This window comes from Cystobacter fuscus (genome assembly GCF_002305875.1).
Lineage (GTDB): Bacteria > Myxococcota > Myxococcia > Myxococcales > Myxococcaceae > Cystobacter > Cystobacter fuscus_A.
The window spans coordinates 7916331-7973496 of record NZ_CP022098.1 but is presented as its reverse complement, the minus strand read 5'-3'; the positions used below and the strand labels follow the sequence as shown (position 1 = coordinate 7973496).

At 67.7% G+C, this 57166-nt stretch carries 45 protein-coding genes and 1 tRNA gene (2 of these 46 only partly in view); 19 read left to right on the top strand and 27 right to left on the bottom strand.

The features are described from left to right. Together CYFUS_RS32135 and CYFUS_RS32130 are read left to right on the top strand one after the other, a co-directional pair. On the top strand, nucleotides 1–933 hold the end of the coding sequence (locus tag CYFUS_RS32135) for a bifunctional serine/threonine-protein kinase/formylglycine-generating enzyme family protein (protein WP_232536936.1). Its footprint begins 3081 nt before the window's first position; 933 of the gene's 4014 nt are visible here — the last part of the coding sequence; its start codon lies off the left edge, out of view; it ends in the stop codon at nucleotides 931–933. Nucleotides 934–1233: 300 nt separating this feature from the next. Then, nucleotides 1234–2250, top strand: a complete 1017-nt coding sequence (locus tag CYFUS_RS32130) for an ADYC domain-containing protein (RefSeq protein WP_095988687.1) — start codon at nucleotides 1234–1236, stop codon at nucleotides 2248–2250. 37 nt (nucleotides 2251–2287) lie between these two features. On the opposite strand, the gene CYFUS_RS32125 is transcribed toward CYFUS_RS32130, so the two are convergent. The 4 genes from CYFUS_RS32125 to CYFUS_RS32110 form a co-directional block, all read right to left on the bottom strand. Beyond that, entirely contained in the window at nucleotides 2288–4912 is a 2625-nt protein-coding gene (locus tag CYFUS_RS32125; RefSeq protein WP_095988686.1) for an ATP-binding protein, read from the bottom strand. Nucleotides 4913–4916: 4 nt separating this feature from the next. Next, complete coding sequence (locus CYFUS_RS32120; protein WP_232536935.1) at nucleotides 4917–6599, bottom strand: ABC transporter substrate-binding protein; 1683 nt, start codon at nucleotides 6597–6599, stop codon at nucleotides 4917–4919. Nucleotides 6600–6613: 14 nt separating this feature from the next. Beyond that, entirely contained in the window at nucleotides 6614–8197 is a 1584-nt protein-coding gene (locus tag CYFUS_RS32115) for an ABC transporter substrate-binding protein (protein ID WP_095988685.1), read from the bottom strand. Nucleotides 8198–8284: 87 nt separating this feature from the next. Further along, nucleotides 8285–10477: a response regulator gene (locus CYFUS_RS32110; protein ID WP_095992360.1), complete on the bottom strand. Its 2193-nt coding sequence runs from the start codon at nucleotides 10475–10477 to the stop codon at nucleotides 8285–8287. A gap of 582 nt (nucleotides 10478–11059) precedes the next feature. On the opposite strand from CYFUS_RS32110, the gene CYFUS_RS32105 reads away from it, so the two are divergent. From CYFUS_RS32105 to CYFUS_RS32080, 5 genes are all read left to right on the top strand, one after another. Then, nucleotides 11060–11611, top strand: coding sequence for an SMI1/KNR4 family protein (locus CYFUS_RS32105; RefSeq protein ID WP_095988684.1), 552 nt, complete (start codon nucleotides 11060–11062; stop codon nucleotides 11609–11611). Nucleotides 11612–12030: 419 nt separating this feature from the next. Then, nucleotides 12031–13293, top strand: a complete 1263-nt coding sequence (locus tag CYFUS_RS32095; RefSeq protein WP_095988682.1) for a transposase — start codon at nucleotides 12031–12033, stop codon at nucleotides 13291–13293. Nucleotides 13294–14134: 841 nt separating this feature from the next. Beyond that, complete coding sequence (locus CYFUS_RS32090) at nucleotides 14135–15166, top strand: hypothetical protein (RefSeq protein WP_157758784.1); 1032 nt, start codon at nucleotides 14135–14137, stop codon at nucleotides 15164–15166. Beyond that, nucleotides 15166–15519, top strand: a complete 354-nt coding sequence (locus CYFUS_RS32085) for a DUF2019 domain-containing protein (RefSeq protein WP_095988680.1) — start codon at nucleotides 15166–15168, stop codon at nucleotides 15517–15519. The genes CYFUS_RS32090 and CYFUS_RS32085 overlap by 1 nt, the downstream gene beginning before the upstream one ends. A gap of 21 nt (nucleotides 15520–15540) precedes the next feature. Beyond that, nucleotides 15541–15816, top strand: a complete 276-nt coding sequence (locus tag CYFUS_RS32080; RefSeq protein WP_095988679.1) for a hypothetical protein — start codon at nucleotides 15541–15543, stop codon at nucleotides 15814–15816. A gap of 213 nt (nucleotides 15817–16029) precedes the next feature. On the opposite strand, the gene CYFUS_RS32075 is transcribed toward CYFUS_RS32080, so the two are convergent. Further along, a complete protein-coding gene (locus tag CYFUS_RS32075; protein WP_095988678.1) occupies nucleotides 16030–17391 on the bottom strand; it encodes a hypothetical protein in 1362 nt (453 codons plus the stop codon). A 137-nt stretch (nucleotides 17392–17528) separates the two neighbouring features. Here CYFUS_RS32075 and CYFUS_RS32070 point away from each other — a divergent pair, with 137 nt between their 5' ends. Both CYFUS_RS32070 and CYFUS_RS32065 read left to right on the top strand, forming a co-directional pair. Continuing rightward, the gene (locus CYFUS_RS32070) at nucleotides 17529–17963 is read left to right on the top strand and encodes a PaaI family thioesterase (protein WP_095988677.1); all 435 of its coding nucleotides are present in this window, start codon (nucleotides 17529–17531) and stop codon (nucleotides 17961–17963) included. Continuing rightward, complete coding sequence (locus CYFUS_RS32065; RefSeq protein WP_095988676.1) at nucleotides 17960–18832, top strand: alpha/beta fold hydrolase; 873 nt, start codon at nucleotides 17960–17962, stop codon at nucleotides 18830–18832. The genes CYFUS_RS32070 and CYFUS_RS32065 overlap by 4 nt, the downstream gene beginning before the upstream one ends. A 28-nt stretch (nucleotides 18833–18860) precedes the next feature. Here the strand turns inward: CYFUS_RS32065 and CYFUS_RS32060 are convergent, their stop codons facing one another. The 7 genes from CYFUS_RS32060 to CYFUS_RS32030 form a co-directional block, all read right to left on the bottom strand. Beyond that, a complete protein-coding gene (locus CYFUS_RS32060) occupies nucleotides 18861–20552 on the bottom strand; it encodes an AMP-binding protein (RefSeq protein ID WP_095988675.1) in 1692 nt (563 codons plus the stop codon). Nucleotides 20553–20561: 9 nt separating this feature from the next. After that, nucleotides 20562–21389: an acyl-ACP desaturase gene (locus CYFUS_RS32055; RefSeq protein WP_095988674.1), complete on the bottom strand. Its 828-nt coding sequence runs from the start codon at nucleotides 21387–21389 to the stop codon at nucleotides 20562–20564. Nucleotides 21390–21408: 19 nt separating this feature from the next. Beyond that, entirely contained in the window at nucleotides 21409–22284 is an 876-nt protein-coding gene (locus CYFUS_RS32050; protein WP_095988673.1) for an SAM-dependent methyltransferase, read from the bottom strand. Continuing rightward, a complete protein-coding gene (locus tag CYFUS_RS32045) occupies nucleotides 22281–22538 on the bottom strand; it encodes an acyl carrier protein (RefSeq protein ID WP_157758783.1) in 258 nt (85 codons plus the stop codon). Before CYFUS_RS32045 ends, CYFUS_RS32050 begins: the two co-directional genes overlap by 4 nt. A 159-nt stretch (nucleotides 22539–22697) precedes the next feature. Further along, complete coding sequence (locus tag CYFUS_RS32040) at nucleotides 22698–23216, bottom strand: YkgJ family cysteine cluster protein (RefSeq protein WP_095992359.1); 519 nt, start codon at nucleotides 23214–23216, stop codon at nucleotides 22698–22700. Between the two features lie 27 nt (nucleotides 23217–23243). Then, complete coding sequence (locus tag CYFUS_RS32035; protein ID WP_095988671.1) at nucleotides 23244–25244, bottom strand: ATP-binding protein; 2001 nt, start codon at nucleotides 25242–25244, stop codon at nucleotides 23244–23246. Nucleotides 25245–25389: 145 nt separating this feature from the next. Further along, the gene (locus tag CYFUS_RS32030; RefSeq protein ID WP_332468442.1) at nucleotides 25390–26139 is read right to left on the bottom strand and encodes a TerB family tellurite resistance protein; all 750 of its coding nucleotides are present in this window, start codon (nucleotides 26137–26139) and stop codon (nucleotides 25390–25392) included. Between the two features lie 80 nt (nucleotides 26140–26219). Here CYFUS_RS32030 and folD point away from each other — a divergent pair, with 80 nt between their 5' ends. Together folD and CYFUS_RS32020 are read left to right on the top strand one after the other, a co-directional pair. After that, nucleotides 26220–27065: a bifunctional methylenetetrahydrofolate dehydrogenase/methenyltetrahydrofolate cyclohydrolase FolD gene (gene folD, locus CYFUS_RS32025; RefSeq protein ID WP_002627251.1), complete on the top strand. Its 846-nt coding sequence runs from the start codon at nucleotides 26220–26222 to the stop codon at nucleotides 27063–27065. Next, nucleotides 27065–27997: an ADP-ribosylglycohydrolase family protein gene (locus CYFUS_RS32020; RefSeq protein ID WP_095988669.1), complete on the top strand. Its 933-nt coding sequence runs from the start codon at nucleotides 27065–27067 to the stop codon at nucleotides 27995–27997. Before folD ends, CYFUS_RS32020 begins: the two co-directional genes overlap by 1 nt. A gap of 52 nt (nucleotides 27998–28049) precedes the next feature. On the opposite strand, the gene CYFUS_RS32015 is transcribed toward CYFUS_RS32020, so the two are convergent. From CYFUS_RS32015 to metF, 3 genes are all read right to left on the bottom strand, one after another. Then, on the bottom strand, nucleotides 28050–28949 hold the full coding sequence (locus CYFUS_RS32015) for an alpha/beta fold hydrolase (RefSeq protein WP_095988668.1): 900 nt from the start codon (nucleotides 28947–28949) through the stop codon (nucleotides 28050–28052). Nucleotides 28950–29052: 103 nt separating this feature from the next. Then, complete coding sequence (locus CYFUS_RS32010; protein WP_095988667.1) at nucleotides 29053–29451, bottom strand: hypothetical protein; 399 nt, start codon at nucleotides 29449–29451, stop codon at nucleotides 29053–29055. After that, complete coding sequence (gene metF / locus CYFUS_RS32005) at nucleotides 29448–30320, bottom strand: methylenetetrahydrofolate reductase [NAD(P)H] (protein ID WP_095988666.1); 873 nt, start codon at nucleotides 30318–30320, stop codon at nucleotides 29448–29450. Before metF ends, CYFUS_RS32010 begins: the two co-directional genes overlap by 4 nt. A 108-nt stretch (nucleotides 30321–30428) precedes the next feature. On the opposite strand from metF, the gene gcvT reads away from it, so the two are divergent. The 3 genes from gcvT (at nucleotide 30429) to gcvP (ending at nucleotide 34893) form a co-directional block, all read left to right on the top strand. Continuing rightward, nucleotides 30429–31511 carry a glycine cleavage system aminomethyltransferase GcvT gene (gene gcvT / locus CYFUS_RS32000; protein ID WP_095992358.1) on the top strand — a complete coding sequence of 361 codons (1083 nt, stop codon included), beginning with the start codon at nucleotides 30429–30431 and terminating at the stop codon, nucleotides 31509–31511. Between the two features lie 13 nt (nucleotides 31512–31524). After that, a complete protein-coding gene (gcvH, locus tag CYFUS_RS31995) occupies nucleotides 31525–31914 on the top strand; it encodes a glycine cleavage system protein GcvH (RefSeq protein WP_095988665.1) in 390 nt (129 codons plus the stop codon). 81 nt (nucleotides 31915–31995) lie between these two features. Further along, nucleotides 31996–34893 carry an aminomethyl-transferring glycine dehydrogenase gene (gene gcvP, locus CYFUS_RS31990; protein WP_095988664.1) on the top strand — a complete coding sequence of 966 codons (2898 nt, stop codon included), beginning with the start codon at nucleotides 31996–31998 and terminating at the stop codon, nucleotides 34891–34893. A 19-nt stretch (nucleotides 34894–34912) separates the two neighbouring features. Here gcvP and CYFUS_RS31985 read toward each other — a convergent pair whose 3' ends face one another. The 4 genes from CYFUS_RS31985 to CYFUS_RS31970 all read right to left on the bottom strand — a co-directional run bounded on the left by CYFUS_RS31985 (nucleotide 34913) and on the right by CYFUS_RS31970 (nucleotide 41189). After that, the gene (locus CYFUS_RS31985) at nucleotides 34913–36289 is read right to left on the bottom strand and encodes a sensor histidine kinase (RefSeq protein ID WP_198316205.1); all 1377 of its coding nucleotides are present in this window, start codon (nucleotides 36287–36289) and stop codon (nucleotides 34913–34915) included. A 169-nt stretch (nucleotides 36290–36458) separates the two neighbouring features. Next, a complete protein-coding gene (gene metH / locus CYFUS_RS31980) occupies nucleotides 36459–39149 on the bottom strand; it encodes a methionine synthase (RefSeq protein ID WP_095992356.1) in 2691 nt (896 codons plus the stop codon). 22 nt (nucleotides 39150–39171) lie between these two features. Next, the gene (locus tag CYFUS_RS31975) at nucleotides 39172–40236 is read right to left on the bottom strand and encodes a homocysteine S-methyltransferase family protein (RefSeq protein WP_095988663.1); all 1065 of its coding nucleotides are present in this window, start codon (nucleotides 40234–40236) and stop codon (nucleotides 39172–39174) included. Then, nucleotides 40233–41189, bottom strand: coding sequence for an ArsR/SmtB family transcription factor (locus CYFUS_RS31970; RefSeq protein WP_095992355.1), 957 nt, complete (start codon nucleotides 41187–41189; stop codon nucleotides 40233–40235). Before CYFUS_RS31970 ends, CYFUS_RS31975 begins: the two co-directional genes overlap by 4 nt. 112 nt (nucleotides 41190–41301) lie before the next feature. Between CYFUS_RS31970 and CYFUS_RS31965 the strand changes: the two genes are divergently transcribed. After that, nucleotides 41302–42111, top strand: coding sequence for an alpha/beta fold hydrolase (locus CYFUS_RS31965; RefSeq protein ID WP_157758782.1), 810 nt, complete (start codon nucleotides 41302–41304; stop codon nucleotides 42109–42111). Nucleotides 42112–42120: 9 nt separating this feature from the next. On the opposite strand, the gene CYFUS_RS31960 is transcribed toward CYFUS_RS31965, so the two are convergent. The 5 genes from CYFUS_RS31960 to CYFUS_RS31940 form a co-directional block, all read right to left on the bottom strand. Then, nucleotides 42121–43032: a cation diffusion facilitator family transporter gene (locus CYFUS_RS31960; protein WP_095988661.1), complete on the bottom strand. Its 912-nt coding sequence runs from the start codon at nucleotides 43030–43032 to the stop codon at nucleotides 42121–42123. 10 nt (nucleotides 43033–43042) lie between these two features. After that, nucleotides 43043–44170, bottom strand: a complete 1128-nt coding sequence (locus tag CYFUS_RS31955; protein WP_095988660.1) for a TonB family protein — start codon at nucleotides 44168–44170, stop codon at nucleotides 43043–43045. Nucleotides 44171–44392: 222 nt separating this feature from the next. After that, nucleotides 44393–46141: a SpoIID/LytB domain-containing protein gene (locus CYFUS_RS31950; RefSeq protein WP_095988659.1), complete on the bottom strand. Its 1749-nt coding sequence runs from the start codon at nucleotides 46139–46141 to the stop codon at nucleotides 44393–44395. Nucleotides 46142–46203: 62 nt separating this feature from the next. Continuing rightward, the gene (locus tag CYFUS_RS31945; protein ID WP_095988658.1) at nucleotides 46204–46932 is read right to left on the bottom strand and encodes a glutathione S-transferase family protein; all 729 of its coding nucleotides are present in this window, start codon (nucleotides 46930–46932) and stop codon (nucleotides 46204–46206) included. Nucleotides 46933–46942: 10 nt separating this feature from the next. Beyond that, the gene (locus tag CYFUS_RS31940; RefSeq protein ID WP_095988657.1) at nucleotides 46943–49168 is read right to left on the bottom strand and encodes a molybdopterin-dependent oxidoreductase; all 2226 of its coding nucleotides are present in this window, start codon (nucleotides 49166–49168) and stop codon (nucleotides 46943–46945) included. A 317-nt stretch (nucleotides 49169–49485) separates the two neighbouring features. Between CYFUS_RS31940 and purL the strand changes: the two genes are divergently transcribed. Then, on the top strand, nucleotides 49486–53382 hold the full coding sequence (gene purL / locus CYFUS_RS31935; RefSeq protein ID WP_095988656.1) for a phosphoribosylformylglycinamidine synthase: 3897 nt from the start codon (nucleotides 49486–49488) through the stop codon (nucleotides 53380–53382). A gap of 186 nt (nucleotides 53383–53568) precedes the next feature. Here purL and CYFUS_RS31930 read toward each other — a convergent pair. Continuing rightward, nucleotides 53569–53640: transfer RNA gene (locus tag CYFUS_RS31930), tRNA-Cys, on the bottom strand. A 186-nt stretch (nucleotides 53641–53826) separates the two neighbouring features. Here CYFUS_RS31930 and CYFUS_RS31925 point away from each other — a divergent pair. The 3 genes from CYFUS_RS31925 to fdxA all read left to right on the top strand — a co-directional run bounded on the left by CYFUS_RS31925 (nucleotide 53827) and on the right by fdxA (nucleotide 55783). Further along, the gene (locus CYFUS_RS31925; protein ID WP_420042716.1) at nucleotides 53827–54171 is read left to right on the top strand and encodes a rhodanese-like domain-containing protein; all 345 of its coding nucleotides are present in this window, start codon (nucleotides 53827–53829) and stop codon (nucleotides 54169–54171) included. 98 nt (nucleotides 54172–54269) lie between these two features. Beyond that, nucleotides 54270–55358, top strand: coding sequence for an aspartate-semialdehyde dehydrogenase (gene asd, locus CYFUS_RS31920; RefSeq protein ID WP_095988654.1), 1089 nt, complete (start codon nucleotides 54270–54272; stop codon nucleotides 55356–55358). A gap of 89 nt (nucleotides 55359–55447) precedes the next feature. Next, complete coding sequence (gene fdxA, locus CYFUS_RS31915) at nucleotides 55448–55783, top strand: ferredoxin FdxA (protein WP_095988653.1); 336 nt, start codon at nucleotides 55448–55450, stop codon at nucleotides 55781–55783. 72 nt (nucleotides 55784–55855) lie between these two features. On the opposite strand, the gene CYFUS_RS31910 is transcribed toward fdxA, so the two are convergent. Together CYFUS_RS31910 and CYFUS_RS31905 are read right to left on the bottom strand one after the other, a co-directional pair. Then, a complete protein-coding gene (locus CYFUS_RS31910) occupies nucleotides 55856–56623 on the bottom strand; it encodes a hypothetical protein (protein WP_095988652.1) in 768 nt (255 codons plus the stop codon). A gap of 135 nt (nucleotides 56624–56758) precedes the next feature. Further along, nucleotides 56759–57166: the end of a hypothetical protein gene (locus tag CYFUS_RS31905; RefSeq protein ID WP_095988651.1), read on the bottom strand. The gene runs 645 nt beyond the window's last position; 408 of the gene's 1053 nt are visible here — the last part of the coding sequence; its start codon lies beyond the right edge, outside the window; it ends in the stop codon at nucleotides 56759–56761.

The following is a 57166-nucleotide window of genomic DNA, read 5'->3' as shown; positions in this document are numbered from 1 at the left end:
GAGCGCGGACAGTCGGAGTCAATCGACCTCAAACTGCCCTCCACCGTGCCCGAGGGCTACATCTACATTCCCCCCGGACGCTTTCTCCTGGGCAGCGGGGATCCGGAGGACGTGCGGGATTTCATGCACAGCTCCCCCCTGCACTCGGTGTACTACGACAGAGGCTACCTCATTGGCAGGACCGAGGTGACTCTGCGCGACTGGATGACGTACCTCGAGTCCGGGGACGCGACGGAGGAGGAGCGGCGCCTCCTGGAAACCCCGCGCCTCGGCACGACCGGTGCGCTCACGCTGCTGCGTCTGCCCGACAAAAGATGGCGCTACTCTCTCATCCAACCCAATGGCACCGTCCTCACAGCGCGCTCCGGCGAGCCTCTTCGCTATCCCGGCCGGCGCCTTCGCCAGGAACAGGACTGGCGCCGCTTTCCCCTGACCGGGGTCTCCGTCAAGACTCTCAAGGGCTTCCTCACCTGGCTCGATCGCACCGGAAAACTTCCGGGAGCGCGCCTGTGCAACGAGACCGAGTGGCTCCGCGCAGCCCGCGGCGCGGATGACCGGCGGCATCCCCACGGCAACCGGCTCCAGAAGGACGATGCCAATATCGACATCACCTATGACCGGCAGCCCAATGATTTCGGACCCGATGAGGTGGGGACCCATCCCGAGTCGGTCAGTCCCTTCGGGCTCCAGGACATGGCGGGCAATGCCTTCGAAATCACCCAGGCGGCCGTACCGGACCTCGGGGGCTTCGTCATCCTGGGTGGTGCCTGGTATTACGAGCGCATCGGGACGTTCGTCAGCAATCGTCAAGCGTTCACCTCCGCGGCCTCTGACTCCACGGTGGGTGTGCGCCTCTGTGCCGACTGGCCCCCCGCCGTGAGCACCACCGCTGAAATCCGCGGCCGACGCGAAAAAAAAGAAAGTGCTGAATAGCCTTCCCGCGGCCGGACTCTCTTTGACTGAGCGGGGTGCTTGAATCCAACGCGGGCACCGGGTCGGTCGGGGGGGACCGACGTGGGCACGTCTTGTCGGATGTGTCGCACCATCTCCAGTCTGGTGCGCCTCGGCGTTATCGCCAGGCTGGAGTGCGCTCACCGTGGTTCGATTGACGCAAGAAGGATCCGCCTGGGTTGGATTCTTCATGCGATGGGAAGAGTGCATGCATAACCTGCCTGCACCTGGACTCTCTCCTGCGAAGCCGCGACGAAGCGTCTTCCAGAAGAGAGGATCGTGATGAAGAGCCATCTCCTCGTTGTTGCCTGCCTCGTGGTCAGCGCACCGGCCCTGGCCGCCCCTCCGGCGTCGAAAGAGGCTCGGCCGCCGCCCTGCCAGGACCAGACGATCGAGCGCTCCATCTGGCCGCAGGGGACGTCCCTGTGGGGCACTGGACGCCAGGTGGCCGAGCGGGAGATGAGCAGTGTGCTGGCCTCGGTGGAAATGGGCCGTGCGCGACTCGGAGACAAGACATTGTCGGGCCTGCGCCTGAAGGGCGGGCGACTGGTGGCCCCTTCCGCGTCCCAGGAGTTGGTGGGCGCGGTGCTCCAGGGAGCGGCCAGTGACGGCACGCCCGTGGAGGTGGCGGTATGTGGTGCCGAGGTGTTGGCCAAGGACTCCTCCCTGGTGTGGTACCGGATTCAGGTGTGGAACGGGGTGAGCGCGTCCTGGGAGGACCCGTGCGTCGCGACGGGCCGCGTGCCCTCTCCGCGGGCGCTGGCGGTGCCCGGCGTGTGGGACGAGAGCGGCGCGCGCAGCGACAAGGGGGGGAAGTTCACCTTCGCGTGTGAGAACGGCGCCATCGCCAAGTGCGTGAACTGGGGCTACAGGCCGTGGGCGAAGAAGGGGGGAGGCTCGCTGGCGGAGTTGCACCAGGCGTGCACGCGCATGGCACGGGCGGACTACTGTGGCGACGGGCGCAGCCACACGCGAGAGGACAACCTCATCGATGTGTACGATGGGCTGAGTGTGCTCACGCGGACCACGGAGTCCTCGGAGGCCTGGGATGTGAAGCGGGCATCCTTCGAGGCGGCGTGGAGCGCCGAGGGAGCCACGTGCCTGTCGCGCACGCGAGACGGGCAGGAAGTGGAGACGCTGATGGCGCAGTGTCCGGGCCGCTTCGAGATGGCCCAGAAGGATCTCGGCGAGGGGGACCAGTGCACGGTGGTGCGCAAGGGAGGCGCCAAGGCGGTGCTGCTGCGCAACCGCTCGTATGGCAGGGACGAGCAGGTCATGCACCAAGGTGTCGCACGGTAGGCGGGAGGCGATGCGCGCCCTCTGGCAGCTTCCAGCCCTACACCCGCTTCACGCCAGGCTGGCGACGGCCGTCCGCCAGGTGACTCTCCACGAGCCCGACGATGGCTCTGGACTGATACCCTCGTGCCAGTTGGATGACCTTGGTGGCGAACGGACCATACTGTTCGCCGAGGTCCGTGAGTTGCGTCGCCCAGTGGAGGATGTCCCGCATGCTGCCGGCCAGCGCGAGTTGGTGAAGCACCGCCAGCTGCTCCTGGGGTGGGGGAGTCAGCTGTTGGGCGTTGTCTTCCCTCGAGGCGGGTTGTTCCCGAGGGGGCTCGTAGGTCCAGCGCAATCCCACGCAGGCGCTCATTTCCTTCAACAGCACTCCGTGATCGATGGGCTTGGCGATGAATGCGTTGGCGCCGGCCGCCAGACTCCTGTCCTGATCCTCCTGTGTGGCGCTGGCGGAGACGGCGAGAATCGGCACTTCCCGTCCATGCGGCAACTGGCGAATCCGGTGCGTGGCCTCCAGGCCGTCCATCACTGGCATCATGGTGTCCATCAGGATCAGGTCCGGCTGGAGGATTCGAGCCTTGTCCACTCCCTCGAGGCCGTTCTCCGCCTCGGTCATCTCGAAGCCGAGCCGGCCGAGCAGCTCGACCACCATCGCCCGGTTCTCGGCCACATCGTCCACCACCAGGACCTTCTTGCGCGGCCCCTGGTAGCCCGTCACGACGCCGTCCGGCGGTGGCGCCACCGTCTCGACCTTCACCACCGGCAACTCCAGCTCGAACCAGAAGGTGCTGCCCTGGCCGACCCGGCTCTCGACCTGGATATCCGCGCCCATCAATCGCACGAACTGCCGGCTGATGGCCAACCCCAGGCCGGTTCCCCCCTGCCGGCGCCGCGCCTCGCCCACCTGCTCGAACGGCTGGAACAGGATGCCCAGTTGGTCCTCGCTGATGCCGATGCCGGTATCCTGCACCTCGAAGCGTAGCCGGTCGGGAGGCGTGAAGCGCACTCTCAGCCGTACCTGGCCGCTATCGGTGAATTTGACCGCATTGGATAACAGGTTGAGCAGCACCTGGCGCAAGCGCTTCTCGTCGGCTCGCACCCAGGCGGGCAGGTCCGGTGTCGTGTCGCAGCTGAAGTCCAATCCCTTCTGCGCCGCCCTGAGGCTGATCATCTCGGTGATGGTGCGCAGGAGGCGGGCGAGTTGGAGGTCCGTGACGTAGAGCTCCAACTTGCCCGCTTCAATCTTGGCGAAATCCAGGATGTCGTTGATCAGCGTCAGCAGATGCTCGCCGCTTTGTTGAATCACGTTCACACCCGCGATTTCCCGTTCACCCAGCTTCTTGTCCCGGCGCAGTATCTGCGCGTAGCCCAAAATGCCGTTCAGCGGGGTACGCAATTCGTGGCTCATGTGGGCCAGGAACGTGCTCTTGGCGAGGTTGGCCGTTTCGGCCGCGTCCTTCGCTCGCCGTGCCTCGGCGAATACCGTTTCCAGGTGGCCGATGGTCTCGGCCAGACGCTGCGTCATGATGTTGATGCTGAGGGCGAGCACGCCGATCTCGTCGCTCGATTCGACCGCGGCGCGCGCGGACAGGTTGCCGGCCGCCACCTGTTCCGCCACGCCGGTCAGACGGTGCACCGGACCGACGATGTTGCGCTGGAACAGGAATGCCATGGCGAAGCTGAAGATGACGGCCACCAGTCCGCCCGCCACGGATTGCAGGCGCGCCTTGGAGAGGCTGCTGCGCGCCCGCGCCAGATCGGTCTGCAACTGGGCCTGTTGCCGTTCGGTCACCTTTCCCAGCAGGCCGAGCAGGGTATTCGCCTGCGGTGTGACCTGGGTGCGGTACAAGTACAGGTCCTCGTACGCGTGTTCGCCGCCGAGGATGCTGACGATCTCCAGCGCCAGCTCCGCGAATCCGGCCCGATCCCGCGCGATGCCATCGAGCATGGCCCGCTGCTCAGCGGACAGCAGGTGGCGCTTGCCGGACAGCTCGTTCCAGATCGTCGCGTTGGTCGCGAGCTGTGGCCCGTAGGCCAGCTTGAAATTGAGCTCCCCCGAGGCGCCGTAGGCCATCAGGTTGGTCGCCATCGCATCGAACGAGGTCTGGAAGCTCAGCATGTTGGCCAGTAGCTCGCGGTTCTGAGGCGAGGTACCACGTGTCTTCTGAAGGTCGATCATCGTATCGATCTTCTCCAGGATCTGGATCCTCAGCGCTTGAATGTCGACCCGGGCGAGCCGTAGCGCGGGCCGGTTCTGGAGCGGGTTGTCATGCAGCTCGAACAAGTGCTGTGGCAGCTTGGCCCAGCGCGCATAGGTCTCGGTCAGTTCGGCCACCCACCTGGCTTCTTCGTCGGGCCAGTTGACGGACATCGCCTGCAGCGAAGCCAGACTGTCCTCGAAGGACTTTCTCGCCATGTGGTATTGCTCGATGTCCAGCGGATCGGACAACACCAGGTAGCCGCGCACGTGCAGTTGCATCCGCAACAGGCTGGCCTGAGCCTGCGCGGATGCCAGCGTCGCTGGTCCGCGCACGCCCTCGGTGCGGTTGATGTCTTTGGTGGCGTTGCGCCCTGCAACGAAGCCCAGCGCCACGACCAGCAGCGTGACCGCGGCCAGCGTGCCGAATCCGAGCGTGAGCTTGCGTCCGATGCCCAGGGGCTTCAAGCGGTCAGAACCCCATCGATGCCCGGTAGGCGCGCCGCTGCCGCTCGCGTCCAAGCCGGAGGGTGATTTCCTCGAAGTCGACGGCGGCTGCCTTCAAGGCCGCTTCCGGGCTCAACTGGCCGCTCTCGGCTTCTGCCAGGTGAACGTCGAGTGCCTGCCAATAGCTATAGGCACCGGGAACGCGCAGATAGGGCAACTGCAGCCGGTTGCCGAAATTGTCGGAATAGGCTCGCAGGTAGTCGCGGATGTCCGCCTCATCCCAGCCCGCCTTCAGGTACGTGTCCAGCCGCCCGCTGCCGTTGGGTGGCAGGAAGTGGAAGCGGCGGCCCGGGTCGATGCCATCCCAGCCGCGCGCCGCATACACCTGGGACTTCTCCTTGCTCGCCATCAGCGCCAGCAGGTAGTAGGCCGCCTCCGGCGCCTTCGAGTACTTCGAAATCACGCCGGCCCACGAGCCACCGGTGGTATTGCCCACCAGGTTCGGCTGTCCGGTCTTGACCCACTTGTGTTGCGCGATGCTGTAGTAGCCGTGGGTGCCCGGAATGGGGGCGGAGCCGACCTTGCCCTTCACCTTGCTCCCTTCCTGCTGCGCCAGCGCGCCCAGGTCGCCCCAGGTGAAGGTGAGCGCGGAGCGCCCCGCCAGGAAGTAGTCCCAGCTCTTTCCCATATCCCAGGACAACATCTCCCTGGGCCCGAACCGGACCAGATCGACCAATACCTCGAGCGCCCGCACATGGCCGGGGCCATCGATCAGCGGCTTCATGGTCTTTGGATCGAACCAGTACAGCCTGGGATTGTCCGGTCCGATCACGAACGGCGCCGACAACGATATGTAGTTGAACATGCTCTGCGCACCGGGCTTCAGCGCTATCCCCAGGCCGTTGTCAGGCACACCGTCGCCGTTGAGATCGCGGCCATTGAAGTATTCAGCCACATCCCGGAACTGTTCCCAGGTCTTCGGTACGGCCAGCGCATAGCCGAACTTCTGCATGAAGGCGGCCTGGTGTCGTGGGTCCTCGAGCAGGTCGCGGCGGTAGTACATGACCTGCCCGTCGTGGTCGTTGGCGACCATGTATTTCTTGCCACCGTAGGAGAGCAGGCTGCGCGGGCCCGGCAGCACTTCGTCGATGTCCCACTTCGGAAAGCGCGCGTCGTTGTAATACTTGTCGTAGGTGATGATGTAGTCTTGTGCCACCAGCTCGCCCAGCCACCAGGCACCGGCGATTGTCACGTCGTACTTGCCAACTCCATTGAGCACGTCGGAATAGAAGCTATCGAAATGCTCGCCGAACGGAACCAGGACAATCGTGAGGGTGGCGCCCGTGGCGGCCTCGAACTCGTCCTTCAACTCCGGAACGGCCCAGGAGATCGAACCGTTGGTCACGCTCACTGTCACGTGCTGGCCGGCGAACGGGCAACTGCCGGGGTTGCACGCGGGTGCCACCCGAGGAGGGATGAGGTCGCCTGTCTTGACCACCGTGACCCCGGCGCCCTCGGGATTCAAGCTCCCAGGCAGGATGCGCGCGGGAGCCGGTTGCGCTTCCTTGGATTTTGGCGGCCCGCCGGCCAGCGATGCCGGAGCAACGAGGAGCGCCAGCAGGATGCCGAGCCACCAGCTCTTCGCCCCCCTGTCCGCGGGAGGGCTCGACGCTCGGATACCGGACTCGTCTGCATTCGATGGTTTCATGAACATATTTCTCACTAAAGCCCCATCGATGTCCGGTAGGCGCGCCGCTGCCGCTCGCGTCCAAGTCGGAGGGTGATTTCCTCGAAGTCGACGGCGGCTGCCTTCAAGGCCGCTTCCGGGCTCAACTGGCCGCTCTCGGCTTCTGCCAGGTGAACGTCGAGTGCCTGCCAATAGCTATAGGCACCGGGAACGCGCAGATAGGGCAACTGCAGCCGGTTGCCGAAATTGTCGGAATAGGCTCGCAGGTAGTCGCGGATGTCCGCCTCATCCCAGCCCGCCTTCAGGTACGTGTCCAGCCGCCCGCTGCCGTTGGGTGGCAGGAAGTGGAAGCGGCGGCCCGGGTCGATGCCATCCCAGCCGCGCGCCGCATACACCTGGGACTTCTCCTTGCTCGCCATCAGCGCCAGCAGGTAGTAGGCCGCCTCCGGCGCCTTCGAGTACTTCGAAATCACGCCGGCCCACGAGCCACCGGTGGTATTGCCCACCAGGTTCGGCTGTCCGGTCTTGACCCACTTGTGTTGCGCGATGCTGTAGTAGCCGTGGGTGCCCGGAATGGGGGCGGAGCCGACCTTGCCCTTCACCTTGCTCCCTTCCTGCTGCGCCAGCGCGCTCAGATCGCCCCAGGTGAAGGTGAGCGCGGAGCGCCCCGCCAGGAAGTAGTCCCAGCTCTTTCCCAAATCCCAGGTCAACATCTCCCTGGGCCCGAACCGGACCAGATCGACCAATACCTCGAGCGCCCGCACATGGCCGGGGCCATCGATCAGCGGCTTCATGGTCTTCGGATCGAACCAGTACAGCCTGGGATTGTCTGGTCCGATCACGAACGGCGCCGACAACGACATGAAGTTGAACATGCCCTGCGCACCGGGCTTCAGTGCTATCCCCAGGCCGTTGTCAGGCACACCGTCGCCGTTGAGATCGCGGCCATTGAAGTATTCAGCCACATCCCGGAACTGTTCCCAGGTCTTCGGTACGGCCAGCGCATAGCCGAACTTCTGCATGAAGGCGGCCTGGTGCCGTGGGTCCTCGAGCAGGTCGCGGCGGTAGTACATGACCTGCCCGTCGTGGTCGTTGGCGACCATGTATTTCTTGCCACCGTAGGAGAGCAGGCTGCGCGGGCCCGGCAGCACCTCGTCGATGTCCCATTTCGGAAAGCGCGCGTCGTTGTAATACTTGTCGTAGGTGATGATGTAGTCTTGTGCCACCAGCTCGCCCAGCCACCAGGCACCGGCGATTGCCGCGTCGTATTTGCCGGTGCGATTGGTCATATCGGAAATCAAATTGGCGAACAGTTCCTCGTGCGGCAGGTAGACGATGTTGAGCCTGGCACCGGTGGCCGCTTCGAATTCATCCTTCAATTCCAGTACCGGCCTCCCGAGCAGGCGGCTGTTGACCACCAGCACCGTCACGCTCTGGCCAGCGAATGGGCAATTGCCGGGCTTGCACGGTTGCGCCACCCGGGGTGGAACGATATCGCCCATCTTGACCACGGATGCGTCCGCGGGAGCGGTCGGCTGCGATTGTTCCTGGTTCGCGCCCCACGCGGGCAACACGAGCAATGGGAGCAGTCCTCCCAGCCACATCATCTTGCGGCTCATATCACGTCTCCTCCCGAGGATGGGCGAGCGGGAGGCTGAGCGCACGCGGTCCGAGAATCCGCTCGCCGGTCTACCCCTTCTCCCTGTTCATGCACTCGGCATCGCTTCGCGATAGGTACGGCCGACCAGACTCGCCACATAGGTCATCAGCTCCAGGGGCTCCACCGGCTTGGCCAGGTGCATCTGGTATCCCGCCAGGAGCGCTCGTGTCCGATCCTCGGGGCGAGCGAACGCCGTCAGCGCCAGTGCCGGCACGGCCCCCCCTTGCTCCTGCGGTAACCGCCGTACTTTCTGGATCAACGAGTACCCGTCCTCCTCCGGCATGCCGATGTCGCTCACCAGCACCATCGGATGGAAGCGGGCGAACTCCACGAGTGCCTCCGCCGCCGAACACACCGTCCGCACCTCCGCATGGTGCTCCGCCAGAAGCGACTCAATCAACTGGCGCGTGTCGGGCTCGTCGTCCACCACCAGTACCCGCACCCCTTCCAGATCCACGAGCCTGTTGCTGAGGTTCGAGGAGGCTTGACGCCGGGGAGCCATGGTTGCTCTTCCAGCCCTGGCCCCGATATGGATGGCCTCCCTGGGCAACTTCACCGTGAAGCTCGCACCCAGGCCCTTCCCCGCGCTGGCCACTTCCACCGTGCCCCCGTGCAGCTCCACCAGGCTCAGCACGATCGCCAGACCCATCCCCAGCCCACCGTGCTGTCGCGTGCTCGACGCGTCCGCTTGCCGGAACGGCTCGAACACGTGCGGCAGGAATTCGGGTTCGATGCCAATCCCCGTGTCGCTCACTGTGAGCTGCACGTGCGGGCCCTGTTGACTCAGCGCCACCTTCACCCGCCCGCCCTGCGGCGTGAACTTGATTGCGTTGTTCACCAGATTCCAGACGATCTGCTGCAGACGATTTGGATCCACCATGAGCTGCCCGACCAGTGGGTCGAGCGCCTGTTCCAACTGGATGGCCTTCGCCTCCGCCGCCGGTTTCAGCGACTCCACCACCGCTTCGAGCACCGCCGCCGGATCGACCACCCGCACGTCCAGACGCATCCGGCCGGAGACGATGCGTGACATGTCCAGGAGGTCGTCGATGAGCTGGGCCTGCGCCCGCGCGTTTCGCGCGATCGTCTCGAGCCCGCGACGCAGGTCCTGGGTCAGGGGGTGGCGGGAGAGGAGCAACTGCGCCCACCCGAGGATCGAGGTCAGGGGCGTCCGCAGCTCGTGGCTCAGCGTCGTCAGGAACTCGTCCTTCAGCCGGCTGGCGCGTTCGATCTCCCCCCGTGCCGCCCGCTCACTGGCCAGGAGCACCTCCCGCTCTTCCTCTATCCGCTTGCGCTCGGTGATGTCCGTCGAGATCCCACAGATCGCATAGGGCCACCCCGACCCATCCTGGAGTGGGCATTTGATCGAGATGTAGGTGTGGAGCCCGTCGTCCTGTGGCATGAGTTCCTCTGCTTCCAGTGCCGTCCGGGTTGCCGCCACCCGCTGGTCGAGAGCGCGAAATGCGTCGGCGTTCGCCTTGGGGAACAAATCGTAGTCGGTCTTGCCGAGGACCGACTCCCGGGTGAGGTGAAAGAGCGTCAGGAAGCGGCGGTTGGTCAACAAGTAGCGGCCCTCGACGTCCTTGACGGAGATCACCGCTGTCGAGTTGTCGATGATGGCTTGAAGCAGGCACTGGCTCTCACGCAAAGCCTCTTCCACCCGCTGGCGATCGGCGATCTCCGCCTTCAAGGTGGTGTTCGCGCAGGCCAGATCGGTCGTGCGCACCTGCACCCGTTGCTCCAGCTCATCCTGGATGCGCCGCAGTGCCGCCTCTTTCTCGCGGCGCGACGCGATCTCCCGCTCCAGTTGCGCGTTCTTGGCTTCGAGCTGTTTCTGCGCCTCACTCAGGGCCAGGTGCACCCGGGTTCGGGCGATCAGTTCCTCGATCTGGAACGGCTTGGTGACGAAATCGACCCCCCCCGCCTCGAACCCCGCGAGCTTGTCGGTCGTATCCGAAAGGCAGGTCATGAAGATGACCGGGATCTCGCGGGTACTTTCAGCCACCTTCAGGCGCCGGCAGGTCTCGAAGCCGTCCAGCCCTGGCATCACCACATCCAGCAGGATGATGTCGGGCCTCATGTGCTCGGCCCGCTCCAATGCCTCTTCACCATCCTGGGCGACCAACACCCGATAGCCCATGAGCTCCAGATGCTCCACCGCCACGCCCAGGTTGGCAGGCGTGTCATCCACGATCAGGATGGTGGAGGGACAGCCGTCAGGCGTGGTGGTGCCGCTCATCTTCCTCGCCCCCCATGCGCCGCGAAGGCGGGCTTCGTGGTCTCGGTACGCTCGGATGCCCGCCTCCCCGGCCATGTGCTGTTTGACCGGATCCACGAGCGACAGGGGAGAGCCCGGGTTCATGTCTCGGGTCGGAAACAGGCTTCCACGGAATGGGCCGGAAGGTCGGCACGGGTCGATCCTGCAACTGGAGCGTCATTCCTTTCTCCTGGTGGAGGAGCCTGGCGTGCGCTGCGGCCAACTGATCCTCACAGGCGCAACATGCGCGTCCCCAAGGACCATTCCTCCCAGCGCCTTCTGGTCCTTCCAGTTCCCTGGGGGTGTTCCCTCGCGAGCGGGGCCAGCGTGGAGATTCACCTCGCCCATGATAGGGAGCGCCCGATGTTCCAGGGGCTCGTCTGATGGGTTGCCCCGGCATGACGCCTGCTGGGGAGTCTGGCCCCACCCCTCTCGACAGGCGGCTCAAGTCGGTCTTCCATCCTTGGCACGCCGTGGGGTGCGCCTTCAATCGGCTTCCTCTTTTCCTGGATGCCGGAGTATCTTGTCGCCCCCTCAGGTGTTGGCTGAGCCATTGGAGTTCGCATGTCGTCGACGAAGGTGAGCGAGAACGAGGTGGCCGGGGCCGTGAAGCGGCTCGAGGCCTTCGCGAGCGAGAAGGAAGACATGTCGTTGGAGTTCTCCAAGCCCCTCACCGCCACGGAGGTGTTGGCGCTGGAGTCGAAATACGAGCTGAAGCTCCCGCCCAGCTATGTGCATTTCCTCCGTACCTACGGCACCTTCACGGTGAGGTATGGCGGCGAGGAGCTCATCGGAATGGAGCGCCCGGACTATCTGCATGCGGCGGCGCCAGATCCTTCCGACGCCGCGGACGGAGATGACCCCGACGTGGAGGAGGCCATCAAGGAGGCCCTGTTCTTCCAGCGCATCGACTCCGACTCGGTGGAGAACTTCTGGTGCTTCAATCCGCGCGACCGGAGCCCGGAGGGGGAGCTGGGGGTCGTGCCCTACTACCACGACGAGACGTTCGCGCTGCCCCAGCTCCTCGGCGGCAAGAAGGCGAAGCACTTTCGGGACTTCTCCACCCACATCGTCAACGTCATCGACGAGTTCATCGAGACCTACGGCGAGGCATAGGCACGCGGGCTGTGCGCCGGGCCGGGTGGTGAGGCGGAGCAGCCTTTGGGTACACGCCGGACCAGGTGGCCCTCACGGGGTGGGCTACCTGGTGCGCGTCTTGGATGGAAATCACCTGCCAGCCAGCGAGAAGTGACTCAAGCCGCTGAGAGCTCGTGAGTGAAAAGTTCTCCGTTATCTGAAGTTGTAAGCGTGGAGTGCGAGGTCGATGCAGTTGAAGCGCCTGTGGGGGAATGGCGCGCTGCTTGCTCCTGGTTGACTTCTGGAGTTGTGACTTCAGAGGTAGCGTCGAGATGGAACTTGTCCGCGAGGTAGACATCTGGCTCTCCGAGTTGCGCGCCGTGTTTCGGCGCCAGGCGACATTTGGTTGGTTCGTCCTGAGTGTCTGGGCCTTCCTGCTCCACTTCGATGGTTGAGGGCTGACCAGCGTCATCCGTTACTTCGGGCTGGCCTCCAGCGAGTACTACAACCTACTGCACTTTTTTCATTCCTCGGCCTTCAGTGCGCAAGCGTTGTGCACACGCTGGGTGGAACTGCTCGGGCGCAAAGCCCCCGTGCTGAACCTGGAGGGCCAGCCGGTGTACGTGGTGGACGGGTTGGTGTCGGCCAAGGCGGGCAAGAAGATGCCGGGGGTGAAGACGCCGCACCAGGCCTCGGAGGACAACAACAAGCCGGAGTTTGTCATGGGCCACTTCTGGGGGGCCTTGAGCCTGCTGGCCCAAGCGGGCTCACGCCTGTTCGCCATTCCCGTGAGACTCTCCATTCAGGATGGAATCAAAGCCTCACCTTCTCAAAAGGTAACCCATGTCACCCGTATGCACCAACTGGTGGTTTCCACCGCCCGCATGGCGGGAACAGTGCTTGCGGATTGCCAGTATGCCTGTCGACCTTTCATTGAGGGGTTGCTGTGTGCGGGCTTCCACCTCATTGCCCGAGTACGACTGAACACGGTGGCCTTCGAGCCCGCGCCCAAAGTCCGCAAGCGCACGCGCGGGCGGCCGAAGAAGTACGGCAAGAAGGTGGTGCTCCAGGAACTCCTTGCCCGCGGGGCGTTGTTTCGCGGTGTCGAAGTGGAATTGTACGGACGTAGGCAGCAGGCGCTGCTGCATGAGGTGGAGCTGTACTGGCAGACGCGGCTCGTCAAGTTCATTCTGTCGATTGACGACAAAGGCAGGAAAGCCATATTCCTGTCCACTCGCACTGCGTTGAGCGCGGAGGCCATTGTAGTGGCCTACGGCTGGAGATTCAAGATTGAGGTGGGCTTCCGCGCCCTCGTGGAAAGGGTGTTTGCTTTCTGCTACCGCTTCTGGATGAAGGCCATGGAAAAGCGCAAGCGGGGGGATGGCGAACAGTACCTGCACCGCGCAGGCGAGCACTACCGTGCACAGGTGGCTCGTAAGCTGGAGGCCTATGAGCGCTTCGTCGCCATCGCGGCCATTGGCTTGGGCCTGCTCCAGATGCTCTCCCTGCTGTATGCTGACCAGGTGTGGGACAGACTGCCACTGTGGTTCCGCACTCTGCGCAAGGAGGCCGGACCCAGTGAGCACATTGTGCGAGCCACCCTCCAGTCCGAGGTGGACAGAATTCTCGCCTCCAACGCCCCTTGCTCGCTGCTGGCGAAAATCCTCGCCACTCGCTCCAAGGCCTATCTTCCCCCTCACCCGCTCAAGATGGCAGCCTGATGAACTTGCCACTCACGAGGGTGCCCTGGGCTTTGTCGTGGTGGGCGCCGAGAGGGAGCCGGGGCAACTCACCTGCCCGTGCACTCTCAAGCTGTGGGAATCGCAGGGGCCCCGCACCGTCACCTTAGGAGGCTGGAGAAAATAAGTTATCTGAGAGCAATTGACCTCCCGAGCGAGCCTCCTGCCCGAATCGGCAAAGTTATTTCCTCCAGCCTCCTTAGGGAACGTCACCTTCCCGCCGTAGAGCAAGGGAGAGAGCAAGGAAAGGCGCGTGAGTAGTGCCGCCGCCCCATCCGGCCCGAGGGAGACACAACCTAACTGATGGGCTCTCAGCGCCTTACCAGACCCGACGTCTTGACCGCGCAGTCTTCCCTCTCTGTAATCGGCGGGTTTGGCCTTCCAGCTCGGGCAGCTCGCCCGGAGAGGTGCGGCAATGTCTAGGCGTTTTGTCGATACTCGCCCCGTGGACACACGGCGGCCCTTGCGCGTGGGTGCGCTGGCGCTGGCGGCTTTGATGCTGGTGACAGCGTGCTCCACGGGGGCCCCCATAGATGGAGGGTTGACGGCCTCCCGCTACCGATCGCCCGCGCCGCACGACTCGCCCGAACCGTGGGCGCTGGACTCGGAAGCCGAGGGCGGGGGCCAGGAAGAGGCTATCTTTACCAAGCTGCCAACAGACTTCGCGCCGGTGCATGTGAGCGACGCCGACTTTTCGGCGGCCATGACAAACCTTTGGCTTAACATGCCGCTTCGGGTGGCCGCGTCCCGCCCCCCTCTGTATGTCGGGCGTAGGCTGGCGTTGGCTTCCGCGCCCTTGAGTGGCGAAGCGTGGCAATCAGACATGGCCCGGTCCTATGGGCTTTTTTGCGAACGGTGCGGCACCCCAGGGGATTGCCTGACGCTGTTTGAAGACGGGCCCCGCTTACAGGACGGCGACAAGCGAAGCCTTGCTCTCGCCCTGGCGGTGGGCCCTGCCTTGGAAGGCGTAAACGCGGAAGTGCGGGCCATGCTCGACCCTACGCGAATGCTCGCGATGATTAGCATTAGCATCACGGTTTATATGGCGCTGCTGGTGGCGCCAGTGCCCGAGCCGATAACAAAGGGCGCGGCCCTGGTGTTTAGTGCCGCTTTGTGGGGCTATCTCGGTTATGAATTTTTCGATCTGCTGCGGGCCTATGCGCAGCTTTACGAGGATGCACCCCGGGCCTCTACCTTTGCGGAATTGCGCGAGATTGGCGAGCGTTTCGGGCGCGTCATCGGTCCCAACAGTGTGCGGATTCTCGTCATCGTAGGGACGGCGGCCATTGGTGAAACGGTGGCCCTTGCGTCCAAGGCCCCGAAGCTCCCCGGATTCGCGCAAGCGTCGGAGAAAGTCGCGACTCGTACCGGGTTGGGCCTGCTGGAGACGGCAACCGGAGCCGAGCGACTTATTGTCTCTGTGCCAGAGGGAACGATCCGCGTGGTGTTGGCGCCTCATGCCATGGCCATGGCTGCCCGGGGCGTTGGCGCTGGGCGTCCTGCCCCGACTCGGGGTAAGCTCCTCCCCAGCGGGCACAGGGCGTGGGGGTCGTTTAGTGGCTTCAAGTCGGCCATGGGACCAGCGGGCACGGGAAAGGAATGGCATCACATCGTGGAGCAAACTCCGGGCAACGCGAAGCGGTTTGGCGGAGAAGCCCTGCACAACACTGAAAACGCTATTGCAATGGACAAGGCGCTACACGACAAGGTGAGCGCCTTCCATTCAAGGATTCGATTTTTCATCACCAAGTCAACAAGGCTGACGGTGCGGCAATGGCTTAGCACTCAATCCTATGAGGCACAGAGGGAATTCGGTTTGCTTGCGATAGAGAACATCAAGAACGGGGTTTGGTGATGGACCTGGAGAGCATAGTGGAGGAGTTCGCCCGAAACGTGGCTGCACAAACAGACGCTATCATGCGTGGCGACCCTAGTAAGGGAGGGGATAAGGAAGCGAAGCGATACATAGCCGCCTATAAGAAGCTACGCGACCATGGCGAGGCTGGACGGGATGCACTCGCACGACTGCTGACGCACTCACGTATGGATGTGCGAGTCTACGCGGCGGGTTTCTTGCTTAGCGATAGGCCGGAACAAGCCTTGCCCGTTCTTAGGGAGGCCGCCAAGGGTGAAGGTCTGATTCCTTTTGAGGCATCCCGGGCGTTGAAGTATTGGGATGAGGGCACTTGGAAGTTGGATGTTGATTAAGGACCACATAAAGGGGCAACAATGGCGCACGTTCGGAGCAATACCACAGCGAAGATCCGGGTTGACGAAACTGATGAAATTGTTGAGGTGCCTTTCAGTTACCTTGATTGGGAGACAGTGCCCGGGGAGGAGGGCGGCGGCGGGGCACCGCGTGAACATTGGGCGGACTACTCTTTTGATGATGTGGTCGTGACGTGGAAGGTGTTTGAGTATCCTCCTGGCAGAATTGATGGCTTTGAGTGCGAGGTTGTTGGAGGGGAGTGCGTGGAAGACTTTGTATTCTTCCTAGAGCCGTAGACATCCCGGCCATGGGGCGCGACGGCAGCCCGGTGTTACCGAGCACGCTGGATAGGGGAAAACAGCCCGAAATCGGACCGGCTGAATGATGGGAAGGGGGCACGTGTCGTTGGGCGCCCCATTTTCAGAGGGGAAACGGGGGGTGTGCCTCTGGTCCCGAGTGGAGGCGAATCCGGCCTTAGCGGCTTCGATTTCCGCCGCCCCGCGCGGGGGCTACTCCACCACCACGGTGGCCGTGGTGCTCGCCGCGAGGCCGAAGTCATCCTGATGGAGCCGCAGGTCCACCGTGTGGCTCCCCCGCGCGCTCGTGGGAAGGGTCTTCGTCATCGTGAAGGTGAAGGTCCCGCCCGGAGGCAGATTCACTCCCCAATCGGACCAGATCGTCTCCCACGCCGAGGGCAGGGTGGACACGAAGTCATACCAGACCCAATTGCACGAGGCGGAGTCGTTGTTGGTCACGTTCACCGTCCAGGTGACCGTCGAGCCCGCCGCCGCCGTCCGCGTCGCCGGAGACAACACGAGCGTGGGCGGTGTCTGGATGCAGCGCTCGACGAGCCTCACCGTGCTCGTGCCCTCCACCGTGTAGCCGTCGCGGGTGACGGCCACGCCCGCCGTGTAGAGGCCGAGCTCCATGCGGTAGGGCACATACGTCTGGAGGGTCAGATAGGCCGTGCTGGATGCGGCGACCGTGACTTGCGAGGGCAGGGGATCGGCGCTCCAGCCGCTGGGAATGATGGGCGAGAGCTGGAAGGTGCTCGGGCCGCAACCCGCCGAGTCCGGATTGGTGAGGGCCAGCTCGAACTCCGGCCGCCCCCCGGGTGACGCCGTGTCCGAGAAGGGCGTCGCCTTCACCTGGGAAAGTGCCCGTACGCACGGCTTCCGCTCATACCGCACGCTCACCGTGAGCCCCGCGGTCGTCGCGGACTCCACCGTCACGGAGAGGTCGCTGTACGGGTCGTTCCACGTCCTTCCCGGCCGCAGCACGGGATCGCTCCAGGACGCGGTCTCCGGCGTGAAGTCGATCAGGTCCGAGCGCTCCCGCGTCTCCGCGTCCTCGTAGTGCACGAGCGCGCCGCCGAAGGCCTGGGCATCCAGCGTCCCCTCATAGGCACCCAGCGGCTGGTGGTATTCCAACCACAGCCAGCCACCACTCGTGGAGCCACGGCGAAGCCTGAGGGCCTTCAACCCACCGGAGGACACCACCGGCGCGAGCGTGAAGGTGCCCCCCACGCCCTCCACCCGCGCCACCGAGGCCGCGTCCAGCCAGCCGATGCGTGCCTTGTGCGGCGCCGCGTAATGGCCCAGGTTCCACGCGCCCATGGTGGAAAAGACGTCCCCGTACTCCACGACGGTTCCCGGGGTGCCCAGGTAGCCGAGCGGCTCGGCGCCGAAGTCGCGCGAGCGCGCGTGGCCCAGGGAGAGGTTGTGCCCCGCCTCGTGCGTCACCAGCTCCACGGCCCTGTCGTGCTGGGTCAGCTCCTCGGCGACGAGCCACGCGCTGGACGCGGTGATCGTGCCATCCGGCGTCGACAGCGTGCCGCAGGACAGCGTGGACATGCTCCACGTGCGGGACATCGTTCCTCCAGCGAACGGCGGCCCGGGAGGACCGCCGCGCGCCTTCTGCCCGCGGCCACGCACGGTTGCAACGCCTCTCGAAAAAAACACCTATACTGAGCGTCCTCTTCACGTTCCTCGCCTCCGGGGGAGAGCCGATGACGTCCGAGTCACCCAACGAGTTGTACTTCGCCTCACTCCGCAGGCTCTTCGATCGCACGCCCGCGCTGAGCTTCGTGAAGCAGACCCTCGAGGAGCTGGCACCGGGGCGGGCGCGGCTCGCGCTCGAGCCGGATGACCGTCACAACAACGGCGCGGGCTGCATCCACGGAGGCCTCATCGCCACCGTGCTCGACAGCGTGGGCTGGTTCGCCTGTGCCACCCGGAGCGAGGGAAACTGGCTCGTCACGGCGGAGTTCAAGGTGAACTTCCTGGAGGTCGCCGCCCGTGAGCGGGTGATCACCACGGGCGAGCTGCTCAAGAAAGGCAGTGAGCTGTTCCATGCCCGGATGGATGCGCGGACCGAGGGCGGCCGACACGTGGCGACCGCCCTGGGCACCTACACCCTGCTGCCACGGAAGTTCCGGCCATGAGCGCGAGCGAACAGGCGCTGTTCGTCGAGGGCCCGGGCCCTCGCATCGCCTGTGAGGTGCTGGGGGCGGGTCCGGGTGCGCCGACGCTCCTGTTCGCTCATGGCAACAGCAGTCACCGCGGCGTGTGGCGGCCGGTCGCGCGGCTGCTCCTGCGCGAGCTGGACGTGCGCGCCGTGCTCATGGACATGCGCGGACACGGTGACAGCGAGCCTGTTCATCCGCCCGCCTACAACCCGGCCGATCACGCCACGGACCTGGAGCGCGTCGCGCGCCACCTCGCACCGTCACGCCTGGCGGTCATCGGGCACTCGGCGGGCGCTCTGGCCGTCACGGCCTTCGCGGCACGCTGCGCGCGCGGGGAGGCGGACTGTCCGCGCCCCTCGGCGCTCGCCTGGGTCGACATCGATCCACGAGTGCCCTCCTGGCAGGTGGAGTTCTTCCATGCGCGGGCCGACAGCATCCGGCGGAGCCACGCGGACGCGGAGACGGCGATCCGCCAGCTCATCCGTGGCATCCAGAAGACGAGCGTGGGCGTGACCGAGGCGGCCCTGTGGGACTTCATCGCCACGGGCCTGAAGCAGACGCCCGAGGGTTTCTCGGTCAAGTTCGATTCCCAGACCTACGCCACCTGGAGCCCCGGGGATCTCCGTCCGCTCCTGCCGCTCGTGGACATCCCGGCGCTGCTCATCCGCGCGGCGGACAGCATCGTCACCAGCGAGCAGGGCATGGCCGAACTCCAGGCGGGCTTCCCGCGCTCCACCCGGGTGGACATTCCGGGCGGAACCCACTTCGTCCCGCTCGACCACCCCGAGGAGCTGGCGCGGGCCCTGGTCGGGTTCCTCCGCCAGGAGTGGCTGTCCCGGGAGTGAGCGCGGTGGGGAAGGGGGCGGCCACGCCTCAGAGGCGGAGCTGGAACAGCAGGGACGCCTCATCCCCTGGTTCCTGGCTCCTGCGCTTCATGACGTGGCGCTGCAACTTGCCGCTCGTCGTCCGGGCGATGGAGCTCTTCTTCACGAGCAGCACCTCGAGGCTCGCGAGGCCCACCTTGCGGCGCACCACCTTGCCGATCTCCCGGGCCAGGCCCTCGAGCGCGGTGGGCTCCCGCAGCCCCGTCTCGGCCAGGCAGATGATGCGCTCCTCGCCCAGGGGCCCTCCCACGAAGGCGACGCAGCCTCCCCGGTGGACGCCCTCCAGGGGACGGACCACGGCCTCGATGTCCTCGGGGTAGTAGCTCTCTCCCGCCTGCTTGAGCACGTCCTTCGCCCTGCCGACGACGTAGAGGCGGCCGTCCTTCTGGTAGCCGAGGTCTCCCGTGCGCAGCCATCCCTCCTGGAAGATCCCGGCCGTGAGACTCGGGTTGCGGTAGTAGCCCCGCATGACGGCCGGCCCGAGGAGCTGGATCTCTCCGACCCGGTCCTCGCCCTGGACCGCTCCGTCCTCTCCCACGATGCGCAGTTGGAGGCCCTCCACGGGTCGCCCCAGGGCCACCACGCCCCGGCTCCCCGTTGTCGAGCGCTCCACCCGGCGCACCTCCCGGTCATTGCCCAGGGCCGCGCGATCGACCCAGTCCACGTGCACCGGCTCGCCCACCGCGGGGAAGGTCGCGGCGAGCACCGCCTCCGCCAGCCCATAGACGGGGTAGAGCGCCTCGGGCCGCAGTCCGGCGGGGGCGAACTTGTCGGCGAAGGCCTCCATCAGCCGCGCATCCACGGCCTCCGCGCCGTTGACGGCCAGGCGCACCGAGGACAGGTCGAGCGCCGCGACCTCTCCGGGCTCCACGCCGTCGCACAGCCAGGCATAGGAGAAGTTCGGTCCGGTGTAGATGGTGGCCTTCACCTTGGAGAAGTAGGCCAGCCAGCCGGCGGGATCCTTGATGAAGGAATAGGGCGACCAGACATGCGCCTGACAGCCATTGAAGAGGCTCGTCAACAGGATGCCCACCAGTCCCATGTCGTGGAAGTGGGGCAGCCAGCCACAGAACACGTCCTCGGAGTTGAACCCTCCACTCGCCACGATGGAGCGCAGCCCCGCGAGGGCATTGGCGTGGGTGATGGCGACGCCCTTGGGCGCGGCGGTGCTTCCGGAGGTGTATTGAATGAACGCCAGCTCCTCCGGCTCCGGCTCGAGGGGCTCCGGGCCCTCGCCCGCGCCACCTTCCGCGACGAGCTCCTCGCTGGACAACAGGAGCAACCCCTCGGGCGGCTGGCCCGCGCCGAGCAGCTCCATCAGCGACGTCTCGACACACAACCACTGGATGTCCCCATCCCTCAGGATGGGCGCGAGGTGTTCGAAGTAGCCCGAGAGATCCCTGCCGCCCGTCAGGGCCAGGGGAACCGGGACGCCTCCCGCCCGCTGGACGCCGAAGAAGGACAGCAGGAACTGGGGGCCCGTCTTGAGCAGCAGGCCCACGGGCTGCCCGCGCTCGAGCCCCCGCGCTCGCAGCCGCCGCGCCACGACCTCGCTGCGCGTGTCCAGCGCCTCGTAGCTCAGGAAGGCGTGTTGCGCGGGATACGCATAGCCCCGCGTGGGAAACGCGCTCCGGGTCCACCGCAGCGCCTCCACCAGCGTCGAGATGTGCTCGGGTGTCATGTCCCGCTCCTAGGTGGCGCGGACCGCGCGCACCCACTCCGCCAGCTTCTGGGAGCCACTGGATGCGTTCGCGGCCCGTTGGACGACGCGCAGCAACTCCGCGTAGGCGACGGTGTGATCATAGCCGCCCGCCGTGTCACTGACTTCCAACGACCACCGCCAGTAGTTGTCGAGCTGCTCGGCCAGCGGCATCTTGAAGGACTGGAGCGCCTCCTGGATCGCCGGGAGGATGTCCTGTCCCAGCTCCTCGATGTAGGCCTCGAGGATGCTCGCGTAGAAGGCGAAGTGCCGGGCCTCGTCCTTCTGGATCCGGTTGAGGAGCACCTTGAGCACGGGCTCTTCCACCGACCGGCCCAGCATCTGGTAGTAGAGCTGGGTGGCCTTCTCCTGGATGACGGTGTACGTGAAGATCTGGACGGGAAGCTCGCGAGGGAAGTGCCACGTCTTGCGGCCCTGCCGGCACAGCTCGGCGTGAAGGGCTTCCTCGCTCTGGATGCCGGCGCGCACCTGGTAGCGGCCAAAGACATCCGCGTGCCGGTCCTCCTCCTGGGCCCAGCGCATGAAGAACCGGAAGAGCTCCCGGTTGTGCATGAACTGGCTGGGAGAGACCGAGTCATCGGCTGGAAAGTGTTTCAGCACGTCCTGGATGTAGCCCGGGACGTGATCCTCGATGAGGGTGACGAAGCGGATGGCCGACCCCTGGGCCTCGGTGAGGCGGTCCGCCTGGAGCTGCTCCCAGGGGATGTCCACCGCTCCCCAGGGCTTCGTCTCCCACCGATCGATGTATTCGGTGACGAGCCGGCGCATGCGCTCTGGCTGGATGTACGTCTTGTGCATAGGCCCCCCCGTGACGCCACTAGCGGCGCTTCGATGCGACCAGCGCGTATTGCTTGCTGGTGTAACCCCAACCCGCGTTCGAGATCTCGAAGTACTTGAGCAGCCGCTCGGACAGGTTCGGCTCGATGGCGTCGAGCGCCTGACTGTTGCGCCGCGCGTTCTCGCTCCACAGTTCAATCGTCCGGGAGTACTCCGCGGTGAGATCCACCAGCCCGCGCAGCGAGAAGCCCGCGTCCTCGAAGTAGCGCACGTAGTCCGAGACGGGGAGCAGCTCCGCCCAGCCGAAGGTGTCCTGGAGCACGAACTTCGTGCCGGGCCGGGACTCGAACTCCCGCCGTTTCGCCGCGTTGCAGAAGCAGGTCTCGGAAAGATAGACGTTGCCGGTGGGCTTGAGCAGTGACCAGGCCTTGACGAGCGTCCCCGGCTTGTCATGGAAGTGGGTGATGGAGCCGACGAAGCTCATGCCCTGGAAGGCGCCCTTGGGAAGCGAGACCTCATGGAAGTGGCCGACCTCGATCCGCACCTTCCCGGCGATGCCGAGCCGCGCCGCGCGTGTGCGGATGTAGTCGGCCTGGCGCGGAGCGGGCGTCACGCCCACCACCTCGCAGCCATACTCCCGCGCCAGGAAGCAGACGAGACTGCCCCAGCCACACCCCACGTCGAGCACGCGCTCTCCGCCCTGGAGTCCGAGCTGCCGGGCGATGAAGTGCATCTTCTTGTGCTGCGCCGTCTCGAGATCCTCGTTGCCCTCCGGGAACAAGCCCGGGCTGTATTTCATCGAGGGATCCAGGAAGAGCTGGAAGAGACGTGGATCCTGATCGTAGTGCGTGTTGGTGACCCCGTGAGACCAACCTTCCCCCGCCCGAGGCGTCTCCTCCTGGCCGGTGGTGTTCACGGCGCTTGCCGCTCCTCGACCAGCTTCGACACCGCGCCCGCCAGCTCCTCGATGGTGCTCACCCGGAACACGACCTGATCATCCAGCCGGACGTCGAACTTCTTCTCCAGGCTGGCGACGATGCGGAGGATCTTGATCGACTCGACTCCAGGCAGATCCCGGAGGTTGGTGGACGACTCGATTTCGCCTTCGGGCAGATTGAGCGTGCTCCGCACGATCTTCTTGATGGCGTCTTCGATATCCGGCTGGATCATGGATGGAAAAGGTATTGAAATAAATACCGCCATGTCAAGCTATGCACGTTTTACAGATTAGTACTCATGAGTAGGAGGGCGGGAGATGTCATCCACCTCACATGAATGGTCCCAGCGGATTTCCGCTCGCATTGGAGCTGGGACTGGCGCCGGCATCGGTCAGCCGGGGTGGGCGGAGAACCATTGGAACAACGAGAGTGGGGGACCGCTCAGCCGCTCCAGGGTGGCCTCCACGGTGTCGTGGTTGCCCCAGAGGATGTCCCCCTCTCCGTGCTGCTCGAGCAACGCGTGGATGAAGTGGCACCAGGTGCCCACGCCCCGGCTGACGTAGAAGCCATACGTGCGGCAGGCCAGGGGGCGGTGTGTGTACACCCGGCACCCTCCGGACTCACGATCCAGGAAGGGGCAGGTATAGGGCCGCTGTGTGTCTTGTAGCCCGGCCACCCGTGTCCGGATCTCCTCCCGCACGATGGGGGGCAGGGCCTGGAAGGCCTCCCAGAGGTAGGTCCATTCCCATTCGGAGACGGTCAATGGCTCCGCCAGGTGGCGGCAGCAGTGATCACACCCCTTGCGGCAGGGCCACCAGTCATGGCCCTCGGAGATGGAGGCCGCCCGCGCGTCGACACGCCGGTAGAGGTCCTCCAGGGTGGCTCGTTGTTCCTCGGTGAGTGGCTTCATGGCACGCACATCATGCCCCAGCATGGGTCAACCCTCGCGCGGCAGGCGCACGACGAAGAGGGTGCCCTCGAGCGGGGTCGAGTTCACCTGGATGCTGCCCGCGTGCGCGCGCACGATCTGCTCCACGATGTACAGGCCCAGGCCCACGCTGCGGCTCGCCATGTCGGGACTCCCCACGGCGCGTTGCAGGGGCTGGAAGAGCCGGGGCAGCGCCTCGGCGGCGATGGGCTCCCCCAGGTTGTGCACCTCCAGCCGGACGTCCTCGGCTCCGCCCTGGCTGCGCACCGTCACGACACTGCCCGCGGGGCTGTATTTGAGCGCGTTGCCCACCAGGTTGCCCACGAGCTGTGCGAGCCGGTCCCCGTCCCACTTCCCCACGCCGTCTCCCCGCGTCTCCAGCCGCAGCGCGCGCTCGGGGTGCGTCGCCTGCAACTCCTCTACCGCCGTGCGTATCACCTCGTGCACGTTCATCGGCGCGCGCTCGATCTTCAGTCTTCCGCCCAGGCGCGCCTGGGTGAAGTCCAGCAGGTCGCGCACCATGCGCACGGCGCGCTCGGTGCTCGAGTGCAGGCGTCCGAGACATTTGACGGTGCGCGCGTCCAGATCCTCGCGGCGCAGCAGTTGCCGCAGGCCCAGGAGGATGGCGCTCAGGGGGTTGCGCAAGTCATGGCTGACGATGCCGATGAGGTGCTGCTCGAAGTCCCGGTGGCCTCGCTCCTCCTTGACCATCCGTTGGGCCTCCTGTCGCAGGCGCACCTGCTCCGTCACCTCGAACACCAGCGAGAGGACGCCGTCGATGCCTCCCTGGGGCGAGCGCACGGGCTGATAGATGAGATCGAACAGGCGCTCATCCAGCGGTCCGTCGCGCCCCTGGGCCATCCGGACCGGCACGGCCCGAACCATGTAGGGCACCCCTGTCTGGAACACCCGCGTCAGGTTGGAGGGAAACCCTTGCGACGCCAGCTCGGGGAGGGCCTCCAGCGCTTTCATGCCCACCACGTCCCGGCCCACGAGCTGGCGGTAGATGGGATTGGCCGTCTCGAAGACATGGTCGGGGCCGCGCAGGTAGCACACGGCCACGAGCGTCTGCGCGGCGAGCGCATCCATCATCGCGGCGCGGGCCTGCTCGGACTCCTGGGTGCGTTGGAGCAGGGCTTCCACCTGCTGGCGGGCGAGCACTCCCTGCGTCACCTCCGTGGCGACGACGATGACGCCCTCGATGTGGCCCCGCTCATCGCGCAAGGCGTCGTAGACGAAGTTGAAGTACGCGGTCTCCAACGCTCCGTCCGTGCCCCGCGCGAGCCGGACCGACTGCTCCTTGGCCACGAAGGCCACGCCCGTGGTCATCACCTCGCGGATCAGCTCGTCCAACCCCAGCCCTTGCACTTCTGGCAGAGCCTCCAGCAGGGGCTTGCCCACGACCTGATCGGGGCGGCGCCCACAGAGGCGGCACAGCTGTGGATTGGCCAGGTCGATGACGGCCCGGGGACCCCGGACGATGCCAATGGCCACGGGCGCCTGCAGGAAGAGGGCGTTGAGGCGAGCGCGCTCTCCATCCCCCGTGGGTCGCCAGCCGTGGGTGCCTTGCTCCTTCGGCTCCCCACCCCGGGCGCGCGCTCGCTGGCGGGCGTGCTCCTCCACCGCCTCGGTGGTGGCCGTGGCCACGAGGTGTGTCAGCAGCCTCACCTCCTCCAACGGGAGCTGGAGGCCCTCGTCGGCGAGCAGCTCCAGCAGCAGGTCGCTCAGCAGGCCGTACTCTCGCACCAGCTCGCCCGGCGTGAAGCCCAGCCGGAAGCGCTGGGCGCCATGCTCGCGCCCGACAGCACCCATGCCCATTCCGGGAGCGGAACGACCCTCGGAGGCCCCTTCGCACGGGGCCCTTCCCAGTTGGCGCAGGATGGAGGGGAGAGGGTCCTCCAGCTCCGAGCGCGAGATGCCTCCCGGTGTCAGGTGCTGGCGCACGCGCTCGCTCCACTCGTGGAGCACTTCCTCGCCGCGCTCCTCCAGCAGCTTCGCCAACTGACCCATGTCACTCTTTTCTCGCCAGACCGGCCGGAGCGGAGTCCTCTCGCGGACAAACACCCCGCCGCCCGGTTTTCCTCGCGCCGGGCCCGGCCTCCCGCTCGTCCGCCCTCTGGGTAGGGTCCTCCTCCCGGCTCCCTCTTCCGTGGACTCAGCCTCCGCGAAGCTGGCGGATCTTCTCGTAGGCCTCGCGAATCTCCTGGAAGCGGCGCGACGCCTGTTCGACGGCCCCGGGGCCGAGATGGGCAACGCGGTCCGGGTGGTGGATGGCGGCGAGCTGGCGGAAGGCCCGCTTCACGTCCGCGTCGGTCGCCTCGGGGGTGATGCCCAACCGGGTGTAGTGCGCCTGGGCCTCGCCGAAGTGGCGCGCGGTGACGGAGCGTATCTGTTCCTCGGACAACCCGAGCCCCTGGGCGATCCGGCGCAGCGTCTCCTGCTCGGCGCGGTGCATCTGGCCATCCACGAGAGCCAGCCCGTACAGGGCATCGAGCAGCAGCAGCCGCGCCGACATGGTCAGCTCGTCGCGGCACGCGGCGGCGGAATCCTCCAGGGTGGGCGGACGGGCGAGGTGTTCCTTGAGGTAGCGGCGCACGAGCTCGAGTGATTCGGGGCCGTAGCGCAGCTGCTCGGCGAAGTACTCGCGCACCACGCGCACCTCGTCGCGCACCAGGTCGCCATCGGCCCGGGCCACCTCGATGAAGAGGGCGCACAGATGGCGGGCGAAGTGTTGCTGGGCGGCCAGTTCCTGGGGCTCGGGAGGCGCGGGCGCGCGGGGGCTGGGTGCGCGGGGAGGGGGCTGGAGCAGCCCGTCGAGCTGATGGCCCACCAGGACGCCGGCGAGCACGAGCACCACGACGGGCCAGAGGCCGCCGATCAGCAGCCCCACGCCCAGCCCAAGCATCACTCCGAGAACTTTTCCAGGCGCCACGCGTGCGTCACTCCCTAGACCGGCGGGAAGTTTCGCATAGAGTCCGCCGCGCTATGGGCCAGTTGATCGACGGAAAAGCGGTGGCGGCGAGGGTGCGCGCCGAGGTGAAGCAGGAAGTGGAGCGGCTCAAGGCCGAGCGCGGTCTGGTGCCGGGGCTGACGGTGGTCCGGGTGGGGGAGGATCCCGCCTCGAAGATCTACGTCACCGGCAAGAAGAAGGCGGCCGAGGAGGTGGGCTTCAACTCGTGGGAGGAGCACCCGGACGCGAGCATCACCGAGGAGGAGCTGCTGTCGGTGGTGGAGCGGCTGAACGAGGACCCCGCGGTCCACGGCATCCTGGTGCAGCTGCCCCTGCCCAAGCACATCGACGCGGAGCGGATCATCTCGGCGGTGCGTCCGGAGAAGGACGTGGACGGCTTCCATCCGATGAACGCGGGCAAGCTGTCGCTCGGCAAGCCGGGGCCGCGGGCATGCACGCCCTTCGGGGTCATGCGGCTGCTGCGCGAGGTGGGGTGCGATCCCGCGGGCAAGCGCGCCGTGGTGGTGGGGCGCAGCAACATCGTGGGCAAGCCCATGGCGTTGATGCTGTTGCAGGCGGACGCGACGGTGGTCATCTGCCACCGCAAGAGCAACCTGGCCGAGGAGGTGTCTCGAGCGGACATCGTCGTGGCGGCGGTGGGCGTGCCCGAGCTCATCAAGGGCGAGTGGATCAAGCCCGGCGCGGTGGTCATCGACGTGGGGATGAACCGGATGCCGGATGGGAAGCTCAAGGGGGACGTGGAGTTCGCGGCCGCCCTGGAGCGCGCCTCGTTCATCACCCCGGTGCCCGGTGGCGTGGGGCCGATGACGATCGCCATGTTGATGCGCAACACCCTGGACGCGGCCAAGGGAGGGGCTTGATGCCGACGCGGCGCGAGCGGATCGAAGGCGGGCTGTATGGGTTGCTCATCGGGGATGCGCTGGGCGTGCCCTACGAGTTCCATTCCCCGGAGCGCATTCCCCCTCCCGCGCAGCTCGAGTTCACGCCTCCGGCGGGTTTTTCCCGGGCGCATGCCCAGGTGCCGCCGGGGACGTGGTCGGATGACGGCGCGCATGCGCTGTGCCTGCTCGATTCGCTCCTGTCCCGGAGGATGCTGGACCTGGAGGACCTCGGGCGGCGGCTGGTGAACTGGTTCGAGCGGGGCTACCTGGCAGTGGACGGGGAGGTGTTCGACGTGGGCATCCAGACGCGCACGGCCCTGTCGAACCTGCGCGAGGGCGCGCCCGCCTTGAAGGCGGGTCCGGCGGGTGAGCGGGACAATGGCAATGGCGCGCTGATGCGGGTGCTGCCGCTGGCGCTCTGGCACCGGGGGGATGATCAAGCGCTGGCGCGCGACGCCATGCTCCAGTCCCGGGTGACGCACGGGCACGTGCGCTCGCAGGTGTGCTGCGCGCTCTACTGCCTCTGGGCGCGGCGGACGTTGGAGGGCTCCTCGCGGGCGTGGGCCGACGCGTTGGCCTCCTTCCGGGCGCTGTACCCCGAGGGCCTGGAGCAGCGCACGGAGCTGGAGACGTCGGTGCGGCCGGACGTGTCCTACCGGGGCAAGGGGACGGGGTACGTGGTGGATTGTCTGCTCTCCGCGCGCGATTGTCTGGAGGCGGACTCCTTCGAGCGGGTGGTGAAGGCGGCGATCGCGCTCGGGCATGACACCGACACGACGGCGACGGTGGCGGGAGGCATCGCCGGGCTGCGCGAGGGAATCGACGCCATCCCCAGCCGCTGGCGCGACGCCTTGCGTGGCCAGGAACTGGTGAAGCCCCTGCTCGAGAAGCTCCTCGCGTACGCGGCCTGAGTGCCCGGCTTCGCCCGCCTCCCCGCGGGTGGCGAGCCTTCCGCCCCGGGACTCAGGGGGTGCGGGTGGTGCCCAGGAAGTTGCGGATGAGCTGGCTGATTTCCTTGGGCTTCTCGAGGGTGGCCCAGTGGGTGGCCTCCGCGAGGCGCTGGATGGAGATGTTGGGCACGAAATCCCGCAGGCCGCGCTGTCCGTCCGGCAGCAGGTAGGTGTCCTGCTCGGCGTGGATGAAGAGCACGGGCTTGTGCACCACGAGCTGGTCCGGCCGCAGCCCCTCGATGAGGTTGCTGCCTCCCACGTGGCCCTGGTGGTCGGGTGGGCCCATCTTCGCCGCCCGGTAGTAGTTGAGCCCGCCGGTGACGCTGCCCGGCTGCTTCCAGGAGTTGACCCACTCGGTCATGTCATCCTCGGACAGGATGGCACCGTGCGCCCGGGCGTCGTTGAGCACGGCCTGCCGGGCCCACGCGTAGTCATCGCCCACGATCTGCCCCTCGGCCTGGGGCGTCTGGAAGACGAGCATGTACTGGGCCGCCAGTTGCTGGCGGGGGTTCTCGCGCAGCTCCCGGTCGAACAGGGCGGGGTGGGTGATGTTGATGGTGATGAACCGGTGCACGTAGTCGGGCTGGCGCAGCACGAAGCTCCAGCCCACCAGCGCGCCCCAATCCTGGGAGACGATGTTCGCCTTCTTGATACCCAGGTGCTCCAGCAGGCAGCGCAGATCCTCGACGAGATGCCGGATGTGGTAGGCCTCGACCTCCTTGGGCTTGGAGGTCAGGTTGTAGCCGCGCATGTCCGGGGCGATGACGAAGTAGTCCTTGCCCAGATCATTCAACTGCTTCTTCCAGACCCCCCAGTACTCGGGGAAGCCATGGATGAAGAGGATGGGCTCCCCCGCACCGTGCGTGACGTAATGCATACGGATGCCGTTGATGTCCGCGTAGTGATGATCCATGGACCACTCTCCCCATCGGGTGAAGGCCCCGCGAGAATAGGGCGCGGGGCGGGGGAGAGAAAGATCGCTTTCGCGGTGACCGGGAGCACCTGACAAGCTCACTTCAGGTGAAGTGCTTGCGCACGTCCGCGTCGTTCAGCACGAACAGCATCCAGGCACCCACCGGTACGCCGAAGCAGCACGCGGGGGCGAGCGGCAGCATGATGGTCAGGGAGCCGACCATGCCTATCCCCCATTTCCGCAAATTCACGATGTTGAGCGCGGCCCAGATGCTGATGCCCCGCGCCACGAGCGCTCCCACGATGTTGAAGACGAACGGCCACAGCTGATCCTCGGGCACGGTGAAGTGGTTCACGCGCAAAAGATGCAGCGTCACCATGACGGTCCAGAAGAGGATGTCGAGGATTCCCGTACAGAGCAGGAGGAAGGCGGGAGGACGCACCCGGCGCAGCGTGGGCAGGCGGGGATCGTTCAGGGGGACATTGAGACCGGGACCACTCATGTACGGGCCCTCAAGGCGCTCACGATCATCCGCGTGGCGGGTGATTTGTTGAGCGTGTAGAAATGGATTCCCGGCACACCCCGCGAGAGCAGCTCCATGCACTGCACCGTGGCGTGCGCCACCCCCAACTGCACCAGGGCCTCCGGCTGGTCCTTGAGTTGTTCCAGTTGGAGTGCCAGGCGCATGGGGATGGTGGCGCCGCACAGGCGGGTGAAGCGCTGGATCTGCTCGTGGTTGGTGATGGGCATGATGCCCGGGACGATGGGGACGTTGATGCCGACGCGGCGCGCCCGCTCGACGAAGTCGAAGTAGAAGGCGTTGTCGAAGAAGAGCTGGGTGATGACGAAGTCCAGGCCGGCGTCCACCTTGGCCTTGAGGTGCAGCAGATCCTCGTCCCGCGAGCGCGTTTCCACGTGGCCCTCCGGATAGCACGCCCCGCCCAGGCTGAAGTCGAAATCCTCCTCGCGGATGAAGCGCACGAGATCCGCGGCATGACGGAAGTCCGTGTTCGCGAGGGTGTCGGGGGAGGCGCCCTGGGGCACGTCGCCGCGCAGCACCAGCACGTTGTCGATCTTCGCCTCCTCGAGCCGCCGCAACAGCTCGCGCAGCTCCTCGCGCGTGTGGCCCAGGCACGCGAGGTGGGCCATGGCCTCGATGCCCGTGTCGCGCTTGATGCGCGTGACGAGATCCACCGTGCGATCGCGCGTGCTGCCTCCCGCGCCATAGGTGACGGACACGAACCCCGGCTCGAGTGGGGCCAGGTCCTCCAATGTCTGCAGCAGGTTGGCGGTTCCCGCGTCCGTCTTCGGCGGGAAGAACTCGAAGGAGAAGCAGGGGCTGGACGGGTTCAGGCGATTGCGGATCTTCATGACGCGAACAGTCTAGAACGTCCCCGGTGGCTTCCCGAGAACCTTGATTGAGGGAGGTACGCGGTTATAGTCCGCGCCGTTTTCACCCCCCCTTCAGGAGAGATGGACATGACCCGGCGAACGCCGCTCAACGACGCCCACCGTGCGCTGGGCGCCCGGATGGTGGACTTCGCCGGCTGGGACATGCCGGTGCAGTACAGCTCCGTCATCGCCGAGCACGAGGCCGTGCGCAACGCGGTGGGCCTCTTCGACGTGTCCCATATGGGGGAGATCGAGTTCACCGGCCCCGGCGCCCTGGAGACCGCCAACCGGCTCATCACCAACGACCTCTCCAAGTGTGCGGATGGCCAGGCGCTCTACGCCGGGCTGCTCGACGAGCAGGGCGGCTTCGTGGACGACGTGGTGGCCTACCGCTTCTCGCCCGAGCGCATCCTCATCGTCGTCAACGCCTCCAACAAGGACAAGGACTTCGCCTGGATGCTCGCGCGCGCCGAGGGCGTCAAGCCCGTGGACCGCAGCGACGACTACGCGCAGATCGCCGTGCAGGGCCCCAAGGCCGCGGCGCTCGTGCAGCGGCTCACCCCGGTGGACCTGACGAAGATCGGCACCTACCGCTTCGCGGAAGGCAAGGTGGCGGGCATCGCCTGCATCGTCTCGCGCACCGGCTACACGGGCGAGGACGGCTTCGAGCTGTACTGCGCGCCCGGTGACGCGGAGGCGCTCTGGAAGGCGCTGCTCCAGGAGGGGCAGGCCGACGGCGTGAAGCCCTGTGGCCTCGGTGCCCGCGACAGCCTGCGCACGGAGATGAAGTTCGCCCTCTACGGCAACGACATCGACGACGCGCACACCGCGCTGGAGGCCGGGCTCGGGTGGATCTGCAAGCTGGACAAGGCGGGTGGCTTCATCGGCCGCGACGCGCTGGCGAAGCAGAAGGCCGAGGGACTCCAGCGCAAGCTCGTGGGCTTCGAGGTGACTGGCTCGGGCATCCCCCGGCATGGCTACCCGCTGCTCAAGGACGGTCAGCGGGTAGGCGAGGTGACGAGCGGTACCCAGGGACCCTCGGTGAAGAAGCCCATCGGCATGGGCTACGTGCCCGTGGAGCTGTCCACGGAGGGCTCGACCTTCGACGTGGAAATCCGGGGCCGCGCGGTGCCCGCCGTGGTGGTGAAGACCCCCTTCTGGAAGAAATAGAGGAGCGACGCACATGGCTGGCAACATTCCCCCGAATCTCAAGTACACCGAGGAGCACGAGTGGGCCCGGCAGGAGGGCTCCGTGGTGGTGGTGGGCGTCACCGACCACGCCCAGTCGTCCCTGGGTGAAGTGGTCTACGTGGAGCTGCCCAAGGTGGGCGCCACCCTCACCGCTGGCAAGCAGTTCGGCGTCATCGAGTCCACCAAGGCTGTCTCCGACCTCTACTCGCCCCTGTCGGGCAAGGTCGTGAAGGTCAACGAGGCGCTGCTCGCCGATGCCGCCGCCATCAACACGGACCCCTACGGGGCCGGGTGGATCCTCGAGCTCGAGCCCTCGGACAGCAGCCAACTGGCGGGACTCCTGGATGCCGCCGCGTACGGGAACCTGGTGAAGAACTCCTGACGCCTTTCGGACTGGCGCGCGCGAGGCCGGATGTTATCCACGGCCTCCCGGCTTCACCCGCACCGCGAGTGATCGATACCTATGTCCTTGAACTGGAAATACCAGGAGTCTTTCGCCGACCGGCACATCGGTCCGGATGAGAAGGAACTGCAGGGGATGCTGAAGACGATGGGCGTGGGCTCGCTCGACGAGCTCATCGACCAGACCGTCCCCCCAGCCATCCGCTCGAAGGAGCCCCTGTGGGTGGCGGGAGGCTGGTCCGAGACCGAGGCGCTCTCGGCGCTGGAGTCCATCGCGGCGAAGAACCAGCTCTTCCGCTCGTTCATCGGCATGGGCTACTCCGACACCCAGACGCCGCTCGTCATCCTGCGCAACATCCTGCAGAACCCGGGCTGGTACACCCAGTACACGCCCTACCAGGCGGAGATCGCCCAGGGCCGGCTGGAGGCGCTGCTCAACTTCCAGACGATGATCATGGACCTCACGGGCCTGGAGGTCGCCAACGCCTCGCTGCTCGACGAGGGCACGGCCGCCGCCGAGGCCATGGCGCTCGCCGTCGCCCAGTACAAGGGCGAGGGCAAGGGCGCCTTCTTCGTGTCCGAGACGTGCCACCCCCAGACGCTCGACGTGGTGCGCACGCGCGCCCAGCCGCTGGGCGTGGAGATCGTCGTGGGCGACCACCGCACGGTGGACCTGTCCGCGAAGAAGTACGTGGGCGGGCTCGTGCAGTACCCGGCCACGGATGGCGTCGTGCACGACTACCGCGCCTTCGGCGAGAAGCTGCACGCGGTGGGCGGGCTCTTCATCGTCGCCACGGATCTGCTGGCGCTCACGCTGCTCACGCCCCCGGGCGAGTTCGGCGCGGACGTGGCGGTGGGCAGCGCCCAGCGCTTCGGCGTGCCCATGGGCTACGGCGGTCCGCACGCGGCCTTCTTCGCCACGAAGAACGCCTTCACCCGCATCATGCCGGGCCGCATCATCGGCGTGTCCGAGGACGCCCAGGGCCAGCGCGCCCTGCGCATGGCGCTGCAGACGCGCGAGCAGCACATCCGCCGCGAGAAGGCCACGAGCAACATCTGCACCGCGCAGGTGCTGCTGGCCATCATGGCCGGCATGTACGCGGTGTACCACGGGCCCCGAGGCCTCAAGGCCATCGCCGAGCGCGTGCACGGACTCACGGTGCTTCTCTCGCGCGGGCTGACGAAGCTCGGCTTCACCGCCACCCACGAGCACGTCTTCGACACGCTGCGCGTGGACGCGACGCCCCCGCAGGTGCGCGCCATCCTCTCGGCCGCCGAGGCCAACCGGATGAACTTCCGCCGCATCGACGAGCGCACCATCGGCCTGAGCCTGGACGAAGTCACCCGCGCCTCGGACGTGGAGTCCATCCTCTCCGTGTTCGCCGGGGGCAAGGCCCTGGGCTTCTCCATGGACGAGCTGGGCCAGGGCATCGACAGCCCGCTGCCCGCGAGCCTGCGGCGCACGAGCGCCTACCTCACGCACCCCGTCTTCAACAGCTACCACTCCGAGACGGAGATGCTGCGCTACATCCGCCGGCTCGAGTCGCGCGACCTGTCGCTCACGCACTCGATGATTCCGCTCGGCTCGTGCACGATGAAGCTCAACGCCACCGCGGAGATGGTGCCGGTGACGTGGCCGCAGTTCGGCAAGCTGCACCCGTTCGCGCCCAGCTCCCAGGCCTCCGGCTACCGGCTCCTGTTCGAGCAGCTCGAGGGGATGCTGGCGGCCGTGACGGGCTTCGCCGGCGTGTCGCTCCAGCCCAACGCGGGCAGCCAGGGCGAGCTCGCGGGCCTGCTCGTGGTGCGCGCCTGGCAGCAGCACCGCGGCCAGGGCCACCGGGACGTGTGCCTCATCCCCTCGTCGGCGCACGGCACCAACCCGGCCTCGGCGGTGATGGCGGGCTACAAGGTCGTCGTCGTCAAGTGCGACGAGAGCGGCAACATCGACGTGGCCGACCTGCGCGCGAAGGCGGACGAGCACAAGAACAACCTCGCCGCCCTCATGGTGACCTACCCGTCCACGCACGGCGTGTTCGAGGAGGACATCAAGGAGATCTGCGCCGTGGTGCACGAGCGCGGCGGCCAGGTGTACATGGACGGGGCGAACCTCAACGCCCAGGTGGGGCTGACGAAGCCGGCGGAGATCGGCGCGGACGTCTGCCACATCAACCTGCACAAGACGTTCTGCATCCCCCACGGTGGTGGCGGCCCCGGCATGGGTCCCATCTGCGTGGCGAGCCACCTGACGCGCTTCCTGCCGGGCCACCCGGTCATCGCCACGGGCGGCAACGATGGCATCGGCGCCATCTCCGCGGCTCCGTGGGGCAGCGCGAGCATCCTCGTCATCTCGTGGATGTACATCGCGATGATGGGCGGGGACGGGCTCACCCGGGCCACGAAGACGGCCATCCTCAACGCCAACTACATCGCCGAGCGGCTGCAGCCGCACTACCCGGTGCTCTACCGCGGCAAGCGTGGCCGCGTGGCGCACGAGTGCATCGTGGACCTGCGCCCGCTGAAGAAGACGACGGGCGTCGAGGTGGAGGACGTGGCCAAGCGGCTCATGGACTACGGCTTCCACGCGCCCACGGTGTCCTTCCCGGTGTCGGGCACGTTGATGATCGAGCCCACCGAGAGCGAGTCCAAGGCGGAGTTGGATCGGCTGTGTGACGCGCTCATCGCCATCCGGGAGGAGATCCGGGAGATCGAGGACGGTCGGATGCCTCGGGACAACAACGTGCTGAAGAACGCGCCGCACACCGCCCGCGTCATCACCGCGCCCGAGTGGAACCGTCCCTACTCACGTGAGAAGGCGGCCTTCCCGGCGCCGTGGGTGAAGGAGCACAAGTTCTGGCCCGCGGTGGGCCGGCTCAACAACGTGCTCGGCGACCGCAAGCTCGTGTGCTCGTGCCCCCCCATCGAGGACTACCTGCCGCCCGAGCCGTCCAAGGCGGCGTAGTTCCGGCGAGCATCGCCGTTCATCCCAGGGCCCCGGGTTCCATCGAACCCGGGGCCCTCGTCTTTGGGAACTCGAAGGCGGCGGGAGTATCCGAGGCCGCCGGCAGCATCAGCACGAAGCGGGCCCCGCCGGAGTGGTTCTCCGCGTGGAGCGTGCCCCCGACGCGCGCCACGTAGTCGCGGCACAGGGCGAGCCCCAGTCCCGTCCCCTGGCCCGGGGGCTTGGTGGTGAAGAAGGGCTCGAAGAGCCGGGGCAGCACGTCTGGAGGGATGCCCGGTCCGTTGTCCTCCACCCGCAGGCACACGGCTCCCGCCTCCTGGTGCGCGCTCACCTTGATGTGGGGCCGGCGCGGGGGTCGGGCCGACTGCGCCGCGTCCGCCGCGTTGATGAGCAGGTTCACCAGCACCTGCACCATGTGCCGCTGACCCAGCCGGACCGCCGGCAGCTCCGGGGCGAGCGCCAACGAGACCTCGCCGCCCTCGCGCAGGCGCACCGAGGCGAGCCGCTTCGCCTCCTTCAGGGCCTCCTCCAGCACGCCCGGTTCCTGCTCGCCCAGGGGGTCCGCGCGCGAGAAGCCCCGTAGATCCGTGACGATCTGCTGGATGCGCATCACCCCCTGCTTCGTCTCGTCGAGCACGTCCCGGAACTCCTCGCGCTCGATCGTCCACGCCTCGTCCGCGGTCTCCCTCTGCAGGTAGCTCAGGTTGGCCTTCACGAAGGCCAGGGGGTTGTTCACCTCGTGCGCCACCCCGGCGGCCAGTTGCCCCACCAGCACGAGCCGCTCCACCTCCGCGCGCTCGAGCGCGGCACGCGCGCGCAGGCGCTCGCTCTCCGCGAGTTGCTCGAGAGCCTGGAGCCGCTCCTGGTGCGCCGCGAGCTGCGCATCCAGCATGTGCCGGTACATGCGCGTGCCGACGAGCGCCAGTCCCAGGAAGGTGGTGTAGCTCGTCAGCTGGAGGATCACCCGCGACAGGGGGACATCGGCCATGGCGTTCACGATGACGATCGCCACGAGTGACACCCCTCCGCTCAGCAGCGTCGGCATGCGGCTGCCGGGGGTGAACACCGCCAGGATGAAGGGCAGGGCGGCGTACATGCAGAAGTAGGGACTCTCCGGGCCTCCACTCAGGAGGATGAAGCTCGTGAGGGCCACGAATCCAACGACCGAGGCGATCACCCCCGCCCACTTCATCGGCAGCCAGCCCGCGCCCACGCAGACACCCATCAGCGCGAAGAGCATGGTCCATGCGGCCTGAAGGCCCACGAGCAGTCTGGGAAAGGACTGCATCACCACGCAGTGCAACACGAGCCCGAGCGTCAGGCAGCCCGCGCCAATGAAGTAGTTTCTGCGCTGCATCCGCAGCAGGGCCTTCAAACCCGAGGAGTCCGCCGTCATCGCGCGCGGATGCTAACCCTCGGGGTGTCTCGGTACCGGGCGAGGCCCCCCGCGCGCTCCGCTCTCTTCCCGGGTCTGTACGGAAGTCGACCTTGAGTGTGTCCCCTTCGTTACGGCCCTGAACACGTGGTGGGTGTCCGGGCTCGTCTCAGGGGTTCCTCACGGGGGCTCAGGCCGCCACGCTCGTCGCCGGGGCCTTGTCCTCGTCGAGCTGGGGACCGAGCCACCGCGCCGCCTCCTCGATCGTCATCCCCTTGCGGCGTGCGTAGTCCTCGAGCTGATCCCGGCCGATCTTCCCCAGCCCGAAGTACTTCGCCTCGGGGTGGTTGAAGTAGAAGCCGCTGACGCTGCTGGGCGGCGTCATCGCGTAGCTCTCCGTCAACGACACCCCCGTCGCCTTCGTGGCCTCGAGCAGTGCGAAGAGCGTGCCCTTCTCCGTGTGCTCCGGACACGCGGGATAGCCGGGCGCCGGACGGATGCCGCGGTACTGCTCGCGGATGAGCTGCTCGTTGGACAGGTCCTCGTGCTTGCCGAAGCCGCAGAACTCACGGGCGCGCTTGTGCATCAGCTCCGCCATGGCCTCGGCGAGGCGGTCTCCCAGCGCCTGCACCATGATGGCCGAGTAGTCGTCGTGCTTCTGGCGGAAGCGCTCGGCGAAGGCCTCCACGCCCAGCCCCGCCGTCACCACGAAGCCCCCGCAGTAGTCGATGCGGCCGCTGTCTTTCGGCGCCACGAAGTCCGCCAGGCACAGGTGGGCCTGCTCCGACGGCTTCTCGGCCTGCTGCCGCAACATGCGCAGCGTGCCCAGCACCTTCGAGCGCGTCTCGTCGGTGTACAGCTCGATGTCATCGTCCACGGAGTTGCAGGGCCAGAAGCCCAGCACCGCCCGCGCGGTGAAGCGCTTCTCCTCGACGATGCGCTTGAGCAAGCTCCGCGCGTCGTCGTACAGCCTGCGCGCCTCGGCGCCCACCACGGCGTCCTCGAGGATGCGCGGGAAGGCACCGTACAGCTCCCAGGCGTTGAAGAAGGGCCCCCAGTCGATGAAGGGCACCACCTCCGCGAGCGGCACGTCGTCGAACACCCGCGTGCCCAGGAACTCGGGCCGGGGGATGTCGACCTGTGCCCAGTCATACGTGGCGCGGCGCCGGCGTGCCTCCGCGAGCGGCAGGAGCTTGCGCTGCACCCGGCGGGCGGCGAAGTCCTCGCGGGCCCGGTTCTGCTTCTCGGAGACCTCCGCCAGGAAGCCCGGCTTCTGCTCGGGGGACAGCAGCGCGCTCACCACGTTCACCACGCGCGAGGCGTCCAGCACGTGCACCACGCCGGGCTCGTACTCCGGCGCGATCTTCACCGAGGTGTGTGGATGGCTGGTGGTGGCGCCTCCAATGAGCAGCGGCACGTCGAAGCCCAGGCGCCTGGCCTCCTTCGCCACGTTCACCATCTCGTCGAGCGAGGGCGTGATGAGCCCCGACAGCCCGATGACGTCCACCTTCTCCTTGTTCGCCGTGGTGAGGATCTTCTCGGTGGGCACCATCACGCCCAGGTCGATGACCTCGTAGTTGTTGCAGGCGAGCACCACGCCCACGATGTTCTTGCCGATGTCGTGCACGTCGCCCTTCACCGTGGCGAGCAGCACCTTGCCCTGCGTGCGCGCCTCGCCTCCCGCCTCCTGCTGGCGCCGCTTCTCCTCCTCCATGAAGGGCGTCAGCCACGCCACCGCGCGCTTCATCACTCGCGCCGACTTCACCACCTGCGGCAGGAACATCTTGCCCGCGCCGAAGAGGTCTCCCACCACGCGCATGCCGTCCATCAGTGGGCCCTCGATGATGTCCAGCGGGCGCTTGTACTGGAGCCGCGCCTCCTCGGTGTCCGCCTCGATGAAGGCGTCGATGCCCTTGACGAGCGCGTGGGAGAGCCGCTCGGCCACCGGGGCGTTGCGCCAGGCGAGGTCCTCCTTCACCTCGAGCTTCGAGTCGCCTCCCTGCCGCGCCTTGAGTTGCTCGGCGTAGGTGATGAGCCGGTCGGTGGCGTCCGGGCGGCGGTTGAGCAGCACGTCCTCGACGTACTCGAGCAGCTCCTTGGGAATCTCCTCGTACACGCCGAGCATGCCGGCGTTGACGATGCCCATGTCCATGCCCGCGGCGACGCCGTGGAACAGGAAGGCGGTGTGGATCGCCTCGCGCACCGGGTTGTTGCCCCGGAACGAGAAGGACACGTTGGACACGCCGCCCGACACCTTCGCGTGGGGCAGGGTGGCCTTGATGATGCGCGTGGCCTCGAAGAAGTCCACGGCGTAGTTGTTGTGCTCCTCGATGCCCGTGGCCACGGTGAGGATGTTGGGATCGAAGATGATGTCTTCCGGCGGGAAGCCCACCCCGTCCACCAGCAGCCGGTAGGCGCGCGTGCAGATGCGCACCTTGTCGTCACGCGTGGCCGCCTGGCCCTGCTCGTCGAAGGCCATCACCACCGCGGCGGCGCCATAGCGGCGGATGAGCCGCGCGCGGCGCAGGAACTCGGCCTCTCCGTCCTTGAGCGAGATGGAGTTGACGATCCCCTTGCCCTGGATGCACTTGAGGCCGGCCTCCAGCACGCTCCACTTCGACGAGTCGAGCATCAGCGGCACGCGCGAGATTTCCGGCTCGGCGGCGATGAGGTTGAGGAACTTCACCATCGTCGACTCACCGTCGATGAGCGCCTCGTCGACGTTGATGTCGAGGATGTTGGCGCCCGACTCCACCTGTTGCCGGGCGATGGAAAGGCACGCATCCCAGTCGCCCGCCTTGAGCGCCTTGGCGAACTTGGGAGAGCCGGTGATGTTGGTCCGCTCGCCAATGATTTGAAAACGCGAGGCCTGGTTGGTCACGGCGGTGTCCTCCTTCATCGGGCTAGGGGACGACGAGCGGCTCGAGACCACTGAGCCTCATGGTGTGTGTGGGGGCAATCGCGGCGCGAGGCGCGAAGGACGACACGGCGGAGGCGATGGCGGCGATGTGGTCCGGTGTCGAGCCACAACAGCCTCCCACCATGTTCACCCAGCCCTGCCGGGCGAAGTCGCTCAGTGAGTTCGCCATGTCGGCGGGCGTCTCGTCGTAGCCGCCGAACGCGTTGGGCAGGCCGGCGTTGGGGTAGCAGGTGACATGGCACTCGGCGATCCGCGCCAGCTCCTGCATGTAGGGCCGCATGTCCCTGGCGCCGAGCGCGCAGTTGATGCCCACGCTGAAGGGCCGGGCATGGCGGATGGAGTGGTAGAACGCGCTGATGGTCTGTCCGGACAGCGTGCGCCCCGAGGCGTCGGTGATGGTGACGGACACCATGACGGGCACGCGCGTGCCCAGCTCCTCGAAACAGGCGTCGATGGCGAAGAGCGCGGCCTTGGCGTTGAGCGTGTCGAAGATGGTCTCCACCAGCAGCGCGTCCACTCCGGCCGACAGCAGCGCGCGCACCTGCTCCGCGTAGGACTCCACCACCTGATCCCACGTCACCGCGCGGTAGTCGGGGCGGTTGACGTCGGGCGACATCGACAGCGTGCGGTTGAGCGGCCCGATGGCCCCGGCGACGAAGCAGCGCCGGCCCGGGGTGGCGGCCTCGGCGGCCAGCGCGGCCCTGCGGGCGCACGCCACCGCGGCCACGTTCAGCTCGGTGACGAGCGAGCCCAGCTCATAGTCCGCCTGGGCGATGGACGTGCCGCTGAAGGTGTTCGTCTCCGCCATGTCGGCACCCGCGGCGAAGTAGCGCGCGTGGATGTCCTCGATGACGTCGGGCCGCGTGAGGCACAGCAGATCGTTGTTGCCCTTGAGATCCTTGGGGTGCGCCTTGAAGCGCTCGCCGCGGAAGTCCGCCTCGGTGAGCGGATAGGTCTGGACCATGGAACCCATGGCGCCATCCAGCACGGCGATGCGCTGGGCGAAGAGCTGCTCGAGTTCCTGGGCGGTGTGGTGGGGCCGGCTCATGGGGCTCTGGGGGCGAGGGAAGAGGGACGAAGGGGGGCGGGGGGCAGCAGGGCCGGCGCCAGGGGGCGCGTGCCCGTGAGGAGGAAGGCCTTGAATGGAGACGCGGCGTCACGCGGCGCGGCCACCAGCGTGGGCGTCTCGAGCCCCGCCGCGCGCATCGCGTTCTGGAGCGCCGCGGGCTCGAAGCCCAGGTGCTGGTGGCCCAGGCGCGAGCGCACCCACTGCTCGTCGTGGGGCATCAACTCGAGCACCACCATGCGCCCGCCGGGCCGCAAGAGCCGCGCTCCCTCGGACAGCACGCGCTCGCACGCGTTCACGTGGTGCAGGCTCTGGGAGAGCACCACCAGATCCTGCGCCCCGCTCTCGAGCGGCAGCGCCTTGAGGTCGGCCTCGAGGAAGGTGATGTTGCGCAGCCCCAGGCGCCCGGCCTCGGCGCGGGCCTTGTCCAGCGCGGCCGGGTTGTGGTCGATGGCCGTGACGTGCCGCGCCCAGCGCGCCAGCTCCACCGTGAGCACGCCGGTGCCACAGCCGAAGTCCACCACGTCCAGCGGCGGCAGGAGGCTCGCCAGCGCCGAGGCCCACAGCCGCCAGGACTGGCCCGGCTCGAGCAGCTTCTCGTTGAGCGTGAGCGCGTCTTCCCGGCGCTGCAGCAGCTCCGTCAGCCGCGCCAGGTCGCCGTGCTCGTCGGGCGCGTCCTTCGCCAGGCGGATGAGCGGCCACAGCGGCGCCTTCTCATCCACCATCAGCGAGTAATAGGTGAACCCTCCCTGGCGCTCCTCGCGGATGAGCTCCAGCGCCTTGAGCTTCGTCAGGTGGTGCGACACCGACGACTGCGCCACTCCCACCAGCGACACCACCTCGGACACGTTGAGGCGCGCCTCTCCCACGAGCCGCAGGATGCGCAGCCGCGTCGGATCTCCCAGGGCCTTGAAGGTTTCAGTCAGTTCGAGCATCTCGACGTATGTCGATATATCGATGCCGGTGTCCCATAGCAAGGTCCGAGCCGTTTTCCGGGCTATAGCGTTGACTTCCGAGCCTGCTCGCTCGCCCGCGAAAGGGGGCCTCATGGACATGCCGCTGGTGACGAAGGGGGACCCGGGGCATCCGTCCATCCTGTTCCTGCATGGGGCGGGAGTCAGTGGTTGGATGTGGGAGGCCCAGATGGAGCCGCTCTCGAGCCGCTACCACTGCCTCGCGGTGGATCTGCCGGGGTTTGGCAAGAACACGGCCGCGCCCTGGGCGTCCCTGGCCCACACGGCCGAGCAGCTCGCCCAGCTCATCGCCACCCGGACGCGGACCGGCTCCGCCCGTGTCGTGGGCCTGTCCCTGGGGGGGCACCTCGCCCTGCGGCTGCTGGCCCATCATCCGCGGGTCTGCGGCGACGTCATCGTCAGTGGAGTCACCACCCGGCCCTACTCCTCGCCTCGGGTGATGCGTCTGATGTACGCGGCCGTGATGAGCCTGAGCACGGCGAAGGTGGTGCTCCAGATGAGCGCGCGGGCGATGAAGATCCCCGACGCCTACATGGAGCGTTTCCTCGAGGACATGCGCACCTCGTCACCCGTGGTGATGAAGGCGGTGTTCGACGAGCTGCTCGGCTCGCGGCTTCCCGAGGCGCTGGGGGCGGCTTCGGGTTTCGACGGTGGAGCCCATCGGGTGCTCGCCGTCGCGGGCTCGAGGGAGCATCCGAAGATCCGCGCCGAGCTGCCGGACTTCACCCGGCTGATTACGGGCGCATGGGCCGCCCGCGTACCGGACGCGGGCCATACCTGGAACGTGGAGTACCCGGAGCTGTTCACGCGGATGATCGACGACTGGTTCGGCGGACACCGGTTGACCCTGGGCCTCACGCGTGTGGAGGGGGACGCGGCGTAGCGTTTCCAGCTACGTCTTTCCGGGAGGCAGCGCGACGCGAACGCGCGCCGGCTCGACGTGCACCACCACGTCCACCACCTCGGGGAACTCCGCCTGCAGCCGTGCTTCCACCGCGTCCGCCAGCTCATGGGCGCGCGCGGTGGACATCTGAGGATCCACCTCGATCTTCAGGTCCACGTACACCGTGCCCTCCATGCCCCGGCTGCGCACGTCGTGGCAGGAGCGCACCCCCGGCACCTGGAGGGTGAGGGTGGCCACCTTCTGTTTGTCCAGCCGCGCCGTGTCCGAGAGGATGCCCACCGCCTGCTTGACGATGTCCCACGCCACCCGGGCCACGAAGACCATCACCCCGAGCGTCACGAGGCCATCGGCCTTCGGGTAGCCCAGCCACACGAGCCCGAGCGAGGCGAGCACCGCCAGCGTGACGCCCACGTCCGAGAGCGTGTGCCGGGCGTCCGCGAGCAGCAGGGGACTCTGGAGCTCGCGTCCCCAGGACTGCTCCACGCGCGTGACGCACAGGTTGACGAGTAGGGTGCCGACCATCATGCCCAGCGTGAGCGGCGTCACCTCGGGGTGGCGGTCATGGAGCAGCGAGTCGAGGGCCATGCGCCCCAGCTCCAGCATGGACGTGCCGATGAGCGCGCCAATGCCCAGGGAGGCGAGGGCCTCGAACTTGCCGTGGCCGTAGGGATGATCCTCGTCCGCGGGCCGAGCGGCCACGGACATGGCCACGAGCGCGAGCACGTTGGAGCCACCGTCGATGAAGGAGTGCACGCCATCGGCCATCACCGCGGCCGAGCCGCTCTTCAGGCCCAGCAGGAGCTTGATCAGGGCCACGGCCCAGTTGGCCACGAGGATGGCGGCGAGAACGTTGCGTACCTTGCGGTTGCGCTCGATCGGGGAGGCGTCCACGCGGCGCACCCTAGTGCCCTCAGTTGGGCTGGCGGAAGAGCCTCATCCGGGGACCTCCGCCCATGTCCATGAAGAAACCAAAGGAGAAGCGCACCTTGGCGTCGTCCTCCAACAGGCCCGGCGGAGGATTGGGGAAGGGCTGGGCGCGGCGGAAGGACTCGACGGCCTCCATGTCCAGGAAGTCCAGGCCGCAGCTCTTCTCGATGGTGATGTCCGCCACCTTGCCCTGCTCGTCCAGGGTGACGCGCACCAGCGTGTGGCGATCCCTGCCGGCGTACGTGGCGCCCGTGGGATCCCGGCGCATGAGCGCCATGTTCGGATTCCAGTGCGTGCCCACGCTCTGCTTCACCCGGTTGAAGAAGCTCGCGTACTTCCACTCGCGCGTGTTGAGGTAGGTGCCGTCCCCCTCGTCCACGTCCTTGAGGTGATCATTCGGGGCGCCGCCGATGATCTGATCCATCACCGCCTGCGAGGGCATGAGCCGGGCGAGCCCCGACGTGCCCACGCGGCCCTCGGAGCCCTCGTCGCCGTCGCCCGTGCCGTCCTGGACGCGCAGCCGCTTCGCGTTGCCGATGATCTCGTCGCTCTCGTTGCGGTTGGACACCTCCACGCCGGGACCGCGGTTGTTCGGGTCCTGCCGCATGGCGATCTCCTGCTTGCGCCGGGCATCGGGCAGCTCGAAGGCGGACTTCTTGCCGCCCTCGCTCAAGGGCCGGTCATCCGCGCCCCGGCCGTTGTTGCCCGCCACGTGCCCCGCCTGCTCCTCGCTCACGCCGGAGCCCTGGCGCGCCTCGCGCGCCGTCGTCTGGGGCTGGGCCGTCTTGTAGTGGGCCGTCTGCTCTCGCGCGCGCGTCTCCTTCTGCACCTTGTTGTCCTGCTCGGCGAGGTACTTCGCGTCCGGCGCCTCCTGGCGATTGCCCGGAGCCACGTCCACCACCTGTCCGTCCGGACGCTTCTCGGGCTTCTTCTCCTCCTTCTTCTTCGGAGGCGGCGCCTTCGCGGTGGAGGGGCTCTTGGCCAGGGGTCCCCGGTTCTTCTCCCACTCCTGGGCCGTCATGGGCCGCAGCGCCACGGCGCTCGGAGGCTTGGGCGTGGGCTCGGGGGGCAGGTTCACCTGGATGTACGCCATGAGGGCGAGCAGGCCCACGAACGCTCCCTGCAACAGCAGGGCCAGGAGCGTGGCAAGGAGGTAGCGGGCGGGGTGTTCCCGCCGACGCCGGCGCCTGGATGGCTGCTCTGGATGCGATGGACCCGTCGACACGCGCGTGGATGATAACCCTTGAGTGGGCTGCTTACTCCCGAACCGTCGCCGGGACGACAGGAGAGCGGAGGAGGGCCTCCCGTCCGGGGGCCTCCGAGCCGTGGGCCCTCAGTAGATGGGCGCGACCTCGGCGCCGTTGAAGTAGAAGCGCAGGATGTCCTGGTAGCGCTGGCCCGCCTCGGCCCGGCCGATGGCGCCCGTCTGGCACATGCCCACGCCGTGGCCCCAGCCGCCGCCCCGGAAGTGCCAGCCGGTGAGGTGGCCCTCCGCGTCACGCTCCTCGTCCACCAGCGCCATGGAGCTGTTGAGCATGCCGAAGAGGCGGCGGATGTTCAGCTCGCCGCGCACTTGCGTCACCCCGCGCTCGCCGGCCACCGTGAGGGTGCGGGCCCGGCCGGACACGCCCCGCTCCCCGAGGCTCAGCGCCCGCACGGGGCCCACCCCCAGGCTGGCCGTGAAGGCGTTCACCTGCTCCACGCTGAAGCGCTTCTCCCAGCGGTACTTGCTCGGCTGCGCGAAGGTGGAGAGCCGGCAGGCCGTGGGCAGCTCCGCGCGCAGGTACTCGGAGAGGGAGTCCGGGCCGGGCAGTCCCTCGGTGGGGCCCAGCACGTCGGGACGGCCGCGCAGGTTGGGGTTGGGGGGGCCGCCCCAGACGACGTCGTTGTCCTCCGTGTGGCCCCCGCACACCGCGCTGTACACCGAGTCCACCAGCCGCCCCTGCTGCGAGAAGAGGCCCTCGCCCCGGGTGGCCTCCACCGCCGCCGTGGTGCTGGCCGCCTCGCCCGTGCGCCCGCGGTACACCGCGCAGTGCTGCTCGGAGCACAACAGGAAGGGGTCCGCCAGGTGTTTGATGCCCACCTTGGCCAGCACCTCGCCGCGCGCCGTCACCGCCTGCGCCTTGAGTGCCTCCGGGTGCGCCCGCGCGTAGATCTCCGAGGGCACCAGCCCCTTGAGCAGATCCTCCAGCCGCACCAGGTTCACCGCCGCGAGCGTGCCGTGGCGATCCACCGTGAGCTGGAGCGTGCCCCGGAAGCTCCGGTCCTCGAAGCCGTGGTTGTCGTAGCCGACGTCGTGCTCCACCTGCCGCACGTCGAAGCCGGACTCGTCCAGCGTCTCCGCGAGGACCGAGTCCTGGGCGAGCCCCACCACGACGCCGGACTCGTCCCGCACCTCGAGGATGGCGCGCGAGGGGACGCGGACCTCCTCGAAGAGGCTGGTGCGCGCGCCGTACTCGCGCAGCAGCTCCGCCTGGCGCGCGGGCGCCTCGGTGGGAGAGAGCTGCTCCTGGGACAGCAGCAGGTAGCGCCGGTTGTCGATGACCTTGCCGGCGATGCCGTAGAGCACGCCCAGCACGTGCACGCGCACCGCCACGCCCCGGGAGCGCCACAGGGCCTGGGCCTCGGCCAGTCCCGCCTTGTCCGGGAAGGGAACCTCCGCGAGCTGGAGGTACGAGGACAGCTCGGCGGGAGAACCCTCCGTCACCCGCACCGTCCACACCGAGCCCGCGGGGGCCTCGAGGACCCGGCCCTCCTCGCCGCCGAAGCGCAGCCGCATCCGCCCCCGGGGCGAGAAGCGCACCTCGCGCCGGCCCTGCATCAAGCCGATGGGGACCTGGGGCTCGCCGCCCCGGAAGTCCAGGCGCCGGAGCGTGTCCGGCGCGGGCAGCAGCTCGTCGACGGATTTGAGATCGGGCCCGGCGGGGAACGCGAGGGCATCCGGAGAGCGAGTGGACGCTCCGCCGTCCCGGGAGCGGGGCTCCACGGTGGGGGAGGGCGTGGGCGCCGCCTCCGGAGGTGGACGGGGCGTGGCGCAGGTGACGAGGGCGAACGCGAGGAGGGCGAGGACGACTTTGTGCAAAGCCCCCCGACGCTAACCGTGGACCGCTCCGCCCGCCATTCCCTGTTCGCGCGCGTGTGACTTCAGGCGGCCTTGAACTCGGGCGGCTTCCAGTTGGCGAAGTAGCGCGACTTGAACTTGGCGCAGTAGCGCACCAGGTTCGTCTGGCTCAGGGTGTACTGCTTGAGCTCCGTGTCCACGGGGTTGGCGATGATGCTCACCAGGAACGAGTACACCACCGCGTCGAACGACGAGGGCGTCTCGCTCAGCAGGTAGGGCTTGTTGCCCATGATCGTCGCGATCGAGAAGATGTCCGCCTTGGCCAGCTCCTGCACCTCGTCCATGGCGTGGCGTCCCGTGCCCTGGTCATGGAGGATCTGCAGCATCTTCTGGCGCAGATCCGACAGCGGCACCTGTCCGCCCACGACGTGGGGCACCATCGTCTCGGCGACGGGCAGATAGGCGAGCCAGCCGGCCTCGTCCACCCAGCGCATGTACACGATGTACCAGTAGGTGCACTCCTCCAGCATGCGCCGCACCGCGTGGCCCACCGCCACCTGCTCCGGCGTCAGCTTCGAGTCGAGCGGATCCCCATACTGCTTCTTCAGCCGCTCGATGATGAACTGGGAGTCACCCATGATCGTGCCGTCGATGTCGGCGTAGGGCGCCTTGCCCTTGGGGGCGTAGCGCAGATCCGCCAGCTTCACCTCATAGGGCAGGTCCACCATCCGCAGGTAGGCCTCCAGCTTGAAGCAGAACGGGCTGAGGTTCGGGGTCCCCCAGGCCACTGGGGTTTGATAGAGGGTGATCATGGGCGTCGTCTCACTCGATCGCGGATTGCCGCGGTTGCACGGTCGTGCTCATTGATTGTACCGGTTGGACCCGCACCTGAATCCCGCTGAATGCGGCGTTTCCACCGATTGCATCCAAAACCTGATCATCGGTGACATCATTGATGCTGACTCCGGCATGTGCGCCGGCCACCTGCATCTGGATGCCCTGGCGCCCATGGCCGTAGCCGTGGGGCAGGCTCACCACGCCGGGCATCACTTCGTCCGTCACGTTCACGGGGGCTTTGACTTCGCCCACACGGGAGGTGACGAGTGCCTCCTGTCCCTCCTCGAGGCCGAGGCGCCGCGCGTCCTCGGGGTGCACCATGAGCGTGCAGCGCGGCTTGCCACTGACGAGCCGGGGCACGTTGTGCATCCACGAGTTGTTGTCGCGCACGTGGCGCCGGCCGATGAGCAGCAGCGCGTCCTCGGAAGCGAAGGCCGGGGGTGTGGCGGGGAAGGCCTGGCGCAGCCGGTCCACGTCGGCCACCAACGGCTCGGGGGCGAGCTGGAGGCGGTGTCCGCGCGTGGCGAGCCGCTCGGGGAAGCAGGGCTTGAGGGGGCCCAGGTCCACGCCATGGGGCGCGGCCTTGAGGCTCGCGAGGCTCAGTCCCCGGCGCCAGGGCTTCAGCCGCATGCCGTAGGGGCCCCCGCGCAGGCCGAGGTCGAGGATGCCCTCGGGGCCGAGCGCCTTGAGGGCCCGGTAGGGCAGCTCGCCGCGCGTGAGGGGCTCGCCGCGCAGCGAGTCCAGGCGGTGCTTGAGCTCCAGGAAGATCTCCCAGTCCTGGAGCGCGCCCGGCGGTGGCGTGAAGAGGGGCGCCGAGTACTTCACGGTGTTGCGCACCGCGAACGTGTTGAAGATGAGATCGTAGTGGCCGCGCTCGAGCTGCGTGACGGGCGGCAGGATGATGTGCGCGTGCCGGGTCGTCTCGTTGATGTACGGATCGATGCTCACCATGAAGTCGAGCGACCCGAACGCCTGATCGAGCTGCCGGCCGTTGGGGGTGGAGACCACGGGGTTGCCCGCCGAGGTGACCAGGGCGCGGATCTGCCCCTCGCCCGGGGTGAGGATCTCCTCGCCGAGCACGGACACGGGCAGCTCACCGGAGAACTCGGCCAGCCCGCGCACGCGGCTCTTGAAGCGGCCCATGCTGCCGCGGCCGGCCGTCAGGGGGCGGGGGCCCTTGATCAGATCGAAGGCGGGCAGGGTGAACATGGCGCCGCCCTCGCGATCCATGTTGCCCGTCACCACGTTGATGACGTTGATGAGCCACTGGCACAGCGCGCCGAAGGGCTGGGTGGACACGCCCACGCGGCCGTAGCAGACGGCGGAGGACGAGGCGGCCAGCTCGAGCGCGAGCCGCCGCGTGGTGTCCGCGGGGATGCCGGTGTGGATCGCGGCGCGCTCGGGGGTGAACTCGCGCGCGAGCTCCTTCACGTGCACCAGGCCATCGGTGAAGTCCGCGAGCCGCCCGAGCTTCGGCCCCGCGCCCAGCAGCACGTGCAGGAGCGAGAAGAGCCAGAGCGCATCGGTGCCGGGGCGGATGAAGAGGTGCTCGTCCGCGATGCGGGCCGTCTCCGTGCGGCGCGGGTCCACCACCACCACCTTGCCGCCGCGCTGCTGGATGGCCTTGAGCCGGCCGCGCGTGCCCGGCGCCGTCATCAGGCTGCCATTGGAGGCGAGCGGATTGGCCCCGAGGATGAGCATGAAGTGCGTGCGGTCGATGTCCGGGATGGGGATGAGCAGCTGGTGCCCGAACATCAGGTAGGAGGCGACGTGGTGCGGGAGCTGGTCCACCGACGTGGCCGAGAACTTGTTGCGCGTGCGCAGCGCCTTCAGGAGGAAGGGCAGCAGGAGCATGGCGCCGTGGTTGTGCACGGTGGGATTGCCCACGTACACGCCCACCGCGTCCCGGCCGTGCTTCTGCTGCACGGCGTGCAGGCGCTTCGCCGTCTCGTCGAGGGCTTCCTTCCACGACAGCGGCTGCCAGCCCGAGGCGGTGCGCCGCACGGGGTTCCGGAGCCGATCGGGATCCTCGTGGAGATCCTGGAGCGCGACGGCCTTGGGGCAGATGTGGCCCTGGCTGAAGGGATCCTCGTCATCTCCGCGGATGGAGGTGACTCGGTCCCCGGCGGTCTCGATGCGCAGGCCGCACATGGCCTCGCACAGGTTGCACGTGCGGAAGTGGACGGCGGAGGGGGAAGGGGTAGGGCTCATCGGGAATCTCTCGGAGAAACCACGGAGGAGGAGAAAGGATGTCCTGGCGATCGGTGGAGGACAGGAGGGGGGGCTACCCTACTCAAGCCCGAGCGTTCGTGTGCGGCGGAGTGACGGACCTCGGGCGTGTATTCACGCCGGTCCCCCACTGTCCTCGACGCATCAGCCCCCTGGATGCCTGCTCGTACTGAATCCCGCCCCATGGCCGCGCATTCAACCACAATTCGGCGCGAGATCTCCTCGAATGAGGAGGGCGCCTCGGTTAAGACGCCCGCGTTCTGAACCCTTCCCCTCGGCCCCTCTCTCCCAGAGATTCCATGCTCACCCTGCGTGGTGCCCCCGCCCTCTCCGAGTTCCGTCTGGCCAAGCTGCTCGCTCTCTGTCGTGAGCGCGAGCCCTCCGTGGGCTCCGTCTATGCCGAGTTCGTGCACATCCTCGATGTCCCCGCGGCCCTGTCCGCCTCCGAGCGCTCCTTGGTGGACAAGCTACTGGAGTACGGTCCCCGGCTCGCCCGGAAGGAGCCGCGGGGCAGCCTCCAGCTCGTCATCCCCCGGCCCGGGACGATCTCCCCCTGGTCCTCCAAGGCCACCGACATCTTCCAGAACTGTGGCTTGCTCGGTGTGCGGCGTATCGAGCGTGCCATCGCCTATTGGATCGCCGACGAGGCGGGCAATGCCCTGCCTCCCGGGTCGCTCGCCCGGGTGCAACCGGTGCTGCACGACCGGATGACACAGGCGGTGGTGGGGCGCGAGGAGGACGCGGCCATCCTCTTCTCCGCGCACACGCCCCGGTCCTTCACCCGGGTGGGGGTGCTCGCGGGAGGCCGGGAGGCGCTCGTCACCGCCAACCGCGCGCTGGGCCTGGCGCTGGCGGAGGATGAGATCGACTACCTGGTGGCGCGCTTCACCGAGCTGAAGCGAGACCCCACCGACGTCGAGCTGATGATGTTCGCCCAGGCCAACAGCGAGCACTGCCGGCACAAGATCTTCAACGCTTCGTGGACGGTGGATGGGGTGGCGCAGGAGCGCTCGCTCTTCCAGTCCATCAAGAACACCTACGCGGCACACCCCGAGGGCGTGCTGTCGGCGTACAAGGACAACGCGGCGGTGATGGAGGGCTTCGAGGTGGAGCGCCTCTTTCCGGATCCCGACAGCGGGGAGTACCGCTTCCACCGCGAGCCCACGCACATCCTGATGAAGGTGGAGACGCACAACCATCCCACCGCCATCTCCCCCCATCCGGGGGCCTCCACGGGCGCGGGCGGAGAAATCCGCGACGAGGGCGCCACCGGGCGGGGCGCCAGGCCCAAGGCGGGCCTGAGTGGCTTCTCCGTGTCGAACCTGCGCATCCCCGGCCACGAGCAGCCGTGGGAGACGCCCTATGGGAAGCCCGAGCGCATCGTGTCCGCGCTCGACATCATGATCGACGGGCCCCTGGGCGGCGCCGCCTTCAACAACGAGTTCGGCCGGCCCAACCTGTGCGGCTACTTCCGCAGCTTCGAGATGCAGGTGCCCACGCCCGAGGGCGTGGAGGTGCGCGGCTACCACAAGCCCATCATGATCGCCGGCGGCCTGGGCAACATCCGGGCGGGGCACGTGCGCAAGGGCACGCTCCAGCCGGGGGACAAGATCGTCGTGCTGGGCGGCCCGGCGATGCTCATCGGCCTGGGCGGCGGCGCGGCGTCCTCGATGGCGCAGGGCTCGAGCGCGGCGGACCTCGATTTCGCCTCGGTGCAGCGCGACAACCCGGAGATGGAGCGGCGCTGCCAGGAGGTCATCGATCAGTGCTGGGCCCAGGGGGAGAAGAACCCCATCCGCTCCATCCACGACGTGGGGGCGGGCGGCCTGTCCAACGCGGTGCCGGAGCTCATCCACGACAATGACCTGGGTGGACGCTTCGAGCTGCGCGAGGTGCCCAACGCCGAGCCGGGCATGTCGCCGGTGGAGATCTGGTGCAACGAGGCGCAGGAGCGCTACGTGCTGGCGATCGCGCCGGAGGATCTCCCGCGCTTCACGGCCCTGTGCGAGCGCGAGCGCGCGCCCTTCGCGGTGCTGGGCGAGGCCACGGCCGAGCAGGTGCTGACGGTGGGGGACAAGCAGTTCGGCAACGCGCCCATCGACCTCCCGATGGACGTGCTGTTCGGCAAGCCCCCGCGCATGCACCGGGACGTGAAGTCGCGTCCGCTCGCGCACGCGGAGCTGAAGCTGGACGCGCCGGTGAAGGAGCTGCTCTCCCGGGTGCTCGCGCACCCCACGGTGGCGGACAAGGGCTTCCTCATCACGATTGGTGATCGGACGGTGTCGGGCCTGACGGCGAGGGATCAGCTGGTGGGCCCGTGGCAGGTGCCGGTGGCGGACTGCGCGGTGACGCTGTCGGCGCACGCGGGCTACACGGGCGAGGCCATGGCGGTGGGCGAGCGCACCCCGGTGGCGCTCATCGACGCGGCGGCCTCGGCGCGCATGGCGGTGGGCGAGGCCGTCACCAACATCGCCGCGGCGCGCGTGGCCCAGCTCGGCAACGTGAAGCTGTCGGCCAACTGGATGGCGGCCGCGGGCAGCCCGGGCGAGGACGCCAACCTCTACGCCGCGGTGAAGGCGGTGGGCATGGAGCTGTGCCCGGCGCTCGGCCTCACCATCCCCGTGGGCAAGGACTCCATGTCCATGCGCACCGTCTGGGAGGAGCAGGGCCAGCGCAAGGCGGTGACGGCGCCCCTGTCGCTCATCGTGTCGGCCTTCGCGCCGGTGCTGGACGTGCGCCACTCGCTCACCCCCCAGCTGCGCGATCCGGGCGCGGACACCCGGCTGGTGTTCGTGGACCTGGCGGCGGGCCGGCAGCGGCTGGGTGGCTCGGTGCTCGCCCAGGCGTACTCCCAGGTGGGCCCGCGCTGCCCGGACGTGGACGACCCCGAGTCCCTCAAGGGCTTCTTCGCCGCGGTGCAGGCGCTCAACGACACGGGCACGCTGCTCGCCTACCATGACCGCTCCGACGGCGGGTTGATCACCACGCTGGTGGAGATGGCCTTCGCCGGACACTGCGGCTTCGAGGTGGACGTGACGGGCCTGGGGGCGGACGCGGTCGCGGCGCTCTTCAACGAGGAGCTGGGCGCGATCCTCCAGGTGCGGGTGGCGGATCTCCCCCGGGTGCGCGAGGTGATGAAGCTGCACGGGCTGGAGGCGCACTGCCACGAGCTGGGCCGCCCCCACACGGCCCTGACGGCCCGGGTGCGCCACGGGGAGCGGGTGCTGCTGGAGGAGGACGTGATGGGGCTGCGCGCGGTGTGGTCGCGCGTCAGCTACGAGATGCAGAAGCTGCGCGACAACCCGCGCTGTGCCGAGCAGGAGTACGCCGCCAGGTGCGACCCGGCGGATCCGGGCCTGTCCGCGCGGCTCACGTTCTCGCCCTCGGAGGACATGGCGGCGCCGTTCATCGCCAAGGGGGCGCGGCCCCGGGTGGCCATCCTGCGCGAGCAGGGGGTGAACAGCCAGTTGGAGATGGCGCGGGCCTTCGTGCGCGCGGGCTTCAGCGCGGTGGACGTGCACATGAGCGATCTGCTCACCGGGAGGGTGTCGCTGAAGGACTTCACGGGCCTGGCGGCGTGCGGCGGCTTCTCGTACGGAGACGTGCTGGGGGCGGGAGGCGGCTGGGCTCGCTCCATCCTGTTCAACGCGCGTGCCCGGGACGAGTTCGCCGCGTTCTTCGCGCGTGCGGGCACCTTCAGCCTGGGCATCTGCAACGGCTGCCAGATGATGGCGCAGCTGCGTGAGCTGATTCCCGGGGCCGAGCACTTCCCGAACTTCGTGCGCAACGTCTCCGAGCAGTTCGAGGCGCGGCTGGTACAGGTGGAGGTGGCGCCGAGCCCCTCGCTGTTCTTCCAGGGCATGGCGGGCAGCCGCATCCCCATCGCCTCGTCGCATGGCGAGGGCCGCGCGGAGTTCTCCACCGCCGAGGAGGCGGCGCGGGTGAACGGGCTGGGCGTGGTGCCCGTGCGCTTCGTGGACAACCACGGGCGGGTGACGGAGACGTACCCGGCCAACCCGAGCGGCTCGCCGCACGGCATCGCGGGCCTGACGTCCCGGGACGGGCGGGTGACGATCATGATGCCGCACCCGGAGCGCGTGAGCCGCAGCGTGCAGTACTCGTGGTGCCCGCCGGAGTGGGGCGAGGACAGCCCGTGGATGCGGCTGTTCCGCAACGCCCGCGTGACGCTGGGCTGATGATCGGAGGGCGGTGACGGGGGCTGCTCCACCGGGCCCCCGGCTGCGTTGGCGGGGGCGGGGGGCGGGCCTCCCGCGAGGCAAGTGGGCTGGCGAGCCTCCTCCCGCTCGCTCGTGGACGACGCGGCGGGCGGAAACACGAAGGCCCGATGGGGACCGGAGTCCACATCGGGCCTTGTCTTGATGAGGCGCCACCCGGATTCGAACCGGGGAATGAGGGTTTTGCAGACCCTTGCCTTACCACTTGGCTATGGCGCCGCGAACCGTGCGTACGGCCTTATATGGACCTGAATCCGCCGGGTCAAGACAGGAGCGTGGGACCCGGGCGGTTCCGGGCTCGTGGAGCACCCAGGGCGGCTGCCTGCCTTCGGGATGGGTTTAACCGGGTCCCGGGTTGCCCCTAATAGATACCGCAACAGGAGGTTCCGGGTGGTGGATGCCCGTATGCCCTGTGCCGAGCTGTACGTGCGGCTTGGAGATGATGAGGTGCTCGTCCTCGACTGCCGCGAGCCCGAGGATTGGGCTCGCTACGGGCTCCATGTCCCCGGCGCCTTGTGGATGCCCTTCGAGGAGATTCTTCGGGATGGGGCGGTGCTGCCCGACGACGAGCTCATCGTGGTGTGTGGGTGTGCTCCGGACGGCTCCGACGCCCGCCGGGTCTGTCGGCTGCTGCGGCGCCTGGGCTTCAACGCGGTGTGCCTGGAAGGGGGTCTCCAGGGGTGGCTGAGCCAGGGGATGCCCACCGAGTGCCATCATGTCCCGCAGGTCATGGCCAGCGAGGCCTGTTGAGAATCCGGGGGTCCAGTGCACTCCCGGGCAGGGTGAAGTGCGGTGCCGATGCGTGTAAAGACGCGGGGCAACTCACGCTCCATCAAGGATGTCTCGTCATGGCCAAGCTTCGTGCCGTGCTGATCGGTGCCACCGGACTCGCCGGCCAGCAGTTCATCTCCGCGCTCAAGGATCACCCTGACATCGAACTCACGGGCCTGGCGGCCTCGCCGCGCTCGGCGGGCAAGTCCTATGTGGAAGCGTTGCGCGCCTCCAACGGGATGACGGCCTGGTTCGTCCCCGAGCCGCTCCCGGAGTCCGTCGCGAAGCTGAAGGTGATGAGCGGGGAGCAGATCAACGCCCGGGACTATGACATCGCCTTCTCGGCGGTGGAGTCGGATGTGGCCAAGGAGCTCGAGCCCCGGCTCGCCCGCGACATCCCCGTGTTCTCCGCGGCCAGCGCCTTCCGCTACGAGGCGGACGTCCCGCTGCTCATCCCCCCGGTCAATGCCTCCCATGCGCCGCTCATCCGCGCGCAGCGCAAGCAGCGGGGCTGGAAGGGCTTCATCGTCCCCATCCCCAACTGCACCACCACGGGTCTGGCCATCACCCTGGCCCCGCTCGCCGAGCACTTCGGCGTCAAGTCCGTGCTGATGACCTCGCTGCAGGCCATGTCCGGCGCGGGTCGCTCGCCGGGCGTCATCGGCCTGGACATCCTGGACAACGTCATCCCCTTCATTCCCAAGGAGGAGGAGAAGGTCCAGGTGGAGACGAAGAAGATCCTGGGCTCACTCGACGCCGGGGGCACCGCCCTGACCCCGCACGACGTGAGCGTCTCGTGCACCTGCACCCGGGTGGCGGTGATGGAGGGCCACACCGAGTCCGTCTTCGTGTCGCTCTCCCGCAAGGCCTCCGTGCAGGAAGTGGTGGCGGCGATGCGCGAGTGGCGGGGCGCCGAGGTGGCGCGCCAGCTTCCGTCGGCTCCGCCGCGCTGGATCGAGGTGCTCGACGAGCCGTTCCGGCCCCAGCCCCGCCTGGACCGGGACACCCACGGGGGCATGGCCACCACCGTGGGCCGGGTGCGCGAGGACTCGGTGTTGGAGAATGGCTTCAAATACGTGCTGGTATCCCACAACACCAAGATGGGAGCGGCCAAGGGAGCGATCCTGGTGGCCGAACTGATGCGTGCCCAGGGGCTCCTCGGATGAGGTAGAGGAGGGCACTCAATTTAGGAGTGCCTCCCCCGTGACAACCCACTACTGTGGGCGCGCACGGTCCTGTCCTATCGGAGATCTCAATGGCTTATGTAGTTGCCGAGCCTTGCATCAAGTGCAAGTACACCGACTGCGTCGAAGTCTGCCCCGTCAACTGCTTCTATGAGGGGGCCAACTTCCTGGTCATCCACCCGGACGAGTGCATCGACTGCGGTGCGTGCGAGCCCGTCTGCCCGACGAAGGCGATCTTCCCGGAGTCGGAGCTGCCCAAGGAGTGGAAGGAGTACCAGAAGATCAACGCGGACTACGCCCCCAAGTGGCCGAACATCGCCGAGAAGCGCGCGGCCCTGCCGGAGGCGGAGGAGTTCAAGGACAAGAAGGGCAAGCGCGAGCTGCTGGAGCTCAAGCCCGGCAAGTAGTCATCCGGCGGGTATCCAAGGCCCCGTGTCGTGAGACGCGGGGCCTTTGCTTTTGCCCGTGGGGGGGTGGACTCAGGCACTCGACAGGGCCTTGAGCCTCAGTCCGCGCGCGGCCAGTTCCTCCTGGATGCGGGCCAGGTTCTCCCGGGGCAGGGGTCCGCGGTGGCCCTGGATGCGCAGCGCCACCTCGCGGGGGCCCGTGCGCTCCACCTCCACCGTGGCCTCCAACGCCCCGCCCAGCCGCATCGCGAGCGCGGGCCGCTGCGAGCGCACGAACACCTCGATCTTCTCGATGAGCTCCAGGGTGGCCTGGACGCGCGTCTCCCCGGGCGAGGCGGCCCCGGCCGTCACCGGGCCCGAGCCCCCGTCCAGGCGCGTCCCGGGTGGGGTGGGGCGGGCGTCTGGCGGTTCGGCCGGGAGGACCTCCGCGCCTCGAGTCGCGGACTCCCCCTTGCCCGTCACGGGTTCCGGGGACGAGTCCCGCGCGAGCTCACGGGCGAGGAGCGCCGTCAGGCGCTGGTGGACCCGTTCCTGGTTCGTCTGGTGGGCTTCCCCCCGGACCTCCCCCAGCCGGTGGGCCTCGGCACTCAGCCCCTGGCGCACCCGTCCCAGTTGCTCGGCGCTGGCGAACGCTCCTCGGGGGGCGACCTGGAGGGTGCCGGGGACGGCACGGGCGCCGAGGCTTCCCCGGGCGAGCACTCCGGGTGAGCGCACCCCCTGAGCCCCCGGTGGCGGGCGCTTCACCGGCTCGGGCGGAGCCCTCTTCATCAGTTCCTGGAAGCGGTCCTTCTCCGGGACGGACCGGGTGGGCGGGGTGTCTTGGCGATCGTCGACCTTCATGCTCCCTCGCGGCGCTGGGGTACCTCACCGGGAGCACGAGGTGTGCCAGGGAGGGCCGCGGGGAGACTTCGCGGCGAGCCCTCTCCCGCCATGGACGGGGGACTCGCCGCCGGGATGGTGCGTGTCCCGCGGCGCCTAGCGGCGGGGCTGTCCGAAGGCCCCGGCCTGGGTGGGCGCCGCGCCCATCAGATCATTGATGGCGAAGGGGCACTGCGTCACGGAGGCGGGGTCCACCAGGGTGTTGCCCTGGGACCAGTCGCGATCCTGGAAGATGAGGGCGTCGCGCAGCTCCAGCTCGTCCACGCCCTTGGCGAAGGACCAGAAGCGCCCACGCACCATGAGCCGGGTGCCCTTGGGAATGCGGCTCAGGTCCAGGTACTGCTGGGCGGCGAGCCGGGCGGTGATGCGCACCTCGAGGGGCTTGTACTTGCTGAAGGGATCGATCTTCCCGGCGTTGGGGTCGGGCGGATACCACACCATGCGGGCCACGGCGGTGGGGGGCGGCGCTTCCTCCTCGGGCTGGCCCTTGCGCTTCTTGGGCTT

Excerpts from the sequence above, each read along its gene's own strand:
- CYFUS_RS32085 (WP_095988680.1), top strand. The coding sequence starts at position 15,166 with ATGGACCTGGAGAGCATAGTGGAGGAGTTCGCCCGAAACGTGGCTGCA.
- CYFUS_RS32110 (WP_095992360.1), bottom strand. The coding sequence starts at position 10,477 with ATGAGCGGCACCACCACGCCTGACGGCTGTCCCTCCACCATCCTGATC.
- CYFUS_RS31985 (WP_198316205.1), bottom strand. The coding sequence starts at position 36,289 with ATGACGGCGGACTCCTCGGGTTTGAAGGCCCTGCTGCGGATGCAGCGC.
- CYFUS_RS31970 (WP_095992355.1), bottom strand. The coding sequence starts at position 41,189 with ATGCTCGAACTGACTGAAACCTTCAAGGCCCTGGGAGATCCGACGCGG.
- CYFUS_RS32070 (WP_095988677.1), top strand. The coding sequence starts at position 17,529 with ATGACGTCCGAGTCACCCAACGAGTTGTACTTCGCCTCACTCCGCAGG.
- CYFUS_RS32120 (WP_232536935.1), bottom strand. The coding sequence starts at position 6,599 with ATGAAACCATCGAATGCAGACGAGTCCGGTATCCGAGCGTCGAGCCCT.
- CYFUS_RS32020 (WP_095988669.1), top strand. The coding sequence starts at position 27,065 with ATGCCGACGCGGCGCGAGCGGATCGAAGGCGGGCTGTATGGGTTGCTC.
- gcvT (WP_095992358.1), top strand. The coding sequence starts at position 30,429 with ATGACCCGGCGAACGCCGCTCAACGACGCCCACCGTGCGCTGGGCGCC.
- CYFUS_RS32040 (WP_095992359.1), bottom strand. The coding sequence starts at position 23,216 with ATGAAGCCACTCACCGAGGAACAACGAGCCACCCTGGAGGACCTCTAC.
- CYFUS_RS31940 (WP_095988657.1), bottom strand. The coding sequence starts at position 49,168 with ATGAGCCCTACCCCTTCCCCCTCCGCCGTCCACTTCCGCACGTGCAAC.
- gcvP (WP_095988664.1), top strand. The coding sequence starts at position 31,996 with ATGTCCTTGAACTGGAAATACCAGGAGTCTTTCGCCGACCGGCACATC.
- CYFUS_RS32045 (WP_157758783.1), bottom strand. The coding sequence starts at position 22,538 with ATGATCCAGCCGGATATCGAAGACGCCATCAAGAAGATCGTGCGGAGC.
- CYFUS_RS32030 (WP_332468442.1), bottom strand. The coding sequence starts at position 26,139 with ATGCTTGGGCTGGGCGTGGGGCTGCTGATCGGCGGCCTCTGGCCCGTC.
- CYFUS_RS31910 (WP_095988652.1), bottom strand. The coding sequence starts at position 56,623 with ATGAAGGTCGACGATCGCCAAGACACCCCGCCCACCCGGTCCGTCCCG.
- CYFUS_RS31965 (WP_157758782.1), top strand. The coding sequence starts at position 41,302 with ATGGACATGCCGCTGGTGACGAAGGGGGACCCGGGGCATCCGTCCATC.
- CYFUS_RS32010 (WP_095988667.1), bottom strand. The coding sequence starts at position 29,451 with ATGAGTGGTCCCGGTCTCAATGTCCCCCTGAACGATCCCCGCCTGCCC.
- gcvH (WP_095988665.1), top strand. The coding sequence starts at position 31,525 with ATGGCTGGCAACATTCCCCCGAATCTCAAGTACACCGAGGAGCACGAG.
- CYFUS_RS32035 (WP_095988671.1), bottom strand. The coding sequence starts at position 25,244 with ATGGGTCAGTTGGCGAAGCTGCTGGAGGAGCGCGGCGAGGAAGTGCTC.
- CYFUS_RS32115 (WP_095988685.1), bottom strand. The coding sequence starts at position 8,197 with ATGAGCCGCAAGATGATGTGGCTGGGAGGACTGCTCCCATTGCTCGTG.
- metF (WP_095988666.1), bottom strand. The coding sequence starts at position 30,320 with ATGAAGATCCGCAATCGCCTGAACCCGTCCAGCCCCTGCTTCTCCTTC.
- CYFUS_RS32055 (WP_095988674.1), bottom strand. The coding sequence starts at position 21,389 with ATGCACAAGACGTACATCCAGCCAGAGCGCATGCGCCGGCTCGTCACC.
- CYFUS_RS32105 (WP_095988684.1), top strand. The coding sequence starts at position 11,060 with ATGTCGTCGACGAAGGTGAGCGAGAACGAGGTGGCCGGGGCCGTGAAG.
- CYFUS_RS32080 (WP_095988679.1), top strand. The coding sequence starts at position 15,541 with ATGGCGCACGTTCGGAGCAATACCACAGCGAAGATCCGGGTTGACGAA.
- CYFUS_RS31925 (WP_420042716.1), top strand. The coding sequence starts at position 53,827 with ATGCCCTGTGCCGAGCTGTACGTGCGGCTTGGAGATGATGAGGTGCTC.
- CYFUS_RS31975 (WP_095988663.1), bottom strand. The coding sequence starts at position 40,236 with ATGAGCCGGCCCCACCACACCGCCCAGGAACTCGAGCAGCTCTTCGCC.
- fdxA (WP_095988653.1), top strand. The coding sequence starts at position 55,448 with ATGGCTTATGTAGTTGCCGAGCCTTGCATCAAGTGCAAGTACACCGAC.
- CYFUS_RS32130 (WP_095988687.1), top strand. The coding sequence starts at position 1,234 with ATGAAGAGCCATCTCCTCGTTGTTGCCTGCCTCGTGGTCAGCGCACCG.
- CYFUS_RS32065 (WP_095988676.1), top strand. The coding sequence starts at position 17,960 with ATGAGCGCGAGCGAACAGGCGCTGTTCGTCGAGGGCCCGGGCCCTCGC.
- asd (WP_095988654.1), top strand. The coding sequence starts at position 54,270 with ATGGCCAAGCTTCGTGCCGTGCTGATCGGTGCCACCGGACTCGCCGGC.
- folD (WP_002627251.1), top strand. The coding sequence starts at position 26,220 with ATGGGCCAGTTGATCGACGGAAAAGCGGTGGCGGCGAGGGTGCGCGCC.
- CYFUS_RS31945 (WP_095988658.1), bottom strand. The coding sequence starts at position 46,932 with ATGATCACCCTCTATCAAACCCCAGTGGCCTGGGGGACCCCGAACCTC.
- CYFUS_RS32090 (WP_157758784.1), top strand. The coding sequence starts at position 14,135 with ATGGCCCGGTCCTATGGGCTTTTTTGCGAACGGTGCGGCACCCCAGGG.
- CYFUS_RS32060 (WP_095988675.1), bottom strand. The coding sequence starts at position 20,552 with ATGACACCCGAGCACATCTCGACGCTGGTGGAGGCGCTGCGGTGGACC.
- purL (WP_095988656.1), top strand. The coding sequence starts at position 49,486 with ATGCTCACCCTGCGTGGTGCCCCCGCCCTCTCCGAGTTCCGTCTGGCC.
- CYFUS_RS32075 (WP_095988678.1), bottom strand. The coding sequence starts at position 17,391 with ATGTCCCGCACGTGGAGCATGTCCACGCTGTCCTGCGGCACGCTGTCG.
- CYFUS_RS32015 (WP_095988668.1), bottom strand. The coding sequence starts at position 28,949 with ATGGATCATCACTACGCGGACATCAACGGCATCCGTATGCATTACGTC.